Source organism: Puia sp., from assembly GCF_036500295.1.
In the GTDB taxonomy this organism is placed as follows: Bacteria; Bacteroidota; Bacteroidia; order Chitinophagales; family Chitinophagaceae; genus Puia.
This window is the reverse complement of the sequence record NZ_DASYCH010000046.1, coordinates 1-57671: the sequence shown is the minus strand read 5'-3', so window position 1 is coordinate 57671 and position 57671 is coordinate 1. Positions and strand designations below refer to the sequence as shown.

The 57671-nt window shown below is 53.3% G+C and carries 46 protein-coding genes and 1 pseudogene (1 of these 47 running past the window's edge); 20 read left to right on the top strand and 27 right to left on the bottom strand.

Going from position 1 to position 57671, the window contains the following annotated elements:
• The 3 genes from VGM48_RS09555 to VGM48_RS09545 form a co-directional block, all read right to left on the bottom strand.
• Nucleotides 1-1038, bottom strand: the 5' portion of a protein-coding gene (locus tag VGM48_RS09555; RefSeq protein WP_331578413.1) for an N-acetylmuramoyl-L-alanine amidase. The gene continues 153 nt to the left of window position 1, outside the view; the window shows 1038 of its 1191 coding nt (coding positions 1-1038); its start codon is at nucleotides 1036-1038; its stop codon lies beyond the left edge, outside the window.
• A gap of 100 nt (nucleotides 1039-1138) precedes the next feature.
• Nucleotides 1139-2932, bottom strand: a complete 1794-nt coding sequence (locus tag VGM48_RS09550; RefSeq protein ID WP_331578411.1) for an acyl-CoA dehydrogenase family protein — start codon at nucleotides 2930-2932, stop codon at nucleotides 1139-1141.
• Between the two features lie 26 nt (nucleotides 2933-2958).
• The gene (locus tag VGM48_RS09545) at nucleotides 2959-3399 is read right to left on the bottom strand and encodes a MarR family winged helix-turn-helix transcriptional regulator (protein ID WP_331578409.1); all 441 of its coding nucleotides are present in this window, start codon (nucleotides 3397-3399) and stop codon (nucleotides 2959-2961) included.
• Nucleotides 3400-3488: 89 nt separating this feature from the next.
• Between VGM48_RS09545 and VGM48_RS09540 the strand changes: the two genes are divergently transcribed.
• Genes VGM48_RS09540 through VGM48_RS09530 form a run of 3 tightly spaced genes read left to right on the top strand, consistent with a single transcriptional unit; the run spans nucleotide 3489 to nucleotide 6600 of the window.
• Nucleotides 3489-4313 carry an alpha/beta hydrolase gene (locus tag VGM48_RS09540; RefSeq protein WP_331578407.1) on the top strand — a complete coding sequence of 275 codons (825 nt, stop codon included), beginning with the start codon at nucleotides 3489-3491 and terminating at the stop codon, nucleotides 4311-4313.
• Nucleotides 4314-4318: 5 nt separating this feature from the next.
• Nucleotides 4319-5545, top strand: a complete 1227-nt coding sequence (locus VGM48_RS09535; RefSeq protein WP_331578405.1) for a glycosyltransferase — start codon at nucleotides 4319-4321, stop codon at nucleotides 5543-5545.
• Complete coding sequence (locus VGM48_RS09530; RefSeq protein ID WP_331578403.1) at nucleotides 5542-6600, top strand: ABC transporter permease; 1059 nt, start codon at nucleotides 5542-5544, stop codon at nucleotides 6598-6600. The genes VGM48_RS09535 and VGM48_RS09530 overlap by 4 nt, the downstream gene beginning before the upstream one ends.
• A gap of 27 nt (nucleotides 6601-6627) precedes the next feature.
• Here the strand turns inward: VGM48_RS09530 and VGM48_RS09525 are convergent, their stop codons facing one another.
• Nucleotides 6628-7098, bottom strand: a complete 471-nt coding sequence (locus VGM48_RS09525) for an Lrp/AsnC ligand binding domain-containing protein (RefSeq protein ID WP_331578401.1) — start codon at nucleotides 7096-7098, stop codon at nucleotides 6628-6630.
• Between the two features lie 454 nt (nucleotides 7099-7552).
• Between VGM48_RS09525 and VGM48_RS09520 the strand changes: the two genes are divergently transcribed.
• The 4 genes from VGM48_RS09520 (at nucleotide 7553) to VGM48_RS09505 (ending at nucleotide 9955) form a co-directional block, all read left to right on the top strand.
• Complete coding sequence (locus VGM48_RS09520; protein WP_331578399.1) at nucleotides 7553-8476, top strand: DNA/RNA non-specific endonuclease; 924 nt, start codon at nucleotides 7553-7555, stop codon at nucleotides 8474-8476.
• Between the two features lie 82 nt (nucleotides 8477-8558).
• Nucleotides 8559-9350: a tRNA (guanosine(46)-N7)-methyltransferase TrmB gene (gene trmB, locus VGM48_RS09515; protein ID WP_331578397.1), complete on the top strand. Its 792-nt coding sequence runs from the start codon at nucleotides 8559-8561 to the stop codon at nucleotides 9348-9350.
• Nucleotides 9334-9540, top strand: coding sequence for a DUF5522 domain-containing protein (locus VGM48_RS09510; protein WP_331578395.1), 207 nt, complete (start codon nucleotides 9334-9336; stop codon nucleotides 9538-9540). The genes trmB and VGM48_RS09510 overlap by 17 nt, the downstream gene beginning before the upstream one ends.
• Entirely contained in the window at nucleotides 9515-9955 is a 441-nt protein-coding gene (locus VGM48_RS09505) for an MGMT family protein (RefSeq protein ID WP_331578393.1), read from the top strand. The genes VGM48_RS09510 and VGM48_RS09505 overlap by 26 nt, the downstream gene beginning before the upstream one ends.
• On the opposite strand, the gene VGM48_RS09500 is transcribed toward VGM48_RS09505, so the two are convergent.
• From VGM48_RS09500 to VGM48_RS09435, 14 genes are all read right to left on the bottom strand, one after another.
• The gene (locus tag VGM48_RS09500; protein ID WP_331578391.1) at nucleotides 9956-10537 is read right to left on the bottom strand and encodes a DUF420 domain-containing protein; all 582 of its coding nucleotides are present in this window, start codon (nucleotides 10535-10537) and stop codon (nucleotides 9956-9958) included.
• A 9-nt stretch (nucleotides 10538-10546) separates the two neighbouring features.
• On the bottom strand, nucleotides 10547-11341 hold the full coding sequence (locus tag VGM48_RS09495) for an SCO family protein (protein ID WP_331578389.1): 795 nt from the start codon (nucleotides 11339-11341) through the stop codon (nucleotides 10547-10549).
• 65 nt (nucleotides 11342-11406) lie between these two features.
• Nucleotides 11407-11850 (bottom strand): cytochrome C oxidase subunit IV family protein, encoded by a 444-nt coding sequence (locus VGM48_RS09490; RefSeq protein ID WP_331578387.1) that lies wholly within the window; start codon nucleotides 11848-11850, stop codon nucleotides 11407-11409.
• Between the two features lie 19 nt (nucleotides 11851-11869).
• A complete protein-coding gene (locus VGM48_RS09485) occupies nucleotides 11870-12544 on the bottom strand; it encodes a cytochrome c oxidase subunit 3 (protein ID WP_331578385.1) in 675 nt (224 codons plus the stop codon).
• A gap of 46 nt (nucleotides 12545-12590) precedes the next feature.
• Complete coding sequence (locus tag VGM48_RS09480) at nucleotides 12591-13154, bottom strand: cytochrome c oxidase subunit 3 (protein ID WP_331578383.1); 564 nt, start codon at nucleotides 13152-13154, stop codon at nucleotides 12591-12593.
• A 3-nt stretch (nucleotides 13155-13157) separates the two neighbouring features.
• Complete coding sequence (cyoE, locus tag VGM48_RS09475) at nucleotides 13158-14069, bottom strand: heme o synthase (RefSeq protein ID WP_331578381.1); 912 nt, start codon at nucleotides 14067-14069, stop codon at nucleotides 13158-13160.
• A gap of 55 nt (nucleotides 14070-14124) precedes the next feature.
• Nucleotides 14125-15951, bottom strand: coding sequence for a cytochrome c oxidase subunit I (locus VGM48_RS09470; protein ID WP_331578379.1), 1827 nt, complete (start codon nucleotides 15949-15951; stop codon nucleotides 14125-14127).
• A gap of 26 nt (nucleotides 15952-15977) precedes the next feature.
• A complete protein-coding gene (locus VGM48_RS09465) occupies nucleotides 15978-17030 on the bottom strand; it encodes a cytochrome c oxidase subunit II (RefSeq protein ID WP_331578377.1) in 1053 nt (350 codons plus the stop codon).
• A gap of 16 nt (nucleotides 17031-17046) precedes the next feature.
• The gene (locus VGM48_RS09460; RefSeq protein ID WP_331578375.1) at nucleotides 17047-18273 is read right to left on the bottom strand and encodes a quinol:cytochrome C oxidoreductase; all 1227 of its coding nucleotides are present in this window, start codon (nucleotides 18271-18273) and stop codon (nucleotides 17047-17049) included.
• Nucleotides 18274-18300: 27 nt separating this feature from the next.
• On the bottom strand, nucleotides 18301-18957 hold the full coding sequence (locus VGM48_RS09455) for a cytochrome c (protein WP_331578373.1): 657 nt from the start codon (nucleotides 18955-18957) through the stop codon (nucleotides 18301-18303).
• Between the two features lie 23 nt (nucleotides 18958-18980).
• Complete coding sequence (locus VGM48_RS09450; protein WP_331578371.1) at nucleotides 18981-19571, bottom strand: DUF3341 domain-containing protein; 591 nt, start codon at nucleotides 19569-19571, stop codon at nucleotides 18981-18983.
• 12 nt (nucleotides 19572-19583) lie between these two features.
• Nucleotides 19584-21035 (bottom strand): NrfD/PsrC family molybdoenzyme membrane anchor subunit, encoded by a 1452-nt coding sequence (nrfD, locus tag VGM48_RS09445; RefSeq protein ID WP_331578369.1) that lies wholly within the window; start codon nucleotides 21033-21035, stop codon nucleotides 19584-19586.
• Nucleotides 21036-21075: 40 nt separating this feature from the next.
• On the bottom strand, nucleotides 21076-24261 hold the full coding sequence (locus VGM48_RS09440; RefSeq protein ID WP_331578367.1) for a TAT-variant-translocated molybdopterin oxidoreductase: 3186 nt from the start codon (nucleotides 24259-24261) through the stop codon (nucleotides 21076-21078).
• A 54-nt stretch (nucleotides 24262-24315) separates the two neighbouring features.
• Entirely contained in the window at nucleotides 24316-25593 is a 1278-nt protein-coding gene (locus VGM48_RS09435) for a c-type cytochrome (RefSeq protein ID WP_331578365.1), read from the bottom strand.
• Between the two features lie 224 nt (nucleotides 25594-25817).
• Here VGM48_RS09435 and VGM48_RS09430 point away from each other — a divergent pair, with 224 nt between their 5' ends.
• The 3 genes from VGM48_RS09430 to VGM48_RS09420 all read left to right on the top strand — a co-directional run bounded on the left by VGM48_RS09430 (nucleotide 25818) and on the right by VGM48_RS09420 (nucleotide 27795).
• A complete protein-coding gene (locus VGM48_RS09430) occupies nucleotides 25818-26396 on the top strand; it encodes a phosphoribosylglycinamide formyltransferase (protein WP_331578363.1) in 579 nt (192 codons plus the stop codon).
• A gap of 81 nt (nucleotides 26397-26477) precedes the next feature.
• The gene (locus VGM48_RS09425; protein ID WP_331578361.1) at nucleotides 26478-27233 is read left to right on the top strand and encodes a hypothetical protein; all 756 of its coding nucleotides are present in this window, start codon (nucleotides 26478-26480) and stop codon (nucleotides 27231-27233) included.
• A 19-nt stretch (nucleotides 27234-27252) separates the two neighbouring features.
• Entirely contained in the window at nucleotides 27253-27795 is a 543-nt protein-coding gene (locus tag VGM48_RS09420) for a hypothetical protein (RefSeq protein ID WP_331578359.1), read from the top strand.
• Nucleotides 27796-27969: 174 nt separating this feature from the next.
• Here VGM48_RS09420 and VGM48_RS09415 read toward each other — a convergent pair whose 3' ends face one another.
• The 5 genes from VGM48_RS09415 to VGM48_RS09395 form a co-directional block, all read right to left on the bottom strand.
• On the bottom strand, nucleotides 27970-29946 hold the full coding sequence (locus VGM48_RS09415; RefSeq protein ID WP_331578357.1) for a dehydrogenase E1 component subunit alpha/beta: 1977 nt from the start codon (nucleotides 29944-29946) through the stop codon (nucleotides 27970-27972).
• A gap of 11 nt (nucleotides 29947-29957) precedes the next feature.
• The gene (locus tag VGM48_RS09410; protein ID WP_331578355.1) at nucleotides 29958-30317 is read right to left on the bottom strand and encodes a phage holin family protein; all 360 of its coding nucleotides are present in this window, start codon (nucleotides 30315-30317) and stop codon (nucleotides 29958-29960) included.
• Nucleotides 30318-30346: 29 nt separating this feature from the next.
• Nucleotides 30347-31654: a pitrilysin family protein gene (locus tag VGM48_RS09405; protein WP_331578353.1), complete on the bottom strand. Its 1308-nt coding sequence runs from the start codon at nucleotides 31652-31654 to the stop codon at nucleotides 30347-30349.
• 8 nt (nucleotides 31655-31662) lie between these two features.
• Nucleotides 31663-32901: a pitrilysin family protein gene (locus VGM48_RS09400; RefSeq protein ID WP_331578351.1), complete on the bottom strand. Its 1239-nt coding sequence runs from the start codon at nucleotides 32899-32901 to the stop codon at nucleotides 31663-31665.
• Nucleotides 32902-33014: 113 nt separating this feature from the next.
• Complete coding sequence (locus tag VGM48_RS09395; protein ID WP_331578349.1) at nucleotides 33015-34262, bottom strand: aspartyl protease family protein; 1248 nt, start codon at nucleotides 34260-34262, stop codon at nucleotides 33015-33017.
• Nucleotides 34263-34368: 106 nt separating this feature from the next.
• Between VGM48_RS09395 and mqnC the strand changes: the two genes are divergently transcribed.
• Nucleotides 34369-35493: a cyclic dehypoxanthinyl futalosine synthase gene (mqnC, locus tag VGM48_RS09390; RefSeq protein WP_331578347.1), complete on the top strand. Its 1125-nt coding sequence runs from the start codon at nucleotides 34369-34371 to the stop codon at nucleotides 35491-35493.
• Nucleotides 35494-35592: 99 nt separating this feature from the next.
• The gene (locus VGM48_RS09385) at nucleotides 35593-39573 is read left to right on the top strand and encodes a response regulator (protein ID WP_331578345.1); all 3981 of its coding nucleotides are present in this window, start codon (nucleotides 35593-35595) and stop codon (nucleotides 39571-39573) included.
• A gap of 23 nt (nucleotides 39574-39596) precedes the next feature.
• Here VGM48_RS09385 and VGM48_RS09380 read toward each other — a convergent pair whose 3' ends face one another.
• The 3 genes from VGM48_RS09380 to VGM48_RS09370 form a co-directional block, all read right to left on the bottom strand.
• A complete protein-coding gene (locus VGM48_RS09380; RefSeq protein WP_331578343.1) occupies nucleotides 39597-40172 on the bottom strand; it encodes a hypothetical protein in 576 nt (191 codons plus the stop codon).
• 449 nt (nucleotides 40173-40621) lie between these two features.
• Nucleotides 40622-43579: an outer membrane beta-barrel protein gene (locus tag VGM48_RS09375; RefSeq protein ID WP_331578341.1), complete on the bottom strand. Its 2958-nt coding sequence runs from the start codon at nucleotides 43577-43579 to the stop codon at nucleotides 40622-40624.
• Between the two features lie 149 nt (nucleotides 43580-43728).
• Nucleotides 43729-47484, bottom strand: a complete 3756-nt coding sequence (locus VGM48_RS09370; protein ID WP_331578339.1) for an SNF2-related protein — start codon at nucleotides 47482-47484, stop codon at nucleotides 43729-43731.
• 178 nt (nucleotides 47485-47662) lie between these two features.
• Between VGM48_RS09370 and VGM48_RS09365 the strand changes: the two genes are divergently transcribed.
• Genes VGM48_RS09365 through VGM48_RS09355 form a run of 3 tightly spaced genes read left to right on the top strand, consistent with a single transcriptional unit; the run spans nucleotide 47663 to nucleotide 49740 of the window.
• A complete protein-coding gene (locus VGM48_RS09365; RefSeq protein ID WP_331578337.1) occupies nucleotides 47663-49042 on the top strand; it encodes a M28 family metallopeptidase in 1380 nt (459 codons plus the stop codon).
• Nucleotides 49039-49473 (top strand): IPExxxVDY family protein, encoded by a 435-nt coding sequence (locus VGM48_RS09360; protein ID WP_331578335.1) that lies wholly within the window; start codon nucleotides 49039-49041, stop codon nucleotides 49471-49473. The genes VGM48_RS09365 and VGM48_RS09360 overlap by 4 nt, the downstream gene beginning before the upstream one ends.
• 36 nt (nucleotides 49474-49509) lie before the next feature.
• Nucleotides 49510-49740 (top strand): 4a-hydroxytetrahydrobiopterin dehydratase, encoded by a 231-nt coding sequence (locus VGM48_RS09355; protein WP_331578333.1) that lies wholly within the window; start codon nucleotides 49510-49512, stop codon nucleotides 49738-49740.
• 24 nt (nucleotides 49741-49764) lie between these two features.
• Here VGM48_RS09355 and rho read toward each other — a convergent pair whose 3' ends face one another.
• Nucleotides 49765-51579, bottom strand: a complete 1815-nt coding sequence (gene rho / locus VGM48_RS09350) for a transcription termination factor Rho (protein WP_414711248.1) — start codon at nucleotides 51577-51579, stop codon at nucleotides 49765-49767.
• A gap of 395 nt (nucleotides 51580-51974) precedes the next feature.
• On the opposite strand from rho, the gene asnS reads away from it, so the two are divergent.
• The 5 genes and pseudogenes from asnS to VGM48_RS09325 form a co-directional block, all read left to right on the top strand.
• Nucleotides 51975-53414, top strand: a complete 1440-nt coding sequence (gene asnS, locus VGM48_RS09345) for an asparagine--tRNA ligase (protein ID WP_331578329.1) — start codon at nucleotides 51975-51977, stop codon at nucleotides 53412-53414.
• Between the two features lie 24 nt (nucleotides 53415-53438).
• Nucleotides 53439-54383, top strand: a complete 945-nt coding sequence (locus tag VGM48_RS09340; RefSeq protein ID WP_331578327.1) for an isopenicillin N synthase family dioxygenase — start codon at nucleotides 53439-53441, stop codon at nucleotides 54381-54383.
• 224 nt (nucleotides 54384-54607) lie between these two features.
• On the top strand, nucleotides 54608-54940 hold the full coding sequence (locus tag VGM48_RS09335; protein ID WP_331578325.1) for a PadR family transcriptional regulator: 333 nt from the start codon (nucleotides 54608-54610) through the stop codon (nucleotides 54938-54940).
• A gap of 52 nt (nucleotides 54941-54992) precedes the next feature.
• Nucleotides 54993-57209: a PspC domain-containing protein gene (locus VGM48_RS09330; RefSeq protein WP_331578323.1), complete on the top strand. Its 2217-nt coding sequence runs from the start codon at nucleotides 54993-54995 to the stop codon at nucleotides 57207-57209.
• A gap of 148 nt (nucleotides 57210-57357) precedes the next feature.
• A pseudogene (locus VGM48_RS09325) lies at nucleotides 57358-57671 on the top strand (glycine cleavage system aminomethyltransferase GcvT); the annotation flags it as partial.

Sequence of the window (57671 nt, the reverse complement as noted above, 5' to 3'; positions counted from 1 at the left end):
GGGACCGCTGAGCGAAAAATTGAAGCTTCCCACGTTCCCATATTCTTTTAGGCCGAGTGTCAGCATTTTTTCAAGAATGGCCATGCTCAACGGGCGAAAACCGATATAGCGGTAATAGGTGCTGGTCCCCTGCACCGTGTCGTTGCCGGCAGAATTGAGGTGGATACTCACGAGCAAATGAGGATCGAATTTCTTCAGCATCTCGATCCTTTCGGGCATCGAGAGGGAGGTATCCTTTGTCCGGGTCATAAAAATCTGTTTTACCCCCGCCGTCTTCAGGGTTTTTCGAAGCTGTTCCGCGATGAGGAGGGTATAGTCCTTCTCCAGCACCTTGCTGGTGACCCCGTCGGCGCCCGAATTATTGCCTCCGTGTCCTGCGTCGATAGCGATCCGCAGCCTGCGAATATCCAAAACAGCAGGTTGCCGGCGGATGCGGATGGTCAGATGACGGCCCAGGCTGTCGTAGGAGATGGCATAACCCCAGTGTTGCGGGTGCTTCAGCTGGATATAGAGGCGAAACACATCGTCTTCCGGCTGTTCGTACCAGGTGTTGCGGATCTCCTTTGCCGTATGGAGCTGGGTAATCCAGTTGGTATTGCCGGCGATGCCATAGATGTCAACCGCTACCCGTGAAGGATCGGTCAGCTGCATGCCGCGATAGGGATACCGGTCGTCCAGGTTGAGAACGACATAGTCCGAGGCGGTGTCGCCATATACTTTTATATTTCCGCTGAGATGTGGATTATGAGCAACGGATCCGTTTGCCTGTTTGGCCAGCAGGATCAGGCTGGTTTTTGCGATATAGGCATAATGCTGGCTGGAAAGCCGCACCTTATAATCGGTCTTAAAGCTGTCGACTATTTTCACGAGCACATTCGAATCGAGGAAGCCCATCTTGGCGCCGCCAAGCCGGTCATCGCCGATGCCATATTCCATAAAGGGGAGTTGACCTGTCGTCCTCGCGAGCCAGAGGCTGTCCTGTGCCGACGAGCCATAGGCCAGCAGCAGGAGCCAAAAGCAAATCGTTGATCGCCGCATTCGCTGATTCTTTTTTTTTAAAGATACTTCTAATGAGGAAGCCACCCGCAAAAAAAATTTGCGTAGTGGCTTCATGGCTCATGTGTGGACCCGCAGGCGGTTACAGGGGATATTTATTATCGTTGATAAGCTTGTCGGCGATGCGCCGTCTTGCGGCCTTGCTGTTGAAAGAGTCGACCTTTGTAAATCTTTTTAAGCCCAGCAGCATCATCCGCTGTTCGTCACCGTCAGCAAAGGCGTTGATGGCGTCTTTTCCTGATTTATTGATCCGGTCGGCCGCATCATAGAGCCAGGTGCGCATGATATCGAGCTCGTAGGCCGCCCCGGTCTCGCCGCGCTGGTCGGACAATTTCAAGGCTCTGAGCAGGGCGCTTTCCGCAATGAAGGTTTCGATCGCCATGTCCGCGATATCCATCAGGATCTCCTGTTCGCTCTCGAGCTTCATCATCAGCTTTTGCGCGGCGGCACCCGCCGTCATCAGGATCGCCTTTTTGAAATTCCGGATCGTCTTCTTCTCTTTTGCAAAGGGGGTATCGCCGTCACTGCCAAATTCCGGGATGCTCATCAGCTCTTTGGAGACGGCCATTGCCGGGCCCATGATGTCCAGCCTTCCCTTCATTGCCCGTTTGAGGATCATGTCGACGGTTAGCAGCCGGTTGATCTCATTTGTTCCTTCATAGATGCGGTTGATCCGGCTGTCGCGATAGCCTTTGGAAATGATGTATTCATCGCTGTAGCCGTTTCCGCCATGGATCTGCACCCCTTCGTCGACCACGAAGTCCAGCATCTCGCTGCCAAACACCTTCAGGATGGCGCACTCGATGGCATACTCCTCGGCGGCGCCGAGCACGGCCTCATTGAAGGGCTTGCCTTCGGCTGCGAGGCCGACCTCTTTATCGTCGATCCATTTTGTCGTCCGATAGAGCGCGCTCTCGGCCGTCCAGATGCGGATAGCCATTTCGGCGATCTTGTGCTTGATGGCGCCAAAATTCGCGATCGGAGTCTTAAACTGTTCGCGGGTCTTTGCATATTGAATGGTGATGGTCGCAGCGCGTTTGGCGCCCCCTGTCGCAGCCGCGCAAAGTTTCAGCCGGCCGATGTTGAGGATATTAAAGGCAATGACATGTCCCTTGCCAATCTCGCCGAGCAGGTTTTCCACCGGCACCTTGCAGTCCTGGAAATATAACTGCACGGTCGACGAGCCCTTGATCCCCATTTTGTGTTCTTCGGGGCCCTGGGTAAATCCTTCGAAACCCCGCTCTACGATAAAAGCGGAGAACTTGTCGCCGTCTATTTTTGCAAAGACGGTATAGACATCGGCAAAACCGCCGTTGGTGATCCAGCACTTCTGGCCGTTGAGCAGGTAATGTTTACCGTCGGCAGAAAGCCGCGCGGTTGTTTTTGCGCCCAGGGCGTCGCTCCCGCTATTGGGTTCGGTCAGCCCGTATGAACCCTTCCATTCGCCGCTGGCCAATTTGGGGATATATTTCTTCTTTTGCTCCGGGTTGCCAAAGTAAAGGATCGGCAAGGTCCCGATGCCCGTATGTGCGGAGACCCCGACAGAAAAAGAAAAACCGCCGCCCAGTCCTTCATTTACCAGGGTCGCGGTGATAAAATCCTTGCCGAGGCCGCCGTATTCCTCGGGAACGGCAGCGCCGAGCAGACCTTGCTCGCCGGCCTTCGCGATCAACGATGGCATCAGGCCGGGTTCCAGTTTGTCGATGCGATCGATGATGGGCAGCACTTCGGCATCGAGGAAGGCACTGCACATATCTTTTACCATCTGCTGTTCTTCGTTGAAGTCTTCCGGGATAAAGGTTTCAAAGGGTGAGCTTTCCTTTATCAGCCACTCGGCGCCCTTAAGGGCTTGCTTTTTTTCAGTAGACGCACTCATGAGAAATAGTTTTTGGGTGAACTTTTTTATCTAAGGTTGTCGTATACCAGTTGCAAAACTTCCTTGCAGATCTCGATGCGGTCGGCGGGTACTCCTTCCAGGGCTTCGTTGAGTGTCGCTTCCGCCAGCAGCATCGTTTCTTCCTGCAGTTTCTGGGCCTGCTTTGTAACAAAGATCAGGTTGATGCGGCGATCCTCTTCCGAAGGAACGCGTTTCACCAGCTGTTGTCTTTCGAGGTTATCCACCAGGCGGGTGATACTTGGCTTGTCCCGGAAGGTGGCGCTGCAAAGCTCCTGCTGGCTCTTGCCATCCTCTTTCCATAGATGATAGAGAACGCTCCATTGTTCGATGGTGATCTTCAGCCCCGCGGCGTTGAATTTCTTTTGCAGATTACGGGCGATCGCCGTGCTGGCCTTCCCTGTGATAAAACTATAGAGTTCTCCTTTCTTGAATTGGTTGTTTGGCATACAGTTAGTTAAACAACTATCTAAATGTACATATTTTTTTCGTTTGGGGAAAGAATTTCGATGAAAAATTTTGCGCGTATTTTTAGTGTATGGCAGAGCATTTCATTGCCCTTCGTTCGTCGAGCTTTCATTATTCTTCCTGGGGGGTGGGGAGCCGTATTCTCTTCGCCTTTCATGGTTATGGGGAGACGGCGGCGTCCTTTGCCTTTTTGGCGGAGACGCTCGGGCGGGATTTTACGATCATCGCGATCGAGATGCCTTTTCATGGCGAGACGGTGTGGAGGGAAGAAGCGCTTTTTTTCGATGCTCACGATCTGATGGCATTGATGACGGAAATCGCGGCGGGTTTACCGGGAAGGGAGAAGGGATGGTGGTTGCTGGGGTACAGCATGGGGGGACGGGTGGCGCTACAGATGCTGGAGTTGGATTTCCGGCGGATCGAGCGGTTGGTCCTGCTGGCTCCGGATGGGTTGTTTGTCAGTCCCTGGTACCGGTTTGCCGTTTCCGCGTTTGCGAATGGGTTTTTCCGGTGGACCATGAAGAAACCCGGCTGGCTGTTTTTGTTGATGCGAACCGGAAACCGGTTGAGGATTGTCAATCCCAGTCTTTTCAAGTTTGCGGTCCATTATATCGATGACGATGTGGTTCGTCAGGCATTATACCTGCGCTGGACGGTGATGCGCGGTTTCCGGCCGCGGCTGGAGCGGATCGCGGGGCATATCCGGGAACGGCAGATCCCTGTTGTCCTTCTTTATGGCAGCTATGACCGGGTCATCCCGGCGCAGCGGGGCGAGCCCTTTCTGCGGAGCATCACGCCTTACGGCCGGCTCGAATTGTTGCCGGCTGGGCACGCGCTGCTGCAGCCTAAATTCATGGAAGTCATTGCTAACGCGCTATATTTACCGATCATTTGAGGACTATGCCCCTGACATTTCTGGTTACACTGGTCAGCTGTTTGCTTTTTGCCGTTTATGCCGGGCTTATCGCCTGGTATCATCAGGCATGGCGGGCATTGCCGCCGGAGGCTATGCCCACTCGGGGGACGGATGGTTCGGGAGCGCGGAGCATGCCCGCTCGGGGGACGGATGCGGTGGCCGCAGCGCGAGCTGTGCGCATCACGGTGCTGATCCCGGCCCGTAACGAGGAGGCAAACATCGGCAACTGTCTTCAAAGTCTTGCCGCCCAGACCTATCCCCGCGAGCACTTCGAAGTGATTGTCATCGATGACCATTCCACGGATGGTACGGCGACGATCGTGAAGGCGTTTACCGGGTTAACGATCCGCCATCTTCCGCTTGCGGAACTGCCTGAAGCGGGCGTTGTGACGGCGCACAAGAAATTCGCCATCGAGACGGGCATCGGCGCCGCAACGGGTGAGCTTATTGTCACGAGTGATGCGGATTGTGTTTTCGACCCGGACTGGCTGCTGACGCTAGCCGCCTGTTATGCCGAAAAAGGGGCGAAATTCCTTGCGGCTCCGGTCAGGATCGGGGGGATGAAGGTCTGGGGCCGGCAACACTCCGTGCTTTTTATCTTCCAGACTTTGGATTTTATCACCCTGCAGGGTATTACCGGAGCGGCGGTGTTTAAGGGCGTTCACTCGATGTGCAACGGCGCAAACCTGGCCTATGCGCGGGAGGCTTTTTTCGAGGTGGGCGGATTCAGGGGAATCGATCAGATCCCATCGGGTGATGACATGCTGCTGATGCATAAGATTGCCTTGCGGTATCCCGACCGGGTCTTTTTTTTGAAAAGCCGGTCGGCGATCGTATCGACCCGGCCGGAGACCCGCTGGAAGGGATTCCTGAATCAGCGGATCCGCTGGGCCAGCAAGGCGGACCGGTATGACGACAAACGCATCTTTTGGGTGTTGTTGCTCGTCTACCTCGTAAACTTGTTGTTTCTTGCGCTGGCCGTTGCGGCATTTTGGGATCGCTGGTGGGGATTTCTGTTCCTTGTCCTGGTGGCGGCCAAGACGATGGTGGAATATCCATTTGTGGGCGATGTGGCCGGATTTTTCGGTCAGCGGAGGCTGATGGGATATTTCCCATTATTGCAGCCGCTGCATATCGGGTATACGATCGTCGTCGGCTGGCTGGGGAAGTTTGGAAGTTATCGCTGGAAAGACAGAAAGATCAGTAAATGAAGGGAAAACGAAATATAGGAAGGCGGTTGATCCGCAATACCGGGACGCTCTTTGGACTCGTTGTGATCGGCGCGGCGACGATAATCGCGATCACCGCGTATCTTATCGCGCCGGATGCATCGCCGGACGCCAATCGCATCATCGTGGAGATCGGGGGCCGAAAGCCGGGGTTCCGGCAGGAATTTCTGCTGGTGAAGAAGCCGGGCGTGGCCACGGTTTCTTTTTTCCAACGGCTGCTTTATGGCCGCGAGGATGCCTATGACTATGTGCCCATCAGCGGCTATGCGATGAAAGGGGACAGTATCGTTGTGCAAAAATTCGTGGATGAGGGTGTTTTTGAAAGCCGGGCTTATATTTTTACGGGCACGTCGCGGGTCAAGACGCTGCACTTCTGGCTGGGCACCGATAAGTACGGCCGGGATATCCTCAGCCGGTTACTCATCGGAGTTCGGGTAAGCCTTGCTGTTGGGATGGTGACCGTTCTGCTGTCGATCAGCGTTGGCGTTCTGCTGGGTGCGCTGGCAGGCTATTTTCGCGGGCGGGTGGATGAGATCATCCTGTGGCTGGTGAATGTCATCTGGAGCATTCCCACCTTATTGCTGGTGTTTGCGATCATGCTGGTGTTGGGGAAGGGATTCTGGCAGGTCTTTGTGGCGATCGGACTTACGCTTTGGGTCAATGTGGCCAGGATCGTCCGCGGCCAGGTGCTGGCGGTGAGGGAGCGGGAGTATGTCGAGGCGGCGCGGGCCCTGGGGTATTCGCATGCGCGAATCCTGTTCCGGCATATCCTTCCGAATATCATGGGGCCGGTGTGGGTCGTAGCTGCTTCGAATTTCGCTTCGGCGATCGTGCTCGAGGCGGGGTTGAGTTTCCTCGGGGTGGGCGTACAGCCGCCCCAGCCCAGCTGGGGGCTGATGATCAAGGAGAACTATAATTTCATCATTACCCATAATCCCATGCTGGCGCTGGCGCCGGGCATTGCAATCATGTTGCTTGTGCTGGCGTTCAACTTACTGGGGAATGGACTCAGAGATGTTCTTGACGTGAGAGTGTGACCCGAAAGAAGGGAGCGGAGAAGTGAACTATTCTTTATAGACCTGGACGTTGCGGCTAAGACTTTCATCGAGAGAGATAAAGGTCTCGGTGCGTTCGATCCCTTTTATCTTTTGCAGTTCGTCATGGAGTACGAACCGCAGTTGGTTGATGTCTTTGCAAACGATCTCCGCGAACATGCTGTAGTTGCCGGTGGTGTAATTGAGCCGGACGATCTCGGGTATCTTCTGCAGTTCGCGGGCTACGCTGTCATAAAGGGAGCTTTTCTCGAGATAGATCCCGATAAAGGCGATGACATCATACCCTAATTGTTTAAGGTCTACGTGCAATTTTGTACCTTTAACGACTGAGAGTTCCTGCAGCTTCTTTATTCTCACATGGATCGTACCTCCCGAGACAAACAGTTTCTTTCCCAGTTCCGCATAGGAGATCTCCGCATTCTCCATCATTTCATGGATGATCTGGAGATCCAATTTGTCGAGATTCAATTTAACGGCCATCTTTTTAGAGTTTTTGAATTTTATCTACACCAAAGTACAAATATTTGAATAATTTTGAAAATACAAAAATTTTTATTCAAAAAATGCGAATATTTCGGCCATTTTGTTAGTTTTGTTTCAACAACGAGATCGAAAGTTCTTTACCATTGTGGAGTGATGAAATTTGGCAGACATGCCCTCTTGTCTCGGGGGTGGGGAGTCAGGGATAAACATAGTGTAATGCCGGGTCCGACTAAAATCGGGTTCGACTGGGGTTGACCACCACTACATTGCGCTACGGCTAACCGCCCCGTGGAGGTTCGAATCCTTCCTCTACAGCAAACTCGATCAAAGCCCCGCCTTTAAGGCAGGGCTTTGTTGTTTTGGAGCGGCACGGAGCGAGCGGGCATTGATCGGGATTTAGCCTCCGGCACCGTAATCCATATTTTCAAGTAATCAGTCAAACCGATCCATTATGAATCTTCGTTCCATCCGCCGTCTTCTGGCCCCCGTGGCGACGACGCTGCTGATCATCGCCTGTACCCGGCATATCGCCCCGCAGGCGCCCGGTCAGGCCGTTGTCACTCCACAGCCAGCGGGAAGGACCCAGATCATCCGGGCAGTAAACGACAGCGGTGGCACAACCGCCGACAACTCCAATCTCCTGTTGGGTAATCCCAGCAGGGCGACGACGAGCGTTTCCGACTCCGACAATTATCTCTATGACCATGGCTATTATATCGAATCCTACAACCGTGACCGGGGAGAGCCTAATTGGGTAAGCTGGTATGTCGGCGACAGTTCGCTCGGCTCCACGGACCGGGCCAACGACTTCCGTTCCGACTCCAGTCTGCCCGCGGGCTGGCATTTTGTGCAGGCCAACGCCTATGCCGGTTCGGGTTTCGACCGCGGTCATAACTGTCCTTCCGCGGACCGGACCAACACCCTCGTGGCCAATCAATCCACGTTCCTGATGGACAACATGGTCCCCCAGGCGCCCAACAACAACGAGCATACCTGGGCCAACCTCGAGGCCTTTGGCCGCACCCTTGTCAAGGCGGGGAACGAGATATATGTCATCATGGGAAGCTATGGCACCGGCGGCACCGGTTCCAAAGGGATGCTGACGAGCGTAGATAGCGGGAGGGTGGCCGTACCATCGAATATCTGGAAGGTGATCATCGTGCTGCCCAAGGGGGATAACGATCTGAGCCGGATTGGCGCGAGCACCCGGGTTATCGCCGTTAACACGCCGAATATCAATACCATCAGCTCCGACTGGACCCAGTATATCTGTACCGTAAAAGAAATCGAGAATGCCACGGGTTATCTTCTCCTATCGAATGTCCCGGCGAGTATCCGGGACGTGCTGGAGAATGTAAAAGACCCGGGGAAGTAGGATGACGCCTTTTTTGCGGGCGCCTGGCCGCAGCTTTTTCAGGGCCTTCCGGTCGCCGGCTTTTTCGTAAATTTGCCGCTTCATGGGCCAAAAAAAACTCATCCGGTTTGAAGCGATCAAATCCTTCCCTAATGTGCTGCAATATCCCGAGGGGATGGCGGGGCAGTGGGGGGCATTCTTCCCGAACAACCAGCCGCTGACGCTCGAGCTGGCCTGCGGCAAAGGCGAGTATACGGTCGGGCTTGCCCGGATGTATCCTGATCGGAATTTCCTTGGCGTGGATATGAAGGGCAACCGCATCTATATCGGCGCCAAACGTTGCCTCGAAGGAAATATCTCCAACGCTGCCTTTCTTCGCACGCATATCGACAAGATCGGGACCTACTTCCAGCCGGGAGAAGTGGAGGAGATCTGGCTGACCTTCCCGGATCCGCAGTTGAGAAAATCCCGGGCGACGCGCCGGCTGACACATCCCAGATTTATCCGGCTTTATCAGCGTATCCTGTCGCCGGGTGGGAGGGTCCATCTCAAGACGGACTCCCCTATTCTTTATCAGTTTACCAAATGGGTGATCGCGATGTATGGGCTGAGCCTGCTGGAAGACAATGATGACATCTATCGCGGAGAGGTGATGGAGGAACTGAAGATAAAGACGCACTATGAAGGTTTGGATATCGCTCGAAGCAAAAAGGTGCACTATCTGTGTTTCACTATTCCTGAGGGTCCCTTACCCAATTTCGATGTCCAGTTGCTCGGCCGGATAAAAGAAGAAGAGCCGGTGCCCGCGACACCGGTGAGACCGCCCAGGATACATGCCGCCAGCCGGCAGGCAAAAAATGCATCTTCAACTCCACAAGATGAAGCAGCCGATTGAAGGGATCGACTTTTACTATAACGAACAGGGGCTGATGGTCCTGACGGAGAAGTATCATCTGGAACGGGGCTATTGCTGTGGCAACGGTTGCCGGCATTGTCCTTTTGACTACGAGGAAGTCAGCGAACCCCGTCGATCTCAGCTTATCGCCCAACGAAAATCCAATGACAACAGCACGGAAGAAAAATAAGCCGCCCGGTAAGGAGTCCGGCAAGAAACCGGCAACAGGCAAAGCACCTGTGCGGGAACGGCTCAATGCCGTTAAGCCCTCCGGCGGGCGGGATGACTCTTTTTTTGAGCTTGTACATGCCGTCGCCCGGCAGATACCCAAGGGGCGGGTCACTTCCTATGGTGCCATTGCCGCGGCGCTTGGCACGAAGATGTCCGCCCGGATGGTGGGCTGGGCGATGCTGTCCGCGCACCAGGCAGACCCGGTCGTACCGGCGCACCGGGTGGTCAACCGCAATGGACTGCTCAGCGGCAGGCATCATTACAATCCGCCGGAAAGGATGCAGCAATTACTGGAAATGGATGGAGTCGTCGTCAAAGATAACCAGGTAGTGGATTTCAAAAGGCTATTCTGGGATCCTGCCAGGGAACTATGATCAATAATACGGACTGACCATCACATAGACGACCACGCCGGTGACCGCGACATACAACCACATCGGCCAGGTGATCCTCGCCAGGCGGCGATGTTTATCAAATCTTTCCTGATAGGCCCGCTGCATCGTGAACAAGACAAAAGGAACAATGATGCCCGAGAGAAGGATATGCGTGGAGAGAATAAAATAATAGACATATCTCAACGCGCCCGCCTGCTGCTTTTCGGCGTCGCTGAGACGCCCGTCATGGTTGAGGTCGCCAAAGCGGGTAGAAGGGTTGGTGGCATGATAGATGACATAGGAAACCAGGAAAATCGTGCTGAGGATGACCGCGATCCAGTTTGCCCTGCGGTGTGCCTTTACCTGACCATGCCGGATAAAATACAGGCTTGCCAGCAGCAGGATGGCGGTGCTGGAGTTGAGGATCGCATGAAACAGGGGGAGGGAATGCGTGTTGAACCCAAGGTCGATCTTTGCCTGCGGTCCCAGGATGAGGAAGGCCACCGCGGCGGGGATCGCGATGGACACGATGATGATGGCTTTTGTATAGTTCTTTTTGGGCAGAGGAAGGTTTGTGCTCATGACAGGATCTTATGATAGTTTTTTTCTGCTAAAATATACCACGGCCAGCACGGTGCCGAGCAGGATCAGGATGATCGGCAGCAGCAGCGGTCTCAGCTCGTCAAAAGCGGTGGACTTGTGATTCTTATCCTTTTCCAGCATGACAAAGACGATATCGTCACTCAGCTTTGCCATCGCGGCCGTGTCGGTGCCATGATAATACCCCCGGATCACGCGATTTTTATCCAACAGCGCAACATAGTCGGTATGTACGAAATTGGAATCGACGCTGACGCTGTCCTGCAGACCCAGCTTTAGTTCGTTAAGGGCAAAATCGTAGATCGTCTTTTTGGGACCGGTGAGCATCCACCATACATCGGAGTTGACGCCATAGTGGTCGGCATATCTTTTCATAACGGCGGGTGAGTCATGCGCCGGGTCTACGGTGAGGGAAATAAATTTTACAAAGGTGGTGTCGACGCGTTTGGTATAGTCCTTCAGCTTCAGCGCATCCTGCAGGTGGCGCATGTTACGGGTAAGGATCGGACAGATGCTGGCGCAATGGGTGAAAAAGAAATCGATGATGATGACTTTTCCTCTTAGCGAATCGAGGGAGACCGTATCGCCCAGTTGGTTTTGTAACCGGAGGTTGGCGACTTTATGCCAGATCGTATCGTTCACCTGCTTGCCGTCCTGCATCCGGGTAACGACGGAGTCGGGGAAATAATGGCGGGGCATCGCCACTGAATATTGTTTGGCCACGAAATAAAAGCCGAGGGGCACCACGACTGCGACAAACACGGCTAACCAGCCTTTCTTGTTCATGCTGCAAAATTAAAGAACCATCGCCGATGACGATGGTTCTTTAATTATTTATTTGCAAACGGGGCTTATTCGGGAGATCCGGGCTTTTTGGCGGCCGGAGCGGCTTCTTCGCCTTCTGCGGCGGGGGCCTTTACGTTGTTTTGCTCTAGCTGATACCGGTCATAGCGGTTACGCAGTTCCCGGTAGGAGTTCCCGTCGGAAACGAAGGCGATGACGAACCAGAGGAAGAGCAGGGCGGGTACCGCGATGGTCATGATCATATTCTTGATCTCATGACGAAGGTGCATAAACTCCGCGATGATATAGAACGCCTTGGCGCAGGTGAGGATCAGGTAGACGCCGTTGAGGATATATTTCGGCGGAAACCCGGTCTTCAGGTGAATGGTGGCCAGGATGAGCTCACACAGGGTAATTCCCAGCAGGATCCAGAAGGTTCGCCAAATCGGCTTGGGATCAAAGCTGGCATGCGCGTTGTCGTGACTTACAGTATTGGTATCGACGTTTGACATATCAATCAGTTTAATTGCGTTAGAGTAAGTAGAAGCAGGTGAATACGAATACCCATACCAGGTCGACGAAGTGCCAGTAAAGACCAGCCTTCTCGATCATCAGGTAATGGCCGCGTTTTGCAAAATCCCCACGCAGATTCTTGATCAGCATGATGATATTGATTATGACACCCGAGAATACGTGGAAGCCATGAAAGCCCGTGATCGTAAAGAAGAAGTTGGTAAAGTTGGTGGAAGCCTTCGAGCCGTTGATGTTATTGAAAGGATTCCGGCCCCACCAGGCGCCTTCGCCGTGGAGATGGGTCCATTCCCAGGCCTGACAGCCCAGGAACATCAACCCGCCAATGATGGTGAGGATCATATAAAAAGTGACTTTCTTCCGGTCGCCGGCATGACCGGACGCAACGGCAAGCACCATGGTAACCGAGGACATGATCAGGATAAAGGTCATCAAGCTTACGAACACCAGCGGCAGGTGCATGCTACCCATGAGGGGAAAGGCGCGAAACACTTCGTTAGGGTCGGGCCAGCTGTTGCTTGAGAAGCGGATCGTACCGTAAGAGATCAGGAAAGCACCAAAAGTAAAAGCATCGCTCATCAGAAAATACCACATCATCAGTTTCCCATACTCCACGTTGAAGGGGCTTTTCCCGCCACTCCACCATTTCTGACCCGCCGGTATTGCTTGTGCCATGTTGAGATTTTATTGATTTGCAAATTTATTAAACAATACTAAATTTCTATTTTATCGCCATAAAGAAAAAGAACAGATAGAGCCAGAGCAGGTCCACAAAATGCCAGTAGGTGCTCATGATCTCCACCGGGACGCTGTTGTAGCTGCGGATTTTGGTAGCATATGCTTTCCCGACCATCACTACCAGTGGGACGATCCCCCCCAGAACATGCACCGCATGAAGGCCTGCGATGATATAGAGGAACTGTCCCCCGCCCGATCCGTGGAAGTTGATCCCCGAATCCCAGATGGTACGGAACCCTATCCACTGCAGCAATACAAAGAGCAAACCGAGCACGGCTGTCAGCGTCAGCAGGTTGCGATAGCGCAGCATCTCCCGGTCTTTAAAGTTCTTCAGCGCCATCTGGACAGTAAGGCTGCTGATCAGGATCACCGCCGTCGAATACCAAAAGGCCTTCGGAATGAAAAAACTCGTCCAGCCCGGCTCATCGCGTTTTACCACATAGGCGCTGGTCAAACCGGCGAACATCATGATGATGCTCCCCAGTGCCACCCATAACGTGAATTTATGGGGATGTATTTTCTTTCGTTGCTCGTTCACAATTTCCATGTATTACTGCGTTTTACTCGCCAGCAGCGACAGCAATACCACAGGCAGGTAGATATAGCTGCTGAACATCACTCTTCTTGCCGCCTTTACGGTCATTTCCCGATATAGCCGGACGCACTGCGCCACCATTGCCAGATTGGCTATCGACACGACCACCAGGCCGACCATCCCGCTCATTCCCCCATTCTCTCCGCCTATGAAGTAAGGCAGTACGCCTACCGGAACCAGCAGCAGCGAATAGATGATAGCCTGGATGGCAGAGTATTTTGTCGGTCCCTCGTTGGAGGGCAGCAATTTGAATCCTGCCGTCGTATAGTCCTTGTGCGCGATCCAGGCAATCGCCCAGAAATGGGGAAACTGCCAGAAGAACTGCAGCGCAAAAAGGACCCAGCCGCCGATGGACAGATCGTCATTCCCCGCCGCCCAGCCGATCAGACAGGGGAGGCTTCCGGGAATGGCTCCCACCAGCACGGAGATGGAGCTCACCTTTTTCAATGGCGTATAGACGAACGCATAAAGAAAAAGGCTGAATGCCGCCAGCGCTGCCGTGAGGAAGTTGAAGTGCCAGAGCAGGAGGACGCCGCCGATCCCCGCCAATACGGCGAAGGTCCAGGCCTCCTGTGTGCTCATCCGTCCCGAGGCAACGGGCCGGTTGGCGGTCCGCTTCATCAGGGCGTCGGTATCTTTTTCCACGATCTGATTGATCGTATTGGCGCTGCCGGTCACCAGCATCCCGCCCAGGAAAAAGAGCCCGATCGATACCCAGTCGAATTCTTTTACTTTCGGCGCCAGCAAATAGCTGATCAAAGCTGAGAATACAACCATGAAGCTTAGGTTGAACTTGATCAGCAGTTTGTAGTCCTGCAGTTTGCCGGCAAATTTTAAAGAACTGGGTTGCTTCACAATCTCCTCCATCAATTCGTTATTTGATCGATGCCCTGATTCTCACCAGGGCATCGAAAGCTTTTTACTAGTGTGCACTCTCGTTGGCGCCCAGGGGCTCGGTCTGGGGGATGAAGTCCCTGCCGTCCTTGGCGTAATCGTATGGCCAGCGATGTACTTCCGGGATATCGCCAGGCCAGTTGCCGTGTCCGGGCCGGATCGGCGCGGTCCACTCGAGCGTGGTAGCGTCCCAGGGGTTGCGGGTCATCACTCTTCTTCCCTTGAAAATAGAGTAGATGAAGTTGAAGATAAACAAGAGCTGTACCGCGAAGGTGATCATCGCCACGGTGCTGATAAACCGGTTCAGGCCACCGAACTGGTTGAACGACAACCACTGGGAATAATCAAAGTACCGGCGGGGCATCCCTGCCAATCCTTCATAGTGCATCGGCCAGAAGATCAGATAGGCGCCGATCAGGGTCACCCAGAAGTGGATGTACGCCAGTGTATTGTTCATATACCGGCCATACATTTTCGGGAACCAGTGGTAGATGCCGCAGAACATGCCCAGGATACCCGATACCCCCATTACGATATGGAAGTGGGCGATAACAAAATAAGTATCGTGCAGCTGGATGTCCAGCGTCGAGTTACCGAGGAAGATACCGGTCAGACCACCGGAGATGAATGTGCTCACGAAACCGATGGCAAAAAGCATGGCCGGAGTAAACCGGATATTGCCGCGCCATAGGGTCGTCAACCAGTTGAATACCTTGATCGCGGACGGAACGGCGATCAGCAGGGTGAGCAGTACGAATACCGAGCCCAGGAAGGGGTTGAGACCCGTAACGAACATGTGGTGCGCCCAAACCAGGAAGGCAAGGATCGCGATGGCGAACAGCGAGCCGACCATTGCCATATAACCAAAGATCGGTTTACGGGCATTGACGGACATGACCTCCGATACCAGACCCATCGCCGGCAGGATAATGATATATACTTCGGGGTGACCGAGGAACCAGAACAAGTGCTGGTAGAGGATCGCGCTACCGCCTTCATTGGGAAGGGCCTTTTGTGTACTGGCTATGAAAATATCGGAGAGATAGAAGCTGGTGCCGCCGTGACGGTCGAACAACAGCAGGATGAAGCCGGAGAGCAGTACGGGGAACGACAACACCCCGAGAACGGCGGTGAAGAACAGTGCCCAGATGGTGAGCGGCAAACGGGTCATGCTCATCCCCTTTGTACGCATGTTCAGGATCGTCGAGATATAGTTAAGACCGCCAAGCAGCGACGAAACGACGAACAGCGCCATGGAAACGATCCATAGATCCATCCCCGTTTTCGACCCTTCGGAGGCGTCCGCAAGGGCACTCAACGGTGGATAAGACGTCCAGCCGCCACTGGCCGGGCCGGTAGCAATAAACAGGGAAGTGAGCATCACGATGCCGGCCGTCAGGAAGAACCAGTAAGAGAGCATATTGAGGAAGGGCGACGCCATATCCCGGGCCCCGATCTGCAGGGGAATGAGGAAGTTGGCAAAGGTTCCGCTCAGGCCGCCCGTCAACACGAAGAACACGAGGATCGTACCGTGCATGGTTATCAGGGCATAATAAAACTCCGGTTGAATCTGGCCGCCTTTGGCCCATTTGCTTCCGAGGAGATCTTCAAGGATCTGGAAGTGGGCATCGGGGTAACCAAGCTGCAGCCGGAACAGTACGGACATCAACCCGCCGATGACCGCCCAGATCATCCCTGTGATCAGGAACTGCTTGGAGATCATCTTGTGGTCCTGGCTGAACACATATTTTGTAATGAACGTTTCCTTATGGTGATGAACGCCATGCTCGTCTTGATGGGCGTCATGCGTCGTCGCCACCTCAGGATGTCCGTGTACTGTTGCTTCGTTGCTCATGTTCAATATATTTTATACAAATCGGATTAGTTTTTAGCCGTGGTTTTGGTCGAATCCGGTGCGGTGCCGCCGGCAGGAGCAGCAGGCGCGGCCGGAGCCTTATCCCCCATCACCATCGCATAGTTGGGCTTCTGCTTTGCCATCCAGAGCCGGTATTCTTCATTTGTTACCACTTTGACGACCCCTCGCATGGTATAGTGACCTTTGCCGCACATCTGATCGCAGGAGATCTCATATTCAAAATCAGGATTGGCCAGCTTCTTCTTCATTTCCTGTGTGGTGAACTTGGGCGTGAACCACAAGGTCGTAGGCGTTCCGGGGACGGCATCCATCTTCTGCCGGAAGTATACGAGACCCACGTCATGGATAACGTCGCGGCTGTTGATGATCAGCTTTACGGGGCGGTTGACCACGCAATACATTTCATTGTTGACGACGATATCGTCGTGCGTACTGGCGTCATCCCAGATAAGCCCGAGGGAGTTGTTGTCCTTATCGCTGATGTTCTGATAGTATTTCTTGCCAAAGGTGTCGTCATGGCCTGCGTAGCGGAAGATCCAGCCAAACTGCTTTCCGGTGACTTCGATCTGCAGCGCATCCTGCGGTGCATCTCCGGTGATGCGGAACCAGTAGAAGAGACCAAAGCCGACCAGTACGGTAAGAGCGATGGCGGGAACTACGGTCCAGATCACTTCGAGGCGGTTGTCATGCGGGAAATAGTGCGCTTTTCTTTTCTCGGAGTATTGGTATTTATAGGCGAACCAGAAAAGGAGCACCTGGGTGATCACGAATACGACCCCGGTGATGGCGATAGTGATATAGAGCATCCGGTCGATCTCCTCCCCATGCTTGGAGGCGGATTCACCGAGGATCTTGCCTCTGAAAATTTCATTACAATAGTATACCCCGATGAGCCCAAGCACGAGAAAAACGATCATGAGGAAACCGTTGATGCGGTTGTGCTGCTCAAAGTTCTTCTTCTCTCCCTTTAATACGCCAACATACTCGCTCGCTTTTGCAATCTGAAAGGTGATCAGGAAGCCCAACAACAGGATCAATAACAGAAAAAGAGTTGACATGATAGTTAAACTAGTTTTAAGTATGATGGACAATACTTTCTTTCAGGAAAGGATGGTTTTTTGCCAGCAGCGGATACTTGCTAAGTACGTGTCCGGTCCGCCACATGATCAATCCTACGAAACCCAGCGCAACACCAAAGTCGAAGAGGTTGAGGGGTACGTGGTCGGGGGAGATAGTTTTGCTCGGGAAGACCATCTGATAGTAATCCAGCCAGTGACCAAATATCAAAAGTACGGACATAAATGTTACCGTGCCCCAGTTGCGCTTTGAGCCCCTGGTCATAAAGATCAGCAACGGACACAAGAAGTTGATTATCAAATTCAAATAGAAAATGCCCGCATATGCTCCTTCAAACCGCACCTTAAAGTAAACGGTCTCTTCGGAAATATTCGCATACCAGATGAGCATAAACTGGTCGAACCAGAGATAGGTCCAGAAGATGGAGAAGGCGAACATGAATTTGCCAAGGTCGTGCAGGTGCTCTTCATTTACATATTCGAGGTATCCCTGATTCTTGACGTAGATGACGAAGATGGTGATCAGCGCCAGGCCGGATACGAAGGTGCTCGCGAAGTTGTACCAGCTAAACATCGTCGAGCCCCAGTGAGCGTCAAGACTCATCAACCAGAGCCAGGGCGTTACAGATGCAACGGTAAGGGCGAACCAAACGATGAAGAGCGCCGACCAGACGGAATTTTTAAAATTATACTTCTTCTGATCGTCACGGGACAGTGGAGTATCGTCGATGCTGCGGGAGATCTGGCGCAATTTCCAGCCCAGGAAGGACCAGAGACCGATGGTCAGGATGGTCCAGGTCATAAAGAAGGGGACACTAAGGAAGCCGCTCTTCCCATTGAGGGCTGCGTCTTTTGCCACGTGGCTGCGATCCAGCCATTCATAAATGGCCGTCTTGCCGCCAAACACGAGACAGCAGAGGATGACAAAGGTGATGATACCGATGGGGATCACGCAGGCCGCGACAGCCTCCGTTACCCGGCGGAACGAGAGTTGAAAGCCAGCCACCGCCAATGTGCACGCGGCGAAGAAGAACATGGCGCCATTGACGGTCAGCAGGAAATAGACGCTATTCTGTAAAAGAGCGCCCCAGAAACGCGCTCCCTGGTTGACGCTACCGTAAAGGATGAAGCCAATGATCAGGGACACGATCCCAACGCCGATGAGGGCGAACGACCATTTCTTGTATCGGTCCGGTATCTGAAAATGTTCTTTTATGGATGACATTCAACAATGTATTTAAAAGAGAAAAAATTATTTTTTTGCGGTTGAGTCGGCACCCGATGCCGGTGCGCTGGCAGCGCTGCCGGCATGTGCGGCCGCCTGTTTCGACTTTATATACGCGATCACCATCCAGCGACGCGTCGTGCTCAGCTGGGAAGCGTAGCTCCCCATTTTGTTCTTGCCATAGGTAACGGAATAATACATCTGTCCTTCCGGCATCGCTTCATACCGGGGATCGCCCACGAGGGTAGCCGGTTTGGAAGGGAAGGGGCCGTCGCCGCCTTTATAAAGAGGACCATTGCCGTCCAGCTTGGGACCGTGGCAAATGCCGCAGTTCACCAGGTAAAGTCTTTCGGCTTCTACGGTATCCATCAAGGTAAGGGGATTCTTCACGGCCTTGGCGGCTACATAATTGGTGCTGTCGCCGGCGGGATCCTTGGTCAGGAGAAAGGGGAGAAGCTCGCCGCGTTTGATCGTACCGGGCACGGGAATGTTACTGAAATGGATCCCCTGCTTCAGCAGATCGGCCTTTTGCTCTTCGGTCACCGAGTAGGTTTCATAGGCCCGGCTATATGCCATATCGGGCATATAGATCTTACCCGGGTCCCGTTGAACCCCGTCACCGCAGCTGACGAAGACGGTTGCCGCAACTACTACTATTGATGATAAGATGATTAGTTTTTTCATGATGATATACTTACTTAGTCGCCTTAGGCTAAAGTTGCTCCTTTGTGTTCAAATGGGGTTTTGTCCTTATCATAGCGCCCCCACCACCAGCCGGTTTCGGCTGCCTGGGTGTTGATCCCCGTCGCACCGACGCCTTGCAGAAAGGCTCTGACCTCTTCTTCGTTGCTTTTTTCCGTCAGTTCGACGACCATGGTGAACTGATCATCGGTGCTCCGCAGGTTGAAGTGATGTTTCCGGACGAACGGCGCCATCTGGTTGAGATAGAGGAAGGTCAGGAACATCCCAACGGCCGAGAACAAAACGGTCAATTCGAATGTAATGGGAATCCATGCAGGGAGGTCGAAGTGTGATTTACCGCCGATATTGACGGGCCAGTCGCTATTGAAGACCCAGCCGATACCGCTAAGCGCGGTCGTCGTTCCCGTGATCCCATAAATAAAGCCGGCGGTATGGAGACTGGTCTCCCTCAGACCCAGCGCATGGTCCATCCCGTGGATCGGCATGGGTGTATAGACGTCATGGATCTTGTACCCCGCGGAACGAACCTTCTTTATCGCAGGAAAGAGTACCGCTTCGTCCGTAAAAATTCCAACTACAAACTTTTTAACTGCCATACTATTTAGCTTTTAGTGCGCATGTGCGTATTGGTGTTCAAACTCTTCGATCGGCATCTCCTCCTGGACATCCATTTTATCCTTATAGGATTCGCCGGCTTTCTTCAGGATATGCTTGATCTCCGCGATGGCAATCACGGGGAAGAACTTCGAGAACAGGAAGTAGCAGGTAAAGAATAACCCGAAAGTCCCGACATAAAACCCGACCTCCCAGATACTCGGTGCATAATAGGTAGCCCAGCTGCTGGGCAGGTAGTCCCGATAGATGGAAGTTACGATGATTACGAATCGTTCGAACCACATCCCGATGTTGACGATCACGGACATAAAGAAGGTGACGGTCAGGTTGCGGCGCATCTTGCGGAACCAGAAGATCTGGGGCGAAAGCACGTTACAACTCATCATCAGGTAATAGGCCCAGCCATAGGGGCTGAAGATATTGACGCGGTTTTGAGCAAAGGCCCAGCTTTCGAACTTATTCTGACCATACCAGGAGATGAACAGTTCCGTGAGGTAGGCGATCCCAACGATAGAACCGGTCAGGACGATAACCTTATTCATTACCTCGATATGTTCCAGGGTGATATAATCTTCCAGTTTAAGCACCTTACGGCTGACGAGCAGCAGGGTCTGCACCATGGCGAACCCGGAGAAGATGGCGCCGGCAACGAAGTAAGGGGGAAAGATGGTGGTATGCCAGCCCGGGATAACGGAGGTGGCGAAGTCAAAGGATACGATCGTGTGTACCGAAAGTACCAGCGGGGTACTCAGACCAGCCAACACCAGGGACAGGGCTTCATGTCTTTGCCAGTGTTTGGTGGAACCCGACCAGCCAAAGGACAGGACGCCATACATCAGTTTGCGCCATTTCACTTTTGCCCGGTCGCGAACGGTGGCGATATCGGGGATCAGCCCCGAATACCAGAAGAGTACCGAAACGGTAAAGTAGGTCGAGATGGCGAACACGTCCCAGAGCAGGGGGGAGTTAAAGTTGGGCCATACGGGACCACGGGTATTCGGATAAGGCATGATGAAGAAGCACAACCAGACGCGGCCCATGTGCCAGATCGGGAACTGGCCCGCGCACATAACGGCGAAGATGGTCATGGCCTCGGCAGCTCTGTTCACCCCGGTACGCCATTGCTGACGAAACAGCAAAAGGATCGCGGAGATCAGCGTTCCGGCGTGACCGATACCGACCCACCAAACGAAGTTGGTGATATCCCAGCCCCAGCCGACGGTCCTGTGAAGGTTCCACTGGCCGACACCATAGATCACCTGTTCGGCAACTGACCAGACACCAAATAAAAGGCAGCAAACGCTGATCAGGAAGCCGATCCACCAGAGACGTGAGGGGGCCGCTTCGATAGGCCGGACAATATCTTCTGTAACCTGATGATAGTCTTTCTCACCTACTACTAGCGGCGTTCTTGTTTGTGATTCGTACCTTAAAGGAGATGACATAGTATGTTGAGCTTTTTGCTAATGATATTGTTGACTACTGCTACGAATGTTTTTCTGCTGTTGCTTCTTCCCTATTCTCTTCGGTGGCGCCATAAGCGACTTCGGAATGGCGAACTTTTGCCAGATAATTGACATTGGGCAGGGTGTGGAGCTCTTCGATGACATAATATAGCCGGTCGACGTTCTCCGCGCGGGTCGTACTGATCAGCGTTTTGCTGCTGTTGACGTTCCCAAAGACGATCGCATCGGTCGGACAAGCCTGCTGACAGGCCGTTTGGACGTCGACCATATCTTCCAGCTGGCGGTTCTCTTTCTTGGCTTTGAGCTTACCGTCCTGCAGGCGCTGTACGCAGAAGCTGCATTTTTCCATGACGCCGCGGCTACGGACCACAACATCGGGGTTCAGCACCATCCGGGTCAGGTCATCATTCATCTGGAAGACGGCCGGATCGAGCACACCGACTATCTTCTGGTCCTGATTGTTGGGGAAGCTGTCCGCGCCGGTATAGTCGGCCCAGTTGAAGCGGCGTACTTTATAGGGGCAGTTATTGGCACAGTAGCGGGTCCCGATACAACGGTTATAGACCATCTGGTTCAACCCTTCGCTGCTATGGTTGGTCGCATTAACGGGACAAACGTTCTCGCAAGGCGCGTTATCGCAATGCTGACAGAGCATCGGCTGGAACACGACCTGTACGTCTTCGGCGCTGTCCAGGTTATTCGACGGCGTGGTGTAGTAGCGGTCGATCCGAAGCCAGTGCATATCGTGGAAGCGTAAAACCTCGCTCTTGCCGACGATGGAGACATTGTTTTCCGCATAACAGGCGACGACGCATGCGGAGCAACCCGTACAGGAGTTGAGGTCGATGGACATCCCCCATTTGAGACCGGGCTTTTCGTAAACGGGAAAGAGGGTTCCCGAGTCGACGAAATGTTCTATCCCGCCAAAAGGCTTAAGCTCTTCCTCGCGCTCGTTCATTACGAAAGCGGGTTCTTTTTTGAACGTATCCAGCGTCAGCTCCTTGACCACTTCCGTACGGCCCTCATAGCTGCTGTGGGTCTGGGTCTGAGCGACCTTGTATTCTTCTTTTGTCTTTTCGAAGTCTCCATCGGCGGTGAACCAGTCTACGGTGGTGCCGTTGAAAGTCAGTAGGGGGAAGGCATTCTTACCCACGCCGGCTGCGGCCTTACCGATGAAATTGGGGGTGTTTTCGGGGTTTGCGCTGCTGCGGCCATAGCCGACGGCGATCCCGATGACCTCGTTATTGGTGCCGGGGATGATGACGGCGGGCAGGTTCATTTCCTTGTTGCCGGCCTTTACCTTGATCACCTGTTTGGTGGGGAATACTTCATATCCATCGGCCTGGCGGCGATCGCCAAGGTCAAGACCCCAGGTGTCTTTTGCAAATTTCGGGGAAACGACGGCGTAGTTGTCCCAGTCGGCCTTTGTCACCGGATCGGGAACTTCCTGCAGCCAGGGGTTGTTGGCCTGGGCGCCGATGCCCATGGTGACCTTCTGGTAGAGGACGATCTCGAACTTGCCGCCCTTCTTGATGGAAGAGATGGCGCCGGCTGCGTCAGCGAGCCTGGCGTTGTTATAGGAAACGGCGGCCGCAGTCTCTGCAGCAGGCTCGATGACGCCGGCCTGTAATGCTTTCTCGTAGGCTTCGATACTGCCCAGCTTGCCGACCCAATATTGTTTGAAATAGGCTTCGTAAGTGGTAGTGCCGCCGCTCCATTTCAGGAGAGAGTCCTGGAAATACCGGGTCTTGAACAGCGGGGCGATCGTCGGCTGAAGGAAGGAGAAATATCCGGGCTTCGGCTCTGCATCACCCCAGCTTTCGAGGAAGTGGGGGGCGGGCAGGACGTATTTGGTGAGCTCGGTCGTTTCGTCGAGGCGATCGTTAAAGGAAATGGAGGCCTTTACTTTCTTGAGGCCGGACTTGAATTTTTCGGCATCGTAGTAGTCATAGGCCGGGTTGACGCCATATACCAGCAGGGCGCCTATTTTTCCGTCGTTGAGATCGGCAACCAGCGTATTCATTTCACTGTCAACACCTTGACGAACCTGTACGGGTGCGCCCCAGTTGACCGTAGAGCCGGCGGCGCCGATGGCTTCGTTTATCGCGTTGACGACGATCTGGATATTCACGTTGTTGCTGCCGCTGATGACGAGGGCCTTGCCCTTATTGTCCATCAGGTCTTTTGCGACCTTTTTCACGGCTGCCTTCAATTTGTCCGAAAGTGCGGGGGCGGTAACCGAACCGCCGAGTTCTGCCAGCAGGGCAAGGGCGATGGCGCCGGTTTCGGTGGGCCGGTGAGTAAAGCGCTGATCGGCGTTTGCACCCGTCATGGTGAGCAGACTTTCAAACTGGTAGTGCTTGCTCATATCCGGATTCTTCGCACTGACCTTGCGGTTGGTAGCCCATTGCCGGGCAAATTCAACCGGGGTAAGCCAGGTAGCGAGGAAGTCGGCGCCAAGAGAGACGAGGACCTTGGCATTGTCTAACCGGTAAGAGGGCAGGGCGCGTTTGCCATACGTAGCTTCGTTTGCCAGCAGCATGCCGCTATAGGAATCGGCATCATACTGTACGTGACGGCTACCGGGATATTTCGCGAGGAAGTCGGTGATGATCTGTTTTGTAGTGGGCGAGGTGAGTGTGCCGGTCAGCAGAACGACGGGACCGCCGGCAGCGGCCAGCGCATCGGCGGCCAACTTGTCAAAAGCCTCGAAGGTGCTTACTTCGTTCGGCTTGCCATCCGTCATCTGGACGGGGTAGCGGAGCCGGGCCATATCATAGAGGTCGAGCACCGAAGCCTGTACACGGGCGGAGGTGCCTCCTTTTGTGATCGAGGAGAGGGTGTTGCCTTCCAGCTTGATCGGGCGGCCATCCCTCACTTTCGCTACGACGGGGATCACGTCACCACCATTTGTATAGGTAGTGGCGTAGAAATCGGCTACACCCGGGATCATGTTATCCGGCTTATTGAGATAGGGAACAACGTGACGGACGGGCATTTCGCAGGAAGCGGCCAGGGTGGCGGCAGCCGTGCTAAAGCCGAGATATTTTAGAAAATCCCTGCGGGGATGTTTGGCATCGAGCAATCCCTTTCCATCCAGGCCTTCCAACGGCAAGCTCTCGTCGAATTCGTTCTCCGAAGATTTCTGAAACGCTTCACTGCTATTGCGCTCTCCGAAACTTTGCCAGTACTTTTTGTCGCTCATATTGTGAGAAGTTAAAGTTATGTGTGCTCCGCTGAGCGGAGGAGGGGTAGAAGATTAGTAATGGCACTTCTGACACTCCGTACCACCGATATTCTCAACAGTGACGGAATCCATTGCGCCGGATTTCAAGTCTTTATGAAAACGTTCGTAAATGCTGTAGAACTTATTGCCATTATTTCCGGCGGAGTCGGGGAAATTGACCTTGGTGGTCCGATGGCAGTTGATACACCAGCCCATGCTCAACGGTGCGAATTGCTTCACCTCGTCCATTTCCTGTATCGGTCCATGGCAGGTTTGACACTGTACCTGACCGGCCTTGGTGTGTTGTGCATGGCTGAAGAATACATGGTCGGGGAGGTTGTGGATCTTTATCCATTCCACCGGCTTTGCGTTGGCCAGGTTATAGGTGCTTGTCTTGGGGTCGAAGCCGGTATAGCTGTACAGCTTCTGGATCTCGGCGGTGCCGTCCACTTCGCTGCCGTCCTCGCGGTAAAGTTTGGGGCCGTGGGTATAATCGTTGATCGCGGCGTGACAGTTCATACAAACATTCAGCGGCGGAACGGTGGCATGCCGGCTGTCGAGTGCATTGCTATGGCAATACAGACAGCTGATCTGGTTGATCCCGGCGTGTACTTTATGTGAGTAGAAGATGGGTTGCTGGGGCTGGTAGCCTTGCTGGCGGCCGATGCCGATAGCGCCTTCCACTACCCAATAACCACCAACGACGAACAACACCAGGATGACCAGCGCGATATAAACTTTATTACGCCAGAAGGGCACCGGCTCGGCGGCGGGAATCCCTTCTTTGTCGTCGGAGAGTTTTTTGAGGCTGCTGTTCACCTGGAGGAGCACGAACATGATGATCGCCAGGATAAGCGTCAGGATACCATAAAGCAGGGTGTTGTCGCTTTCGGCATCCTTGGCTGCCGCACTCCCGGTTTCGGGGCCACCCGAAGGAGAAGCGGTAGGCGGCTTGGCTGTTTCCACATAGGTGAGAATGGAGCCGATCTCGGCGTCACTCAAACCCGGGAAGGTGTTCATCGGCGTCTTGTTGAACTGGTTGAACAAGTCCGTGAAGTACTTGTTACCCGACGCCAACACCTTCGCGTTGTTGTGGATCCAATCATAGAGCAATTTCTTGTCTGGAATCCTGGTGGTTACTCCCTGAAGCGCCGGTCCGATGATTTGCTTAAATGGGCTATGGCACGAAGCACAGTTCGTCTGAAAAAGCGCCTTACCATCTTGTGCAAACAACCCATTGCCTAGCGAAACCAGAGAGAGGAGGAGGATAGTGAATTTTAACTTTTTGACTATTGGTCTATGGTTGGTCATATATACAAAAGGTTGTATAAATGTGGAAAAATCTCCTTAACAGGTTGCAAAAATAAGTCAGGATTTTAACAATATATCAACATGCCGAAAATTTTTTTTCCCGCTCTGGGCGTGGGTTTCAGCGTATTACGTCAAATCGCTATGACCTTCTGTCATAGTATTGTCAATGAAACGCACGGTGAAAAATCATCTCTGAAAACCATTTACGGGATGTAGTTTTGCGCATGCAGCCACTCGCCATTTTTGCGTCCGGTGCGGGATCGAACACGGCCCGGATCATCGAATACTTCCGTCATCACCCCAGAATTCACGTCGCACTTATCGTTTGTAATAAGCCCGATGCCGGGGTACTCGCCATCGCTGCAAAGGAAGGAATACCTGCTTTACTCATAGAAAAGGAACGCTTCTTCCGGGGAGATTCCTATGTGGAAGAGCTGCAGAAGAAAGAGATCGGCTTTATCGTGCTGGCAGGGTTTTTATGGAAGATACCGGAAGCGCTTGTCCGCGCTTATCCGGGGAAGATCGTCAATATACATCCGGCCCTGTTGCCGAAATTCGGCGGAAAGGGGATGTATGGGCGTTTTGTCCACGAGGCAGTGATCGCGGCAGCGGAAAAAGAAACGGGCATCACGATCCACTATGTCGACGAGCAATATGATCACGGGCGGCCGATCTTCCAGGCAAAGGTGATCGTCGAAACGGGCGATACTCCCGAGACCCTTGCAAAAAAAGTCCATCTGCTGGAATATGAGCACTTCCCGCGGATCATCGAGGAGGTTGCCGATCTGCAAAATCATCGTTAAAAATCGCAACCGGGCCGCTGGTTTGTGCCGTTTTGGTAGTAATATACACGGCGTTTGTGTGAAATATTAAATCAATTGCACTTGGCATTTTCTACCCATAAAGTCTTACTGCTTGCCTTATCCCTCGTTTCTTTATTTCTTTGCGGCAAGGTCCGGGGGCAGGAGGTGACGGTCCACGGAACGGTATATAATATGTATCGCACAAAGCCACTGGATGGGGTGAGCGTCATCAGCGCGCTGGGCCGGGGTACGGCCACGGACTCGAATGGGAACTATGTTATCACCTTAAGCATCAGGGATTCGATCTACTTCTCCTATCTCGGCCGCGCGACCGCCAAATTCCCTGTTGGCGGCATCAACGCGTTAAACGGCTTCGACATCGCCCTCCATGTGGACCCAGTCGAGCTGCGGGAGGTAAAGGTCATGCCGCGAAATTATCACACGGACTCGTTGCAAAACCGGCAGGACTATGCCAAGATCTTTAATTATAAAAAGCCCGGCTTCAAACTCAACAGCACCACCGGCGGCGATGGCGGAGCCGGCGTGGGCCTCGACCTGAATCAGCTGATCGAGATGTTCAACCGGAATAAGACGAGACGAACGCTTGCGTTTCAGCGAAGACTTCTGGACCAGGAAAAAGATGGATATATCGACTACCGGTTCAACCGAAGTGTCGTGCTGAAGATCACGCATCTGCAGGGTGATGAGTTGGACAGTTTCATGACGCGTTATCGTCCTTCCTATGACTTCTGCCATCGGGCAACGGACTATGACCTGTATGACTATATCAAGCTGGCCTTCCAGGAATGGCAGAAGGACCGGAAGGATCGTCCCTGAAAATCTTTACTTATACTATATGGATCAAATGACACTGGGCATCGGGACCCGCCTGCAGCATACGCAATTCGGTCCCGGCGTGATCGTAGGGGTACGATACGCAGACTATCTGATCTCATTCATCCATCACGGCGTCAAGGAGATCGGGAAAGATGATCCCCATCTCGACGAGATCCTCCCGGAGAATGTGACCGTGGAAGTGGAGACCCAATCGGCAATGGAGCGATCCCTGCTTGGCATCCTCCGGCTCTGGGGCGGGCTTTCCGAAGTCGTTCCGCTTGGGGATAAATGGAAGGGAGGGATGGTCATCCTTCAGCCGGGTGATAAATCCGTCAAGCCAAAAGAGATACCCATCGACGTTTTCTTTCACAAAATAGTGATGGCCCGCGACCGCTTGCGGGTATTGGAACAGCAGATCAACGGACACAAGGGACTTAGCGATGAAGAGAAGGTCAATCTGCAGCAGTATATAACGCGTATCTATGGCTCTTTTACCACGTTTAATGTGCTGTTCAGAAATAAAGAGCAGTGGTTTGTCGGCGACAAGGGAGATAAGGAATGATGTGGATGGCCGGGTAAAGAAAAACCTCCCTTGACGGGGAGGTCGCTCTAATCAGTTCCATAACCATTAAACCTTATCCTATTTGTATAAAGATAAGTATTCCTTTTAATACTTTCCAAATACTGTGCATGAAAGGTGCAAAACTTGACCGCATCGATTTGGGCCCTGACTCAATTAATAATCCAACAACTTCTGTACATATTCATCCAGCCTGGCGCTGGCCAGAAAATTCTTTTCGAGGATGCCGTTAAAGGGAATGGGGGTATCCAGCGAGGCGCATCGCACTACCGGTGAATCTAAAAATTGAAAGCAGTGCTCGCCGATCCAGGCCGCGATTTCCGCACCTACGCCGCCGGTAAGTGTGTCTTCATGTAAAACCAACACTTTTCCTGTTGCTGCGACAGAATTCCGGATAGCCGTGTAATCTAGGGGCAAAAGCGTGCGCAGATCGAGGATGTAGATGGAGACCTCCGGATGTGCGTTGGCATAATCCAGCGCCCAGTGGACCCCTGCGCCATAGGTAATGATCGTCAGGTCGTCACCATCCTGTACTATCCTGCCCTTGCCGATCTCCAGCGTGTAATATTCTTCGGGGACGGGGCCGCTGACGCTACGGTATAGGGCTTTGTGTTCAAAATACAAGATGGGGTTGGGATCATTGATCGCGGCGATGAGCAGTCCCTTTGCATCATAGGGGTTGGAAGGATAGACGACCTTCAGGCCGGGGACATGCGTGAACCATGCTTCATTGCTTTGAGAATGAAATGGCCCCGCTCCTACACCCGCGCCGGTAGGCATGCGGATCACCACGTCGGCCGGCTGTCCCCAACGATAGTGGATCTTTGCGAGATTGTTGACTATCTGGTTGAAACCCGCGGTCACAAAATCGGCGAATTGCATTTCCATCATGCTTTTGAATCCTTCGAGGCTGAGTCCGAGGGCACAGCCTACGATGGCGCTTTCACACAGCGGGGTATTGCGAACCCGGCTCCGGCCGTATTTATTGACCAGGCCTTCGGTGATCTTAAACGCGCCGCCATACTCTGCGATATCCTGTCCCATCAGCACCAGGTTTTCGTGCCGTTGCATGGATTGATCCAGGCCTTCGCTGATGGCATCGATCAGTCTTTTTTCCGGTCCGGCGATGGATGGCTCATCGCCCGAGGCCGGCGCGGGCGCATAGGTATCTGCCAATTCTTCATCTGTATCGGGGTGGATGACAATGGGTCCCGATGCGAGACGCAGTTCCGATTCGATGGTTTGGCGGAATTCGTCGCGTATTTGTTCCACCTGGTGTTCGTCCAGCACACCCTGTTCGCGGAGAAAGTTCTCGAAATTGCCTACCGGGTCTTTTTTGCCCCAGTCTTCCAGCAATTCCTGCGGGACATATTTTATGCCGCTGGCCTCTTCGTGTCCCCGCATCCGGAAGGTCATGCATTCCACGAGATAGGGCCGCTGGTATTTGATACAGTATTCACGGATACCCTTAAGTGTATCATAAACGGTGAGAATATTGTTCCCATCGATGCGGACGCCTTCCATTCCATATCCTTCCGCTTTGTAGACCAGGCTCTCGCACCGGTACTGTTCCGAAACGGGGGTGCTCAACCCATACCCGTTGTTCTCGATGACGAAGACGACGGGCAGGTCCCATACCGAGGCTACGTTGAGCGCTTCGTGGAAATCGCCTTCACTGGTGCCGCCGTCGCCGCTGAACACCATCGCCGCGCGGTTTTTCTTTTGAAGTTTATAGGCCAGGGCGATGCCGTCGGCAACCCCCAGCTGCGGACCCAGGTGGGAGATCATCCCGCAGATGGCATATTCCCGGCTGCCGAAATGAAAGCTTCTTTCGCGGCCCTTGCTATAGCCGTCGGGACTTCCCTGCCATTGAAGAAACAATTTGGACAGGGGCATGCCGCGGCTTGTAAATACGCCAAGATTGCGGTGCAGGGGGAGGACCCATTCATCGGCTTCCATGGCCAGCGTAGCCCCCACCGCAATGGCTTCCTGGCCAATCCCGCTAAACCATTTGCTGATACGGCCCTGCCGCAACAGGACCAGCATCTTCTCCTCGATCATCCGGGGCAATAAAATGCTTTTGTAGAGACGGATCAGCTCTTCGTTGCTGGAGTTTTTTCTTTCAAAGTGCATGGTATAGTCTGTTAGTACCTGTCCCTTTTTTCTTCATCTCTTCTGTCCTTATATAACAGCGATGTCAGCAGCGACAAGAGCAGGCTGAACAACAGGGCCCAGCGAAACCCATCCACATGAAACCCACGCACGAGGTCGCTGGCAAAATACACGATAAGGGCATTGATGACAAAAAGAAAGAGACCTAAGGTAAGAATGGTGATCGGTAATGTAAGGATGATGAGGATCGGCTTCAGAAAAAAATTCAACAGCGCCAGCACCAGCGAAAGCACGATAGCCGTCCAGAAAGTATCAATATGAATGCCCGGCAGAACAGAAGACAATGCAAAAGCAACTACCGCTGTGATCACAATGCGGAGCAGGAAATTCATGCGATTCTTTTGTTGAAATTACACTTTTCCTATACGACCACCAACTCGAAGAAGTCCTCCGGTCTGAGGTATTTACGGGCCAGTTCGCGCAGCTCTTCGGGTCCGATGGTCTTGATGATCCTGACCCCTTCTTCAAAATACTGCCCGTCGAGGCCATTGAGCAGGATGTTCTTCCAGCGGCTTGCCACATGGAAAGGGCCGTCGAGGTCGCCGAGGATGGTGCCGATGGCAAAATTTCGCGCCATTTGCAGTTCTTCCTCGTCGATCAGCTCTTCCCGCAGCAGATCCATTTCCTTATAGACTTCGGCAATCGTGGGCGCACAAACCTCTTTACCCGCCTCCGTGCTGATCACCAGGGCGCTTTCCTGGATATTGTTCACCAGATAACTGTAGATCCCATAGGTATAGCCCTTTTCTTCACGGATATTGGCCATCAGCCGGGAGCCAAAGAAACCGCCGAAGACGTTGTTCAACACCTGTACCCGCTGGAAATCGGGATGATGCCGGTTGGGGAAATTGCGGGCGATCCGGATCGAGCCCTGCACCCCATTGGCATCGTTGACGATGTTGTATTTTTTCTGCGGGGCCGGGATGATCGAAGGCGCCGGGAATGCCACCTCTTTTTGCGGCGCATGCAAGGGAAGACCGCCAAAAGCCGCCTCCAGCCGGGTGAGAATGTCCGCGGGCAGTTTCCCGGCCACCATGATGCGGCAGGCGCCTTCGCGGTAATGCTGATGATAAAAGGCGGTAAGGTCTTCGCGCTCCAGTTGCTGATAATCTCCCTGTTCCAGGTACCGGCCATAGGGATGTTCCGACCCAAACAGGTATGCATCGATAAGGCGTCCGGCCACGAACTCGCTTTTCTTCAGGCTTACCTGCAGCCGCTGCTGGGCGTTCTTTTTATAGATGTCCAACTCGTCTTGCGGGAAGACGGAGTCTGAGATCAGTTCGGCCACCACCGGCAGCAGTTGGCCGATATGTTTATTGAGACAGTGGAGGGTGATATCCGACGTCTCGTGGTGTGACGCCCGGTTGAGCCATGCGCCGTAATATTCGAAATGTTCGTTGATATCGAAGGCGCTTCGGGTGGAAGTACCGTTCTTCAGCAGACTGCTGACGGCAGAAGCAACCCCTTTTTTCTTTTCGAAGCTGTTGCCGCCATTGAAGATCCAGCTGACCATCATGGCATCCACGCTACCCAGATCGATGGCATATACTTCCACGCCGTTGGACAACACATGCCGGCTGTAGGGCGGCAGGCTCAGATCGAATTCGATGGCATCCTTTATCGGCGGCGCAATGGTCCTGTCTAAAGCTGACTTTGTTTTTACACTCATTCCCGTACTCATTTTTCGCTGTAATAATAGAGCGTGTTGCTATTTAGGGGGTCGAAGAGCCTGCGGCTTGTTTCCAGCATCTCTTCCGCCGTGACCGCCCGGTATCTTTCCAATTCGGTGTTCATCATGTTCACGTCGCCCAGCAGTTCGTAGATAGCCAGACTGTTGGCGCGATTCATGACGCTCATATCCTCGAAGACGATGGCCGATTCCGTTTTATTCTTGACCTTCTCCAGTTCTTTTTCGGTGATCTGCTCATTTTTGATCTTTGTCAGTTCTTCTTCCACCGCCTGATCGGCTGCTTCCATGCTCACGCCCCTGATCAGCTTCCCTTCGATGACGACCAGTCCCGGATCGTTGGAACCCGTGTGATAACATTCTATCTGGCTGAACAGTTTCTTTTCCTTTATAAGGCGTTGGTGGAGCCGGGAAGATCCGCCGCCGCCCAGTACTTCGGTGAGCAGGTCGGCAACATAATAACCCTGCTCGGTACGCGCCGCCATCGGATAGCATTTGTACAGGGCGTCGAGCGGGACCTGTGCCTTTACCGTGAGCTTGCGAGCCTCGTGCTGTTTGGGCTCCGCGGGCAGATGGCGCTGGTATTTCTCGCCCGCGGGGATGTCTCCAAACCATTTTTCCGCCAGCGCCCTGACCTGCGCCGCCGTTACCTTACCCGCCACTACAAGGATCGCATTTGCCGGCCGGTAGTATTTGAAGAAGAAATCTTTTACATCAGTCAGCCGGGCGTTCTCGATATGGCTTAGTTCGCTGCCGATGGTCATCCAGCGATAGGGATGCGCTTTATAGGCCAGCTCCCGCAGCTTGAACCAGACATCGCCATAGGGCTTGTTGATATAGTGCTCCTTGAACTCTTCCATCACCACTTTGCGCTGCACTTCGAGGCTTTTCTCGTCGAAAGCCAGCGACAGCATGCGATCGCTTTCCAGCCAGAAGGCCGTTTCGATGTTTTCCGCCGGCAGCTGGATATAGTAGTTGGTAAAGTCGTTTGTCGTGTAGGCGTTGTTCTCGCCGCCCGCCAGTTGCAGCGGGGTTTCGAAGTCTTCGATGTTGATGGAGCCGCCGAACATGAGGTGTTCGAACAAATGCGCGAAACCCGTCTTTTTGGGGTCTTCATCCCTGGCTCCTACGTCATAAAGAACGTTGACGACAACCATCGGAGTGGAGGCATCTTCATGTACCAGAACGCGTAATCCGTTGGGTAATTCAAACCGGTCGTATTTGATCATAGATTTGTGCCTTTCGGCTATTAGAAATTTAGCCGAAGGCCCAAATCGTCTAATGATTGGCCTTCGGCCGCGAACCTTCCAGGTTCGTGGATGGCAAAATTACGGAATTGCATCTACTTGATGCTTTTCACCTGGATGTTGAGCTGAACGAGCTCACCTTTCCGGTTGATGATGAGTTTTAGCTTGTCCCCCGTATTTTGGAGCAGGGACTTGTAGGCCTGGATGTTATTACTGAAGTTGGTTCCGACGGACAGGACGATATCATCCTCCTTGAACCCCGCTTTTTCCGCAGGGGAGTTCTTCATCACATCCCCCACCCGCACCTCGCCGTTCATCCAGTAAAGCCCCAACCCGGTATAGGAATAATCAAACAGGTCGCGATAGTGGGAGTTGGGCAGCAGGTAGATCGATCGGCGGTCATAGTTGATCGTGACATTAAACCGCCGGAGGATATCATTGCCGATCAGCCCGCCAAGGTTTGGGTAGGAAGTTACATTATATTGATCGTCAAACACATAGGTTGGCACTTTTCGGAAGCGATAGGGTCCTACACGGAGGTTCCGCAAGGTTGTGAGCCGCATGGTAGCCTTACCGCCAAGGCCTTGCGCGGAGGTGTAGTAGACTTTTTTGCGGGTGTCGAGGAGGCTGCTGTCGGTCACGAAATCCGACGATAACAGCGCGCAAAGACCGGCGCCGGTATCGAAATAGAAGCGGGCGAAGATCTTTTTCGCGTCTCCCACCTCTGCGCCCAGGATGGGCAGACTGGCGATGACCGGCCGCATCATATATCCGCCCTTCGGATATTTGAAGTTACCATGTGTCCAGACCGAGACGCGCAGACTGTCATAGTTGACCTGAACGATATAGCGGGAGAAGAAGCTGTAGCCGATGATCCCATCTACCTTTTCCCCGTATACGCTGGTCAGGATATCGTAGTCGTTGACGTGAAAGTTGAGGCTGTCCACGTCGAGTCCAGGCAAGTGCAGTTTCTGATTGTACAGAAATTTCACCTGGCGCACCCCTGCAATCCCCAGAATGGTTTTGTCCGAGGGCAGCGGCGTCATCCGCAATCGTACGCAGGTCATGGAATCCAGGGAGATCCCACCGCTGCCGGTATCGAGGATGAAATTAAGGCTGTCGGGGAAATCGTTGAGCTTGGCCTTTAGCAGAATGACCCCACCGGTGAAGACGGTGAAGGGAAAGGTCGTGATCAGGCGGGCAGCCGGCTGGACAAAGGTTTCCTGGGCATTCAGCTTTTCACCGGGAATGGTGCCCGTCAGTGTCAGCAGAAAGAGGAAAGCACGATAATACCTGAACCGGATCCAATAGGACAGTGAATGATGTTTCTCGTGGCGAAGCATAGTTAGACTTTGGTCCATTAAATATAATCCCTATTTGTTAGGTTTTCAAACCGTTCGTCGATATTCTTGCGGGTTGCGTACCTTTGTTTTTGAAAAGTAGTAAACTATGAACCTGCCAGGCTTATACGACAAGGCATTGAACTTCGGGTCTCTCGACGCAGCGGAAGGCATCTTCCTTTTTGAACAGGCTCCGCTTACGGAATTGATGCACGTCGCGAACGAACTTCGGAAAAAGCAGGTTCCGCACGGCAAGGTCACCTGGCAGATTGACCGCAATGTCAATACCACTAATGTCTGTATCGCCAATTGCAAATTTTGCAATTTCTACCGGATCCCCGGTCATGCGGATGCCTATATCACGGACATCGACACTTACAAACGCAAGATAGAAGAGACCTTTCGATGGGGCGGCGATCAGCTGCTCCTGCAGGGGGGGCATCACCCGGAGCTGGGGCTCAGCTTTTATACGACCTTGTTCCGGCAGTTGAAAGAGCTATACCCCAACCTGAAACTCCATACCCTGGGGCCACCCGAAGTCGCGCATATCTGCAAAAAAGAAAAGATGAGCCATCACGATGTCCTTGCCGCATTGAAAGCCGCAGGGATGGACTCGTTGCCGGGCGCCGGTGCGGAGATCCTGGTCGACCGGGTACGCCGGCTCATCAGCAAGGGAAAATGCGGGGCGCAGGAATGGCTCGATATCATGCATGAAGCGCACAAACTTCATATAACTTCCTCCGCGACGATGATGTTCGGGCATGTGGAGACCCAGGAGGAAAGGATGGAGCATCTTATCAGCATCCGCGAAGTGCAGGCAAAGAAGCCCGCTACGGCCAAGGGTTTCCTGGCGTTTATCCCCTGGACCTTCCAGGATGTGGACACCCTGCTCACCCGAATCCGCGGCGTACATAACCTGACCACACCCGAAGAATACATCCGGATGATCGCGATCAGCCGGATCATGCTTCCCAACGTAAAGAATATCCAGGCTTCCTGGCTGACAGTCGGCAAGCAGACCGCGCAGCTATGCCTGCACGCGGGAGCCAACGACTTCGGCAGCATCATGCTCGAAGAGAATGTCGTCAGCGCCGCCGGCGCCCCCCATCGCTTCACGGCCAGGGGCATCCAGGAGGCGATCCGCGAAGCCGGCTTCGAACCCCAGTTGCGGAATCAACAGTATGACTGGCGCGAGCTGCCCACTGCGATGGAAGAGCAGGTTATAAATTATTAATTTTCAATATGTAATAATTTTCCCTTATTTATTTAGGGCTGCCCGGAAACTTAAATTCCCGATTTTACGTTCCTATAGCGAAGTTCCTTTATCATATTCATGAAAAGCCCGTTTCGCAAACTTATACGTATTTCGGTCGTCTTATTGGTCCTGGTGCTCCTTTTCAACTTCTTTGGGTACTATATCAATCGTATCCGATCCGGTGAGAACAAGGAGTTGATCGTGGCGATCAACCGGTCCGGTTATCAGCAAGCCCTCAGCCAGCGCATCGCCAAGGAATCGATCCTGTTATTGAACAATCCCGAGGCCGCCGGCACCATCCGGGACACGCTTACCCGGCTGATCGCCAGTTTTCAGGAAAATCAGGCCCTGCTGCAAAAACAGGCCGGCGCCACCCCTTCGCCCGTGCCTCAACAGATCTTCCAGATCAAATTGCTGCTTTCTTCTTCCCAGACTTTCTTTGACTCCTTTAACGCCATCGGCCAGGAGCTGATCCAATCGGATTCCGCCCTGATCGCCATGAATAAAAGGATGTACCTGCGCGACCTGCTTTACAACGCGCAGAAGTATAATTCGCTGATGAATGAGATCAATCAGCACTATTCCGAACTGATCGCCGAAAAGAACGGGGAAGTGGCCACGATCGACACCGGAAAGCTCATCTCGCTGGTGGTCGCCATCGCCGGACTCATCCTGCTGGTGCTGGAGCCCGCCTTCAAGAAGGGCGAGACCAACTATAAGGAACTGCAGCATGCGCGTAACGAACTGCTGAACGAAAAGAAATTCCTCGCTTCGATCCTGCAATCGCAGACCAATTATGTCATCCGCATCAACCGGCAGGGTCACTTCACCTATGCCAACCCGGCCTTCCTGAAGACCTTTGGCTATACCGAAGAGGACCTTCAGAACGTCCTCTTCTATACGACCATCTTTCCAAAGGATGTGGCCCGGTGTCAGCAGATTGCCAACGAGTGTTGGGAAAACCCCGGAAGAATAGCCCGGCTGCTGATCCGTAAACCCATCGGCCGCACGCGGGAGTTCCTCTGGACCGAATGGGAATTTCTTGCCCTTACCGATGAAGCGGGAGAGGTGCATGAGATCCAGGGCATGGGGTCCAATGTCTCGGAGAAACTACAGATGGAACAGGGAAAAGAAGAAGCCATCCGTACGCTGTCCTATGCCATGACCTATGCGCGGATGGGCTCGTGGAAGCTGGATTTCATGTCCAGCGAATTCTTCCTCAGCAATGAGTTCAAAGCCCTGTTAGCGATGGATGAGGAGGATCCCGACAAGATCCCCATGGATAACTTCCTTCACCTCTATATCGTCCCGGAAGACTTCAACCTGGTCGCGGAGGAGTTCGCCCGGGCCATCCAGCATAAGGAAAACACCGGATACGAAACGTCATTCTCGTGTCGCATCATCACCAAGCAAGGCTGGATGCGCTATATCTCGGTAAAGGGAAAAGTGGTGGACGAACAGATGGAGTTTGGGATCGCTCAGGATATCACTTCCCAGAAAGAGGCGGAGAACGCACTGCTGAACAGTGAGCAGAAGTTCCGGCTGCTGGCCGAGAACTCCGAAGACATCATCAGCGTTCATGCCATCGACGGTACCATCTGGTATCTCTCGCCTTCCATAACGACCGTCCTTGGCTATGAAGTGGACGATATCATCGGCAGAAGTTTTGAGCAGTATGTCCATCCGGACGACCGGCGCAAATTCCTGCCGGCGGACCAGGTGCCGCAATTTGCGGACAAGAGTACCGCGGAGAGCATCATCATCGTCCGCTATCGCGTCCTGCGGAAGGACGGGGTCTATATCTGGCTGGAGAGTATCATCAAACCGATCACCGACGAGGACGAGCTGGTCAAGCTGATCTGCACTTCGCGTAATATCACCGACCAGAAGATCGCCCAGGAGAAGCTCAAGAAAAAGGACCATCTGCTCCATGCCGTAGCGCAGGCCACGCATTCGCTGCTGATCAATACCGACCTGAATACGGCCATCATGGAATCCATCCAGGTGCTCGGCAGCACCGCCATGGTAAGCCGGGTCTTTCTTTTTCAGAACCAGTTTGACAACAGCGAGAAGCGATGGTCGACCACGGAGACGCATGAATGGACGGAACAGCCCGTCGACTTCCGTCTCAACAATGCCTACATGAAGAATATCCCCTTCGAAAATATAAAGAAGATCATCGAACCGCTGCTGAACCGTCAGCCTTTTGTCAGCTATAAAAGCCGGGAAGAGGACCCCCAGCTGCTGGGCATCTTCGAACGCACCGGGGTGTTATCCAGCGTCGCTCTCCCCATTTTCCTGAAGGACGGCAGTTTCTGGGGATTTATCGGCTTTGATGAAATGAAGGAAGAGCGGGAATGGTTCGAAGGCGAATTCGCGATCCTCCGCTCCTATGCGTCTTCGCTTGCCGCCGCCATCGAGCGGAAGCAGATCGAGGTAGAACTGGTACAGGCCAAGGAGCTGGCCGAGTCCGCCAGCCATGCCAAGAGCGAATTTATGGCCAATATGAGCCATGAGCTGCGGACCCCGATGAACGGGATCATCGGCTTCACCGATCTGGTGCTGACCACCGATCTGCAAAAGGCGCAGCGGGATTACCTGCAAAACGTAAAGAAATCGGCCTATGGCCTGTTGGAGATCATCAATGACATCCTGGACTTCTCCAAGATCGAGGCCGGTAAGCTACTTATCGACCATACGTCCTTCAAGCTGGATGAGCTGATCGAAGAGACGATCGATATGCTTACCCTGAAGGCCTTTGAGAAGAAACTGGAGATGCTCTACCGGGTGGACCCTTCCATTCCCTCGCAGTTTCTGGGTGACCCCGTGCGGATCAGGCAGATCGTGGTCAACCTGCTGGGGAATGCCATCAAGTTCACTGGGGAAGGAGAGATCCTGGTTTCGATCCGCAAGACCAGCAATGTCTATCAATCCGAGAATAAATCCTTTATCCGGCTGGCTATCGAAGTAAAAGACACGGGCATCGGTATCCGCCGTGAAAAGCTGCAAAAGATATTCGAAAGCTTCACCCAGGCAGACAGCTCGACCACCCGCAAGTATGGCGGTACCGGGCTGGGGCTTACCATCTCGAGAAGTCTTGCCGAACTGATGGGCGGCTATCTCACCGTGGAAAGCGAGCCAGCCAAGGGCAGCAGCTTCACCCTCCACCTGATCCTGGAAATTGCCAACGAACAGGCGGAAGTCCAGTTCCCGCAAAATGCGCTGGTGAAGAAAGTGCTGATCGTCGACGATAACGCGAGCAATCTGAAGCTGATGCAAGAGGTCTTCTCCTATTTTCATATCGCAGCCGAGCTGGCATCCGGCGGGAAAGAGGCTATTGCCCGGGCAAAAGAGGCCCGGCAGAAGAAAGAGCCGTTCGATCTGATCATCGCCGACCAGGGAATGCCGGGCATGGACGGCATCACTCTCATCAAGGAGCTGAAAAGGCAGGTCCCGGGCCAGAACCTTCCCTGTATCCTGATGCTTTCTCCGCTGGAGAAGGACCTTAACCAACGGGAGGCGACGAAGGAGGGGATCAATAAATTCCTGAACAAGCCCGTGAAGATGCACGAGCTGTATGGCGCCCTGCTTTCCCTTTTTGAAATGAATCTCCAACAGGAGGGTCATCATTTTGTGGTGCCGGGAAACAACAATGTAGAGAAGGTTGCCGAGCCGACCAGCATCATGGTCGCCGATGACGATCCGATCAACATGCTGTTGATCTCCGAGGTCTTACGTCGCATGGGTTTTGAGGTGATACAGGTCAGCAATGGGAAAGAGGCCCTGGAGCGTCTGCCGCAATGCGACCCGGTGATGATCTTTATGGACGTGAACATGCCCGAGATGGACGGTTATACCACGACCATGCATATCCGGCAGATGCCCGAGCCCTGGTGCCGGCTGCCGATCATCGCCCTTACCGCGGATGCCATGAAAGGCGACCGGGAAAAATGTCTCGAAGCAGGGATGAACAAGTACATTTCCAAGCCGTTCCGGCTGGAAGAAATAGACGAAGTTTTACGGAATTATACGCTGATGGGTAACGCGCGTACGGCATAGTTGCCGACCGAAGGGCCGAGCGGTCATTCGCGACCATTGACGGCCAGCCTGGCCTGGGCGCCCGGGTCCCCATCGTTTACGCTGAGGGCGACGGTCCAGTCCTGTCCTTCACCATGGAGGATCAGTTCTACCCGGACTCTTTTCATGTCGCCGACACCGGGTAGCAGGGTGAACATCACTTCATTGTCCTTTTTATCCTGGGCAGGTGTTTCATACTGACCACTCAGGATAAAGGTCTTTTGGCCCGCTGCGGAGATGATGCTGTTGCTCAACTGGCCGTAGATCTCGGAAAACCGGGCCCGGGCCTCTTCAAAAGAAGCCGTTTGCAAAACGGTACAGGTCCAGCCGGAGCCTTCCGTACCGGAGGCGGAGACGAGTGTAATAGTGCTGGATGCAGCCCCGGGCAATTCCAGGGTGGATTTGTAGCGGGCGGTTTGCAACGCCTGCCCGATCAATTCCCCTTTAATATTATGAAAGTGATTGGGATAGTCCTGAATGACCTTTTCTACCACGGTCTGGGTATTGTTGGAGAAGACTCCCTGTGCGGAAAGGGAAGCAGAGAGCACCAACGGCGCGAAGGCGATTATTGCGCTTCTCATAAGTAAGGATTTTTGACAAGATACGGCCCATTCCGCCGCCCCGCAATAGCAAAACTACTTCGGCATTGCCCGGCTTTAACACATTCTTATACAATAACCCCGTAATTTGAACGTTAAAATCCACTGACACCCGCAAGGGTGCAACCTCAAAATCCATTATCGATGAAGAAAGAACACTTCCATAACGAAATTCGCAAAGCCCGCATTTACAAGGACATGTATCGTCCTTCCACGAGCCCGTTCCGCCTCCTGGGTTCGATCCTCTCCATTATATTACAGGGTCAGCCCCGGATAGGGAGTTCTGAAGTGTATCGCCGTAGGAATTAAAAGTACGGCGATATAACATGCGTCGCGGGGACCGGTCAAGCCGGTCTGCGCCGTAGGAATTAAAAGTACGGCGATATAATATGCGTCGCGGGGACCGGCAAAGCCGGTCCGGGCCGTCGCCGTTAGTTGATCGGAAAAGTCCCTCCGCCGCCACCGCCGCGGAAACCACCGCCGCCGCCACCACGGAACCGGCCAGGAAACATTCCCGGCATGCGCCGCTGGTTTGACCCTGCGAAATTGTTGAGGTTATAGGTGAAGGTAAGCATCGCATAGCGGCTCAGCACATTCGTCCGGTTATAGGTCACCGCGCCATAGCTGCCGACCGTCTTCGAGACCGAGGTGTTCTTATTGAGTACATCGAATACCGTCAGCCGGAGTTCCCCATTCTTCTTCTTGAACAGTTGTTTTGCAATGCTTGGTGTAAACAGCGGGATATGCGCTGTATACGTATTGGAGTGCGTATAGGCATACGTATAGTCGAAATTAGCCGCGATCAGCCAGCCGCTGTTGGTGTATGCCGTAAATTCCGCCGAAAGCGTTTCCGTAAACGTATTCAGATTGTTGCTGCTGCTCACATTGCTGGTCTTGGCACTATCGGTGCGGGCGCGTTGTACCCCCGGATTCTTGTTGATGGTATACCCGGTGGTGGAGCTGAAGTTCATGTCGAAATTCTTCTTGATATTCGTCGTCCACCGGATGGTCTCGTTCAGTCCTGTGTTCCGGGTATACTCATGCGCATAGCGATTGGTGGCAGCCGAGAGTGAATCCTGGGCAAGCAGGCTCTGGCTTTGCGCATAAGTGACGTTGGTCATGAAATTCAGGTTGGATTTGGGGCGTTTGAGCGGGAAGCCATAGTTAAAGAAACCGCTGACATTGTACGTGCCGCCCAGGTTGACATAGGTGCTGGTCTGACCGCCATTGCTGTTGCGGAATACCGCGGCCTGGATATCGTTGACAATGGTGCTGGCATTCAGCGTGGCGAAGATGACCCGCTGCGTTCCGGGGTCGAAGTTGGCATACAGGATGCGCAACGAATGGGTGAACTGCGGCTTCAGTCCGGGGTTGCCCACCTGGAAGCTGAGGCTGTCCGAGGTAGTGGTCAGCGGCTGGAGCTGCGAAGCGTTTGGTGTGCCGGTCCTTCCGGAGTAATTCAACCGCAGGTGCTGGGTCGTGGAGAACTGGTAGTTGAAGTTGACGGTCGGGGTATAGTTGACATAATTGTGCTTCACCGTGATCCCCTTGGTCGTGTTGTCGCTGTTGAAATCGGTCCACTGGATACCGGAGCCGAGCGACAGATTGTATTTGGCGTGTTGCAGCCGCCAGGCCAGGGACACCTGATCGGAGTTTTGAGTAAACTTATAGGAATTACTGAACAGGCTGTCAAAGGCCGTGAACCCTTTTACCGAATCGACATAGTCGAAGGTCCGGTTGATCGTCGTGCTGCGCGTCAAGGTATGAGTGTAATTCAGCTGCAGGATCTGGTTCTTTGCGATGGGCTCGGTATAGGAGAGGGTAGGCGTCAGCGTCCAGCTATGCAGCGAATCATAATAGAACTGGTTCAGCGTATCGGTGACATGTCGTACATAGATATTATTGATCGCATAGTTGGTTCCCGTGCCGTTGTTGATATTGGCCGTGGTATTGACATCCAGCGAGAGGGTCCGGTAGGGTTTGGCAAACCGGTGCCGGAACTGAAAGTTGGAGCTGTTGATGCTAAACCCGCTATTCGAGCTGGAGGTCCGGTTATAGGAACTGTTGATCGGGTTCAGATGATTATCGGTCTCTTCCGTAAACGAGGTTCCGCTGGGCGTGCTTTTTTGAAAAGTGATATTGGGCCGGAAGATGATCGAGTTGTTGGTATCGAGCCGGCTTTCCACGTTCAGGTAGATGCGATGATTCTGGATGCGGGAGATACTGTAAGAATTGCCATTGGTCACCAGGGCCGAGTCGGAGGGGTAATTAGTCTGCACGGGTGAGATAGCGCTGTCGGTTTGTCTTACGACCGTGTGCTGGGCATTATAAAAATAGCTGCCGTAGATGTCCGTTGAGTGATTGGGATTGGTGCCGAAGGTGTTCCGGTAGTTGAGCCCCCCTGCCCAGACGGTTGATACGCCATTGGACTGCGGACTCGAGGCTGCGCCAAAATTACCGCCGCCACCACCACCGCCGCCCCGCCGGCCACCGCCACCGCCGCCATTGCTGCCAAAGATATCCTGCGGTGTAAAGTTCTGCTTGTTGATATCATTCCCCTGACCGAGAATCGACATCTGCGAATTGCCGTTGAACCGGTGGAGGTTGATGCTTTCATCATAATCCTCATTGGTGCCGTCGGCTGCCACCATCTTTCCGAAATATCCTTTCCGGCTGTTCTTCTTTGTGACGATGTTGATGGTCTTGACCCGGTTGCCGTCATCAAACCCGGTGAATTTGCTCTGATCGCTGAGGTCGTCGAACACCTGTATCTTGTCGATGATATCCGGGGGCAGGTTGCGGGTCGCCAGTTTGGGGTCATCGCTAAAAAATCGCTTTCCATCCACGAGAATCCGCTGCACCTGTTCGCCATGGGCGGTAACGGTCCCGCTGTTGTCGACGGTCACACCGGGCAGTTTCTTCAGGAGGTCTTCCGCGACCGCGTTGGGTTTTGTCGCAAATGATCCGGCGCTGTATTCGACCGTATCTTTTTTGATGCCCATCGGCGGACGCTGGATCACGACTTCTGCGAGCATCTTGTCCGAGCGGTTCATATAAAGGGTGGAGAGATCGACCACCGAGCCGCTATCCGAGATCCGTACCTGCCGTTCGATATGGTTATATCCTTCGTAGGTGATCAGGAGTTTGTACTGACCGACGCGGATGCCCTTGAACTGAAAGATGCCGCCCTTGCCGGAAACGGTAAATTCCGCATCTGTGGAGTCGCCGCCAAGCGGGGTGATGGAAACGGTAGCATTGGCGAGCGGCTGGCGTCCGCCAGCGGTATCCACCAACACGCCTTTTACCGAGCCTCGGGTATTAGACTGTGAGAATGAGCGGGTTGCACTCATGAGGGTCAATATCAACAAAAACAACGATACCTTTTTCATAGCCGGCTTTATAGTTTTATCCACGCAAATAGTCTGCTAAAATAGTATATGATCAGGAACGGGCATAGATGCCCTTGTACCAGTGGCAAAATTGAGTGGACAGCAGGGTGAACCCCAGTGATCCAATTTGGGGCTAATCGGTCAATTGGCTAACTAAACAGGTATTCCACATCGGCGCGGGTCAGGCTCTTAACAAATCCATCGTCGTCGGCGATGAGATCCTTGGCCAGGATGCGCTTTTTTTCCTGCAGTTGAAGAATTTTATCCTCGATCGTATCCTTACAGATCATCCGGTAGGCGAAGATATTCTTGGTCTGACCGATACGATGGGTCCGGTCGATGGCTTGCTGCTCCACCGCGGGATTCCACCAGGGGTCGACGATGTAGACATAGTCGGCCGCCGTCAGGTTCAGACCCACGCCCCCGGCTTTTAGGGAGATCAGGAAGACCCGGCAGGTATCGTCTTTCTGGAAACTTTGGATGGCTCTTTCCCGTTCGATGGCGGAGGTGCTGCCGTCAAAATATTCGAATTTGACATCCAGCTCTTTCAGCCGTTCGCGAATGAGTGCCAGCATTCCAAGGAACTGGGAGAAGATGAGGGCTTTGTGATCGCCGATGTTCTCGGTGATCTCGCGGGCCAGTTCGTCGAGCTTTATCGAATGATTCGGGTATTTATCCGTTTCGTTAAGGATCGCGGGGGAGTCGCAGATCTGCCGCAGCTTCATCAGACCTTGCAGAATGGTGAGCTGTGACCGCTGGATACCCTGGGTTTCGATGGTTCCCAGGATCTTGTCGCGATAGTCGTTGCGATACGCCTCGTATACTTTCCGTTGTTCGTCTTCCATCTCGCAGAAAAGGATGGTTTCCGTCTTTTCGGGCAGGTCTTTTGCCACCTGTTCCTTGGTCCGGCGAAGGATAAACGGATAAAGCAGCTTGCGGAGATGTTCCTTGCGGTCCTGTTCCCCGAACTTGTCGATCGGCACGGCAAACTCCTGGCGGAAGAATTCGAGACTTCCCAGCATACCCGGATTGAGGAAATTCATCTGGGCAAAAATGTCAAAGGTGTTGTTCTGCAGGGGCGTACCGCTCATACAAAGGCGGTGGCGGGCCTGGAGCAGGCAGGCAGCCTTGGTCACCTTACTGCCGGGATTCTTGATAGCCTGGGATTCATCCAGCACGGCATAATCAAAATTCATTTCCAGCAGCAGCTTGATATCGCTGCGCAGCGTTCCGTAGGTGGTGATGATGACGTTGTATTGCGAAAGAATTTCCTTGTTACGGGTCCGGTCGCCGCCGTGATGAATATGATAGGTGAGTGTGGGGGTGAATTTCCGGATCTCATTCTCCCAGTTGAACATCAGGGTGGTGGGGCAGACCACGAGGGCGCTCAGCCTTTCATGTTCGTCCCGGAAATGCTGCAGGAAGGAAAGGGCCTGGATAGTCTTACCGAGACCCATGTCGTCGGCAAGGATACCGCCCCAGTTGACCTCGTGCAGATAATTGAGCCAGTGAAAACCGTGCGTCTGGTAGGGCCGCAGGATGGGTTCCAGATGCGCGGGGACCGGGATCTCGCGGATGCGGTTGAATTCCCGCAGCTGTTCGTATTTCTCTTCCAGCCGGATGATCAGCTCTTCCTCGTTGCGGTTGTCATAGAGCTCGTCGATCACACTCATATGATATTTCGACAGCCGCAGCTGGTTGCTCTTGCCTTCACCGACACGGAACAGGAGCGAATATTTCTTTATCCATTCTTCGGGCAGCACCCCCAGGGTGCCGTCGTGCAGCGGTACGAACTGCTGGCGATTGCCAAGCGCTTTCTTTACGTCGGCGATGGTTACTTTCTGGTCGCCAAAGACGATGTCCACCCGCGCGTCGAACCAATCCGTGTTGCTGCTGATATGGATCTTGGTTTGCGGTTTGGCAGTATTGAACCGGAAATTCTTCAGCGCCTCGAATCCGTAGACCGGGATCTTCATTTCTTCCATGGCATCGACGAACAGGAAGAACCAGTTATTCTTGAGGACGTCGGCGCCTTTCAGCGCCAGGCTGTGCGAACCTTCGGGATGGATGAACTGACTGTGCAGGGACTCCAGCTTGCGAAAGAATTGCAATTCGGCTTCCTTGTTCCGGTGGACGATCAACACCTGGTCGCCGTCGGGGACGACGATCTCATCCTTTCCGCCGGGTCTTGTTTCGAATCCCTTGTAGGAAAAGACGGGCTGGAATACCAGGTAGTCCCCTTTTTCCTGCAGCAGCAGCTTGCGGTCGGGATCGCCGTCCTTCACCTCGCGGATCAGGCCGCCGTCAAAATCCACCTGATAGTCTTTTGTCAGCGGCAGGATGAAATCGCGCAGCTGGCCGGGCCAGTCGGTCTTGCTGATGGTCCGGCTGTCACGGCCGGTGAACTTCTCCACCAGGCCGATATCCTCCGGTTTGTTCCACAGATAGATATTGTTATTGTAGAAAAAAACAAGGGGGCTCTTGCTTTCATTACGGGAGAGGTCTACGGCCTGACCATTGATCTTTACATAACAACCCAGCTCGTAGCCATCTTTCGCCGCGGCGACATAAAAGAAGGGGGTCACCGGGTCACCCGACAGGCCAACCGGTTGCAGGTTGACCGTCTTAAAGGCCTTATGCCCGTTGAGAAAAAACACAAATGGGTTGGAATTCAACTCCAGGAACAGCTTTTTCAGCTTGGGGTGGAGATATTCCACCATCAGCTTCTTTGTCTCTTCGGGAAGATCGTCCTCTTCATGATGGATGATATTCTCCCAGATTCCGCTGAAAGGGGAGTTGCGGTTGAGGTATTTATTGATCTCCGAGCCCTGCATCTTCCGCAGGGAAGGGATCAGCTGGCGGTCGGGTTCGTTAAAGGGTTCAATATTGACAAACTTGGAAAGGTCGACCTTCTCCACCTTACCGGAGTAGGCTGTCTGCTCTTCGTTGCTTTCCCCTGTTATCGCATCCATGCTGAAACCGGGGAATCCGTCCTGATTGAAATTGAATACAACTCCAAGCCGCTGGGCGTTGCCCACCAGTTTTTCTTCTTCGGAAACAACGGCGACCGGCGCTTCGGCTTCCACGGGCCGAAGCCGGCTGTTGGCGACGGGCGCCACCCGCTTGATCGAGATATCGAGCACGCGGAGAAACGGCTTTCCGTCCTTATAAGTGAATTCGAATTTTCCTTTCAGATCATCCGAAAGGGAATACCCGTAGGCTTCGAGCAGTTTGTTCTTTTCCTTGTCCCAGTTGCGGATGCTGTCGAAATAATAAGCGCCATGCGCCTGGAGCAGCTGGAGGAAGACGATCACTTTCGGAAGGGAGAGGGGATGGATCACGTCCGGGTAGTCGCTGCTGGTGTCGAAGTTGCGTTCTTCGTTCTTGCGCAGTACGACCTGGTAGACCTGGTCCTCGATCTTGACGGAGGCCTTTACCACCTCGTCTTTTGCGTATTCTATTTTGGCCTTCTGCTCACGCAGAAATTTCTCCGCATCCGCCAGGGTTTGCGGGCTGCAAAGCAGCCTGATGCTTTTCAGATCGATGAACTTCATCTTTACAACGGTGTGCCGCTGATCGTATTGAACTTCTTCGGCCTTCAGCATATTCCTGTCCAGCAACTCCTGCAGCTGGATAAGCGCACCCGCCTCATGCCGGCAGATATCCCCAAGGTTATAGGGACAGCTGCAGCGGATGGAAAGGGTCTTGGGATCCTTGAATTTCTGTACGTATACTTTATAATACGTCGTATAGCTGTCATCCTTCACCCGAAAAGTGACAGATTCGAACAGTTCGTCGTATTCGATCAGTTCTACATACCCAATGGCATGGATCTTTTTCCCCCGTCGAATCACTTCATCGGTCCCATTGGTATAAACATACTTAATAAGGTGCGGTAACGCCATATGTCGGTTTAACAAATCCCCTGTTCCGCGGCCCGGTTGTCGGAGTTGGATGCGGAAAGGCCAATCTGCAAAACTAAAGGAAAAAAGGTGACTGTAGAAAATAAATCCATCTTACCTTTGGAAGGCCTAAATTGTAGTTTTCCTTTGTACCACAGACCGTTATGTTAAACCGGCTTATATGATTGCCCGTATTAAATTTTTAACACCTATCCTGATCCTACCCTGCCTGACTACCTCCACTTTCGCACAAAAACTTAAAAAGGCCGACAAAGTTACCCTTACCAATCTGGAGACCCATATCCACTATCTTGCCGATCCCCGGCTGGAGGGCAGGAGAACGGGAACTTCGGGGGAGAAGGCGGCAAGCGACTATATCACCGTCGCACTCGGACAGGCAGGCGTACAGCCAAAAGGGGATAATAATGGCTGGCTTCAGGCCTTTGAGATCGATCAGGGGAAGGAGCTGAGCCGCGATGCCTATTTTATCGTCAATGACCGGCCTTTCCTGCCGGAAAAAGAGTATTTCCCGATGAGCTTCAGTGCTACCACGGAAATAACCGGCTCTCCAGCCATTGCCTTGCAGGAGAGCGGAGTTCCCTGGTTTTTCGATTTGCGGGAAACCCTGGAATCGAATGCGGGTAACCGCCATTTCGATCTGACCGCCGCCATCCGGGCAAAAGCCATTGCCTGTGCCCGGAAAGGCGCCACGGCGCTTATCCTGTACAATTCATCCCGGATAGCCGATAACCTTGCGTTTAACCCGCATGAGAAGGCGGAGCCGATTGCTATCCCGGTTGTCTATATTACCCGGGAGGCTAAGCGAAAATACCTGAAGGATGAAACCGCTTCCGTGGACATCCGGCTGAAGGTGGGCTTTTCTGAAAAAAGGCGTACCGGGCATAATGTGGTTGGGTTTCTGAACAACGGCGCTGCGAACACCGTGGTCATCGGGGCCCACTACGACCACCTGGGTCATGGCGAGGACGGCAACACGCTATACCACGGCAAGGACAGCGTCACCTACAACGGTGCGGATGACAATGCCAGCGGGGTAGCCGGGCTGATCGAGCTGGCGCGATTATTGGCGGATTCGCGGCTGAAAGCCAACAATTATCTTTTTGTCGCTTTTTCGGGTGAAGAACAAGGTTTGTACGGTTCCCGGTACCTGGTCGAGCATTCCCCGGTGGAACTGAAAAAGATGAACTATATGATCAACCTGGAGATGATCGGCCGGTTGAACGACAGTTCGCATGTGCTGACCCTTGGCGGTTTTGGTTCTTCTCCGGCCTGGGGGCAGGTGTGTGGCGCCATAAAGGAAAAAAAGGAGCTGGCGTTGCACATCGACAGCAGCGCTGCCGGGCAGCGCGATCATACCTCCTTTTACCAGAAGGAGGTTCCGGTGCTCTTTGTATTCACCGGCGCCAATGCCGACTATCATATGCCCGGGGACAGCGCCGACAAGATCAATTACAATGGCGAGCTGAAGGTGATAAAATTCATCTATGACCTGATAGAAACCGCGGATAAGCGGGGCCGGTTTGCCTTTAGAAAGCTATGAAGCTGAAGCTGAACATAGAGGATATGACGGGCGAGTTTTTCGAAGACACCCGGTTGATGGGCATCGTTGCCCCGGTGAAGGACTACCAGTTCTGCTGGCAGCTGAATAACCGGCTGCGCCTGGATTTCCGCAGCAACAACGATATCGAGATCCAGCTTACAAAACGTCAGCGGAGGTATTTTTTTGGGGTTTTCGAGTACCAGGAAAAGGATACGAGCCTGCAGCATTATCTGTATAACAATCAATTCGATGGTGAATATCTGCTTCCCGAGTTCAAGCACCTGGATTTTCTCTGGCTCTTAAAGGGGGACGTCGTTGCCGATGACCGGCTGGCACAATTAATGAGTTGTATCCGAACGGTGCCCGGCGTGCAATTAGTGATGGAGCTGGCGCACAGTAAGATCAGGAATAAGGGTCATTTAATATTTTAGGAATCCGGGCCGTGCGGCCCGATAAATTCTTTAGCGATGTGGGAAGAAAAAAATAACACGCTTTACCGGAAGTTCGAGTTCAAGGACTTTTCGCAGGCTTTTGCTTTTATGACAAGGGTCGCGCTGGCTGCGGAGAAGATGGATCATCATCCCAATTGGTCCAATGTCTACAATACTGTAGAGATCAGCCTGTCCACAGATAGTGCAGGGAATGTCGTGACCGATAAGGACCGGAAACTGGCAAAGACGATTGATGGATTGGTTTAGGCCGCGACCTTAGACGCGCGGACCTTAACTATTCATGCTCGCCAGGAACTCTTCATTGCTTTTGGTGCCCCGCATGCGTTTCAGCAGTTCGTTCATGGCTTCTTCCGCATTCATATCATTCAGGTAGACTCGAAGGAGGTTCATGCGTTGCAGCACTTCTTTTTCGAGCAGGAGGTCATCGCGGCGGGTGGAAGAGGCGACGAGGTCGATAGCGGGATAGATGCGGCGGTTGGACAGACGTCTTTCCAGCTGCAATTCCATGTTACCGGTACCCTTGAACTCTTCGAAAATAACTTCATCCATTTTGGAACCGGTGTCGATCAGCGCCGTTGCGAGAATGGTGAGGGAACCGCCGTTCTCGATCTTGCGGGCAGCACCAAAGAACTGCTTGGGCTTTTGCATTGCGTTTGCTTCCACACCACCCGAAAGAACTTTTCCGGATGCGGGGGCAACGGTGTTATGGGCGCGGGCGAGACGGGTGATAGAGTCGAGCAGGATGATCACATCATGACCGCATTCTACCAGTCTTTTTGCTTTTTGGAGGGCGATGGTGGACACTTTTACGTGTTTTTCCGCCGGTTCATCAAAGGTGGAGGCGATGACCTCGGCCTTTACACTGCGCTCCATATCGGTGACTTCCTCGGGACGTTCGTCGACGAGGACGATCATGAGATAACATTCGGGGTGGTTGGAGGCGAGGGCATTGGCCACGGCCTTTAACAACATCGTCTTACCTGTTTTGGGCTGGGCGACGATGAGTCCGCGCTGGCCTTTTCCGATGGGGGTGAACAGGTCGATGATCCGGGTGGAATAATCGCTGGGGGTTGTGAAGAGATTCAACTTTTCAAAGGGGAACAGCGGTGTCAGGTAATCGAAGGGAACGCGGTCGCGAACCTCTTCGGGGCCTTTGTTGTTGATGGTCTCGACCTTTAACAGGGCGAAATATTTTTCTCCTTCTTTCGGCGGGCGAACGCTTCCCAGTACGGTGTCGCCGGTCTTGAGGCCGAACAGTTTTATCTGCGAAGGGCTGACATAGATATCATCGGGGGAGGAGAGATAATTATAATCGCTGCTGCGCAGGAAGCCATAGCCATCGGGCATCATTTCCAGTACGCCTTCGGCCGAAATGACCCCGTCGAATTCGATGTTGAATGCTTCGTTGCGCCGCTGCGGGTACGCTCTGCCGGCCTGTGAGTCTCCGGTGCGATTCTCATTCATACCATCGCCGCCGTCCTGCTCATCCTGCATGACATCTTCCTCATCAGGCTGTTCTTCGTGTTGGTCTTGTGTGGATTCTTCGCGGCGGGGACGATGTGCGGGCTGCTCGTCTCTGCGAGGTTGCTCATCTCTGCGCGGTTGCTCGTCTCTGCGAGGTTGCTCATCTCTGCGGGGCTGCTCGTCTCTGCGGGGCTGCTCGTCTCTACGCGGTTGCGGATGGGGATGTTGCTGGGGCTGGCTCTTTGCGACGGGCGCCTTTGCGGGCGGAGGTGCGGCAGGAGCGGCCACTTCCTGGGGTTCTTCTTCTTTCTTGCGGGCCGGCGTTTTCTTCAGCATCGGCTTCTCTTCTTTCTTGCGCGGCACTTCTTTTATCTGTTCTTTTTTCGCTTCTACTTTTTTAGGCTTTTCTTCACTTTCGACAATAGCTTCCTCTGTGCTGTTGCCGGTGGTGGTCTTTATAATGCGTTTTCTTTTGGGCTTATCGTCGGAGTCGGCCTTTACTTCGCTGGCCGCAACGGCTTGTTTATCGAGGATCTTGTACACGAGCTCCTGCTTTTCCAGCTTCTTGGCACCGGCGATTTTTAACTGCTCCGCAATGTCGAGGAGTTCTGGAACGAGCATGTCGTTCAATTGGAGAATATCGTACATAAAATAACTTGAGAGTTGAACAGCATTCTCAAACAGTGGACTGTCTAGCTGAAAATGTTTGAAATGATTTGATTAATTGTGAATCAGGAGAGTTAAAACTGATAAGCTGTGAGCATTGGAAAAGGAAACTGATCAGCTTAATTCCACTGCAATTTTAGCATAAAAAAGCGAAAATCAAAAAAAATTTTTCAAATCAACTGAGATTCAAGCGGTTTTTGACCTGAAAAAATTGCATATCGTATATTTGCGCACACAAAAGGAACCGCTGGAAGCGGTTCGACCGAAGGTCAGACATTAGCCGTGTGCGCGGATAGGGCTAGTTTGGCGAGCAGACCTATCCGCGCACACAAAATTCCGAAAAAAAGATCATGTTCAACACAAGAGTGAAGGTGAAAGAACTTCTTTCCACTACGCCGGAAGACCAGCAAGTGACCGTTATGGGATGGGTGCGAAGCTTTCGCAACAACCAGTTTATCGCCCTTAACGACGGGTCTACGAATAATAACATCCAGGTTGTAGCGGAGTTGGGTGTCTTTAATGATGAATTGTTAAAAAAGATAACCCCGGGGGCCTCGCTAAAGGCGAGCGGGCGGCTTGTCGCGTCTCTTGGCAAGGGTCAGGCTGTAGAGGTGAAAGCCTCATCCATCGAGGTTTTGGGCGAATGCAATCCTGACACCTATCCTCTTCAGCTAAAGAACCGGCCCAGCCTTGAATATCTCCGCGAGATAGCTCATCTGCGTTTCAGGACGCAGACCTTTGGAGCGATCTTCCGGGTCCGGCATTCCCTGTCGTTTGCCATCCACAAATTTTATAATGACCGGGGGTTCTTTTATCTGCATACACCCATTATCACGGCTTCGGATGCGGAGGGGGCGGGTGAGATGTTCCGCGTGACCACGCTGCCCTTTGACGGGGCGCCCCGAAAGGAGGATGGCTCCATCGATTTCAGTGAAGACTTCTTTGGCCGCGCAACCAACCTCACCGTCAGCGGGCAGCTGGAGGGGGAACTGGGGGCGATGGCGCTTAGCGAGATCTATACTTTTGGACCCACCTTCCGCGCAGAGAACTCCAATACGGCCCGTCACCTGGCGGAGTTTTGGATGATCGAGCCGGAAATGGCCTTTTACGATCTGGAGGACAATATGAATCTGGCGGAAGAATTTATCCGCTATCTGATCCGCTATGTCATGGAGCATAACCGGGAAGACCTGGATTTCCTCGCACAGCGGCTGGTTGAGGAGGAGAAGCAAAAACCGCAGGCCGAACGGAGCGAAATGGGGCTGATCGAAAAGCTGGAATTCGTGATGAACAATCAATTCGAACGCATTACCTATACCGAAGCCATCGACATTCTATTACAGTCGCCGGCCTATAAGAAAAAGAAATTCCATTACGAGGTGAAATGGGGGATCGATATGCAGAGCGAGCACGAGCGATACCTGGTGGAGAAGCATTTTAAGAAACCCGTCATCGTCACCGGCTATCCTGCCGCGATAAAGGCCTTTTATATGCGGATGAACGACGATGGAAATACGGTTGCCGCCATGGATATCCTTGTCCCGGGTATCGGGGAACTGGTAGGCGGATCCCAGCGTGAAGAACGCCTGGACCGACTCGAGGGGCGGATGAAGGAGATGCATATTCCCCTGGAGGAGATGTGGTGGTATCTGGATACCCGGCGCTTTGGGGCGGTGCCGCATGCCGGCTTCGGCCTCGGGTTCGAGCGTATGATGCTTTTCGTTACCGGAATGACCAATATCCGGGACGTGATTGCCTTTCCGAGAGCCCCCAAAAGCGCAGATTTTTAAGTAAATTCGTAAAAACTTTATACTATGGCCATTCCAGTCGTCGACCTCGCCGAATTCACATCGGGTAACGCACAACAGAAAGCCGCCTTTGTAGCTGCGCTTGGAAAAGCCTATGAAGAGGTGGGTTTTGTCGCGGTGAAGAACCATGGCATTCCCGATTCGACCGTAGAGGGCCTTTACAGCAATGCCCGGGCTTTTTTCTCCCTGCCCCCTGACATGAAGCGGAAATACGAGATTCCCGGCCTGGCCGGCCAGCGGGGTTATACCTCCTTCGGGAAGGAACATGCCAAGGGGAGCACGGCGCCCGATCTGAAAGAATTCTTCCAGTTTGGTCAGACCGTCGAAGACAAGGATCCCATCAAGTCCGAGTATCCCGACAACGTTCAGGTAGGCGATCTGCCCGAGTTTAACCGGCTTTTTGAAAAAGCCTACCGGTCTTTCGAAACCTCGGGCGGCCATTTGCTCAAGGCGATCGCGATCTATCTGGGGCTTTCCGAGAACTATTTCGACCCCTATATCCACAACGGCAACTCCATCCTGCGAGCCATCCATTACCCGCCGATCCGGGAGGAGCCGAAGTCCGCGATCCGGGCCGAACAGCATGAGGATATCAATCTGATCACTCTGCTTGTCGGTGCATCCGCGGACGGGCTGGAGATCCTTTCCAAGCAAAATGAATGGGTGCCCGTCACCTCTCTTCCCGAACAGATCGTGGTCAATGTTGGGGATATGCTCCAACGGCTGACCAATAACAAGCTGAAATCCACCACCCACCGGGTGGTCAACCCGCCCCGTGAGCACTGGGGCAGCCCACGTTTCTCCATCCCTTTCTTTCTTCACCCCAAAAGCACCATGAGCCTCGCCTGTCTGCCCGGATGTATCGATGCAAAGCATCCGAAAGCCTATCCTGATGCAACCGCCGGGGAATACCTGGATGAGCGCCTGCGCGAGATCGGGTTGAAGAAATAGCTTTCGAAGTCTTTTTGCCAACCTCTGGGCGCCACTTATCCCGGGTTTTCGGCCATCCGTCCATTGTCAAAAAATATTTTTAAAGATTTTTTTATCCCCAAAACCCTCTGATTATCAGGGGGTTTTGCCTATCCTTTATTGCTGATTTCTGAGTTTAAAAAGGTACTGTGTGTTGCATAGTACTAAAAATGTACATACCTTTGAGATGTACAAAAACTCAGCGTATGAATATTGAGAACACCCAGAGCCAGATGCGAAAAGGAATCCTGGAGTTTTGCATTCTCTCAGTGATCAGGCGCGGTGAAGCCTACCCCTCGGATATCGTGGAAGAAATGAAGGCGGCGAACCTGAACATCCTGGAAGGCACCCTTTACCCGCTGTTGACCCGGCTAAAAAATGCGGACATGCTTACTTATCGTTGGGTAGAAAGCAACTCGGGACCGCCCCGCAAATATTTTTCCCTGACGCCAAAGGGGGATGCTTTCTATGGTGAGCTGGAAGCCACCTGGACGGAACTGGCCAATGCCGTGCATGCACTCACCAACAACAAACTTTAAAAACCCCGAAACACACGAGAAACCTACAACTCAACCTCCAAATACACTAACAATGAAAAAGATCATTAATATAAACTTTCATAGCCGGGTAATCCCGATCGAAGAGTCCGCCTATGAGATGCTCCAGCTCTATATCGAGAGCCTGCGCAGGCATTTTGCCAACGAAGAAGGCAGGGAGGAGATCATTAGTGATATCGAGAACCGGTTTGCGGAGCTTTTCTCTGAGACCCTTAAAAAGGGTGCCGCTTGTATCACCGATGCCGATGTGGATGCCATCATCGCCAGCATGGGCCGCCCCGAAGAATTCGAAGGGGAAGGCAGTGCGGGGACAACCTCCACCGCCAGCACCAGCGGGAGCCAGCAGCAATCCGGCCCGCAGCCCAACTGGCAGTTTGCCGGGGAAGAAGGCCGCCGGCTGTACCGTGCCGATAACGATAAGATCCTGGGTGGCGTCTGTGCCGGTTTGGCCAACTATCTGCGCCTGGACCCGGCGATCGTCCGGATCATTTTTGCGCTGATGACGCTGGGCTGGGGCAGCGGGGTACTCCTCTATATTATCCTCTGGATCATTCTGCCGACCCGGTCTTTGCCGGTAAACATCCGCAAACGGCTATACCGCAATCCCGATGACCGGGTCATCGGCGGGGTGGCCAGCGGGCTGGCCGCGTATTTCCATATCGACGTCTGGATACCCCGGCTGATCTTTGCCCTTCCGCTGATCCTCAGTATTCTGACCTCGATCGTCCGCGCCGCCTGGTGGATCCACTGGGATGGTCCCGTCTTCCTCACGGGCGGGTTTGGCGGAACGCTCTTTATCGCCTATATCGTGTTGTGGATCGTACTCCCCGAAGCGGTGACCGCCTCTGAAAAACTGGAAATGCGGGGGGAGAAGGTCGACCTGGAGTCTATAAAGAACACTATTAAAAGCGATCTGGAAACCTTTAAGGGCCGGGCAAAAGAGATGGGCTCCGAGATGCAGGAACGCTTTCAACAGGTGGGCAGCCAGGTCAGACAAAACACCCAGAACTGGGCAACCGAGACCGGTCCCGCCATCCGTAAGAGCGGTTCCGGCTTTGCCCACGCCATCGGCGTCCTCTTCAAGGCCTTCTTCCTGTTCATCGCCGGGGTTATCGCCTTCTCGCTGATCATGGCGCTGGTCGGCCTCGCCTTCCGCGGCGACGGGTTGCTTCATCTTAAAGGATACGTACTGGAAGGATTTTGGCAGAACTTCCTGGCCTGGGGCGGCTTCTTCTGCTTCCTGGTGGTTCCGGTGATCGCCCTGCTGACCTGGTTGATCCGCCGTATCTCCGGTACCCGCAGCCGCAGCCATTACCTGGGGTACACCTTCGGCAGCCTTTGGGTGCTTGGATTGATCGCGGTGATCGTTCTCGCCGGTATGATCATGAACAATTTCCGGAGCCGGCAGCATGTGGAGCAGGCCGTGGAGATCGCGCAGCCGCCGCATGGAAAACTGGTGGTCCGCACGTCAAGTCCGGCCAACAAATACGAGGATACCGACTGGTGGTTTGATTTTGATATGGGCCGGAACAGTCCTTTTTACACTCTGAACGACGACAGTATCCTGATGACGACGGTGAGAGTAAAGGTGCTGAAAAGCGAGGACTCCAATTACCATGTCAACCTGATCAAGTTCAGCCGCGGCAGCAGCGGGAGCAGCGCCCGGGCCCTGGCCAATAATATCCAGTTTCATGTGGGTCAGGCCGATAGTACGCTCAACCTGCCACAGGGTTTTACCATTGTCCGCGGTGAGAAATTCCGGAACCAGCAGGTTCGCGTCGAGGTCGCGGTGCCGGTCGGCAAGCGGATCCTGGTGAACTCCAGCGTCGACGACTACCACTGGTTCAATATCCACCCGGGCCGCCGGCATATCCGCTGGGACAATGGCAAGGACTGGAATGTCGACTGGGACGAAGACATCGATGACAACGATACCTATTCTTATAGCACCAATGTGGAATATATGATGACGGCTAACGGGCTTGTCCGCACCGATCGCCGCGATAGCGATGTCGAGGACCGGAACAGCCGCAAGCACCGTAAGGACCAAAAGGATAGCGACGATGACGATGACCAGCCTGAATACAAGAGTGAAAAGACCCAGCCGAAAACGGAGAAGGGGGGCGGGGGTTACCGATATAAGAGTCCGGAAGCTCCGGCCAAGAAGACCGACAGTGTGGAAATAAAGAAGACGGCGATGGTCGTTCGGTCCGAAGAAGGCCGGCTGCTGTCCGCCCTGAGCAGGGTTTAATCGCGGCCACCGGCCGTTCGAAATAAAAGAACTTCGTTGGTTGAAGTTGGAACATAGCCTGCCGGCGTCTGCCGGCGGGCTTCTTGTTTTTTAGCGGCGGGCCAATAGCCCCAAAACCCTTACTTTTGCCCACCTAAAAACCCAATTCATGAAGCACACTCCTTTTACGCGCATGCACATCGCTCTCGGGGCCAAGATGGTGGAATTCGCCGGGTATACGATGCCGATCAGTTATACCGGTATCAATGACGAACATGCCGCCGTCCGCACCAATGCCGGGGTCTTCGACGTAAGCCATATGGGCGAGTTCATTGTAAAAGGAGAACATGCACTCGATCTTATCCAGCGCGTGACGACCAACGACGCTTCCAAACTCACCTATGGTAAGGCCCAATACAGTGCCCTGACAAACGACAAGGGCGGCATCGTGGACGATCTGATCGTCTACTGTCTTGAAGAGAA

Coding starts and splice junctions, on each gene's coding strand:
- VGM48_RS09490 (WP_331578387.1), bottom strand. CDS start 11,850: ATGTCAAACGTCGATACCAATACTGTAAGTCACGACAACGCGCATGCC.
- VGM48_RS09470 (WP_331578379.1), bottom strand. CDS start 15,951: ATGAGCAACGAAGCAACAGTACACGGACATCCTGAGGTGGCGACGACG.
- VGM48_RS09440 (WP_331578367.1), bottom strand. CDS start 24,261: ATGAGCGACAAAAAGTACTGGCAAAGTTTCGGAGAGCGCAATAGCAGT.
- VGM48_RS09400 (WP_331578351.1), bottom strand. CDS start 32,901: ATGATCAAATACGACCGGTTTGAATTACCCAACGGATTACGCGTTCTG.
- VGM48_RS09465 (WP_331578377.1), bottom strand. CDS start 17,030: ATGTCAACTCTTTTTCTGTTATTGATCCTGTTGTTGGGCTTCCTGATC.
- VGM48_RS09540 (WP_331578407.1), top strand. CDS start 3,489: ATGGCAGAGCATTTCATTGCCCTTCGTTCGTCGAGCTTTCATTATTCT.
- VGM48_RS09505 (WP_331578393.1), top strand. CDS start 9,515: ATGACAACAGCACGGAAGAAAAATAAGCCGCCCGGTAAGGAGTCCGGC.
- VGM48_RS09365 (WP_331578337.1), top strand. CDS start 47,663: ATGATTGCCCGTATTAAATTTTTAACACCTATCCTGATCCTACCCTGC.
- VGM48_RS09510 (WP_331578395.1), top strand. CDS start 9,334: ATGAAGCAGCCGATTGAAGGGATCGACTTTTACTATAACGAACAGGGG.
- cyoE (WP_331578381.1), bottom strand. CDS start 14,069: ATGGAGGAGATTGTGAAGCAACCCAGTTCTTTAAAATTTGCCGGCAAA.
- VGM48_RS09360 (WP_331578335.1), top strand. CDS start 49,039: ATGAAGCTGAAGCTGAACATAGAGGATATGACGGGCGAGTTTTTCGAA.
- VGM48_RS09375 (WP_331578341.1), bottom strand. CDS start 43,579: ATGAAAAAGGTATCGTTGTTTTTGTTGATATTGACCCTCATGAGTGCA.
- VGM48_RS09460 (WP_331578375.1), bottom strand. CDS start 18,273: ATGTCATCCATAAAAGAACATTTTCAGATACCGGACCGATACAAGAAA.
- VGM48_RS09395 (WP_331578349.1), bottom strand. CDS start 34,262: ATGCTTCGCCACGAGAAACATCATTCACTGTCCTATTGGATCCGGTTC.
- VGM48_RS09330 (WP_331578323.1), top strand. CDS start 54,993: ATGAAAAAGATCATTAATATAAACTTTCATAGCCGGGTAATCCCGATC.
- VGM48_RS09450 (WP_331578371.1), bottom strand. CDS start 19,571: ATGGCAGTTAAAAAGTTTGTAGTTGGAATTTTTACGGACGAAGCGGTA.
- VGM48_RS09485 (WP_331578385.1), bottom strand. CDS start 12,544: ATGGCACAAGCAATACCGGCGGGTCAGAAATGGTGGAGTGGCGGGAAA.
- VGM48_RS09550 (WP_331578411.1), bottom strand. CDS start 2,932: ATGAGTGCGTCTACTGAAAAAAAGCAAGCCCTTAAGGGCGCCGAGTGG.
- VGM48_RS09525 (WP_331578401.1), bottom strand. CDS start 7,098: ATGGCCGTTAAATTGAATCTCGACAAATTGGATCTCCAGATCATCCAT.
- VGM48_RS09530 (WP_331578403.1), top strand. CDS start 5,542: ATGAAGGGAAAACGAAATATAGGAAGGCGGTTGATCCGCAATACCGGG.
- VGM48_RS09435 (WP_331578365.1), bottom strand. CDS start 25,593: ATGACCAACCATAGACCAATAGTCAAAAAGTTAAAATTCACTATCCTC.
- VGM48_RS09420 (WP_331578359.1), top strand. CDS start 27,253: ATGGATCAAATGACACTGGGCATCGGGACCCGCCTGCAGCATACGCAA.
- VGM48_RS09455 (WP_331578373.1), bottom strand. CDS start 18,957: ATGAAAAAACTAATCATCTTATCATCAATAGTAGTAGTTGCGGCAACC.
- VGM48_RS09370 (WP_331578339.1), bottom strand. CDS start 47,484: ATGGCGTTACCGCACCTTATTAAGTATGTTTATACCAATGGGACCGAT.
- VGM48_RS09545 (WP_331578409.1), bottom strand. CDS start 3,399: ATGCCAAACAACCAATTCAAGAAAGGAGAACTCTATAGTTTTATCACA.
- VGM48_RS09340 (WP_331578327.1), top strand. CDS start 53,439: ATGGCCATTCCAGTCGTCGACCTCGCCGAATTCACATCGGGTAACGCA.
- nrfD (WP_331578369.1), bottom strand. CDS start 21,035: ATGTCATCTCCTTTAAGGTACGAATCACAAACAAGAACGCCGCTAGTA.
- VGM48_RS09355 (WP_331578333.1), top strand. CDS start 49,510: ATGTGGGAAGAAAAAAATAACACGCTTTACCGGAAGTTCGAGTTCAAG.
- VGM48_RS09480 (WP_331578383.1), bottom strand. CDS start 13,154: ATGGAAATTGTGAACGAGCAACGAAAGAAAATACATCCCCATAAATTC.
- mqnC (WP_331578347.1), top strand. CDS start 34,369: ATGAACCTGCCAGGCTTATACGACAAGGCATTGAACTTCGGGTCTCTC.
- asnS (WP_331578329.1), top strand. CDS start 51,975: ATGTTCAACACAAGAGTGAAGGTGAAAGAACTTCTTTCCACTACGCCG.
- trmB (WP_331578397.1), top strand. CDS start 8,559: ATGGGCCAAAAAAAACTCATCCGGTTTGAAGCGATCAAATCCTTCCCT.
- VGM48_RS09430 (WP_331578363.1), top strand. CDS start 25,818: ATGCAGCCACTCGCCATTTTTGCGTCCGGTGCGGGATCGAACACGGCC.
- VGM48_RS09405 (WP_331578353.1), bottom strand. CDS start 31,654: ATGAGTGTAAAAACAAAGTCAGCTTTAGACAGGACCATTGCGCCGCCG.
- VGM48_RS09535 (WP_331578405.1), top strand. CDS start 4,319: ATGCCCCTGACATTTCTGGTTACACTGGTCAGCTGTTTGCTTTTTGCC.
- rho (WP_414711248.1), bottom strand. CDS start 51,579: ATGCTCGTTCCAGAACTCCTCGACATTGCGGAGCAGTTAAAAATCGCC.
- VGM48_RS09410 (WP_331578355.1), bottom strand. CDS start 30,317: ATGAATTTCCTGCTCCGCATTGTGATCACAGCGGTAGTTGCTTTTGCA.
- VGM48_RS09335 (WP_331578325.1), top strand. CDS start 54,608: ATGAATATTGAGAACACCCAGAGCCAGATGCGAAAAGGAATCCTGGAG.
- VGM48_RS09520 (WP_331578399.1), top strand. CDS start 7,553: ATGAATCTTCGTTCCATCCGCCGTCTTCTGGCCCCCGTGGCGACGACG.
- VGM48_RS09380 (WP_331578343.1), bottom strand. CDS start 40,172: ATGAGAAGCGCAATAATCGCCTTCGCGCCGTTGGTGCTCTCTGCTTCC.
- VGM48_RS09385 (WP_331578345.1), top strand. CDS start 35,593: ATGAAAAGCCCGTTTCGCAAACTTATACGTATTTCGGTCGTCTTATTG.
- VGM48_RS09495 (WP_331578389.1), bottom strand. CDS start 11,341: ATGAACAAGAAAGGCTGGTTAGCCGTGTTTGTCGCAGTCGTGGTGCCC.
- VGM48_RS09500 (WP_331578391.1), bottom strand. CDS start 10,537: ATGAGCACAAACCTTCCTCTGCCCAAAAAGAACTATACAAAAGCCATC.
- VGM48_RS09415 (WP_331578357.1), bottom strand. CDS start 29,946: ATGCACTTTGAAAGAAAAAACTCCAGCAACGAAGAGCTGATCCGTCTC.